The organism is Roseovarius sp. EL26, assembly GCF_900327775.1.
Lineage (GTDB): Bacteria > Pseudomonadota > Alphaproteobacteria > Rhodobacterales > Rhodobacteraceae > Roseovarius.
Window position 1 is genome coordinate 1 of sequence record NZ_OUMZ01000001.1, and the last position, 56,344, is coordinate 56,344.

Genomic DNA, 56,344 nt, shown 5'->3' on the forward strand with positions numbered 1-56,344 from the left:
TTTGATTGTGTTCTGCTCGACCTCCTGAAAGGTTTTATCAAGTCGCCACATTTTATGGCGGGTGAAATTTGGCAGGCCAATGTGCCAGTGTTACCAAGCCTTTGATCGTTACAGATTGGAATTCACGATGTCCGCACCAACCAACGCCCTGAAAGCCGCGCTGAAACGCGGGGAAACACAGATCGGTTGCTGGGCCAGTTTTGCTGATCCTTATGCAACAGAAGTGCTGTCGACAGCTGAGTTTGACTGGATTTTGATTGATGCAGAGCATTCACCCAATGATTTGCGTACGATCATGCACCAGCTTCAGATCCTTGAGGGCAAACGTTCAGATGCGGTGGTGCGCCTGCCAATGGGAGAGGATTGGTTGATCAAGCAAGTGTTAGATGCTGGTGCACAATCCTTACTGATCCCTATGGTCGAAACTGCGGAGCAGGCACGTGATCTTGTTAGGGCAACGCGCTATCCACCAGAAGGTATTCGCGGCTCTGGTGCGGCCCTTGCACGGTCGTCGATGTTTGCCTCACGAAAGGACTACATTGAAACGGCAAATGCAGAAATATGTCTGATCATTCAGGTGGAAACCCGCGCTGCACTGGCGGCCTTGGATGACATTTTGGCGGTTGATGGCGTGGACGCTGTTTTTATCGGCCCGTCAGACCTGTCTGTTGATATGGGGTATCAGGGCGACATGACCCATCCCGAAGTTCGTGCCGCTATCAAAGATGCACTGACCCGTATTGCCGCGTCTGATAAGGCGGCAGGCATTATATCGATCGACGATGACGAGGCGCAGGAATATGCCGATTGGGGGGCATGTTTGTTGGCCGTTGGGATCGATGTTTTGATGCTTGCCACCACGGCGCGGGCGGCAATGCAGCGCTGGCGGTCGCGTGGTGGTTCTGACCGTTGATTACAGTTGCTGAATGTCGATTGCGGCGATAATCGCCTCTAGCTGAGGGTCGGGTTGGTCAGGCTTGGGCCAGATGGCAAACAGACCCGCTCGGGCTTGCGGGGTGACAAGCGGGATGGTGATCAGGGGCTGGCCATCATAGCTGGTTGCGGTTGGCGGGTGCGAATAGCTGATCCCAATGCCCGCGCCATGCGCCGAAAGCGAACGCATCAATTCCAACGAGGCTGTGCGGTGGGCCACAACAGGGTCTATGCCAAGAGTGTCGAACAGTCGGCGCATATGTCCTTCTGATAGATCCTCGGAAAACAAAATCAGGGGATGAGGCACCAATTGTTCCATCTCCAGAACGGATTGCCCTGCTAAAGGGTGATCCGTCGCTAAAAAAGCCACGGGAACAACGTCTTTGAGTTTGCGGCGGCAAAAAGTACTTTCAAACCCAATGTCGTAGGTGATGGCGAGGTCGATCTGACCCTGTTTCATGCCGGTCGCTAAATCTGACAGCCGACCCTCTTTGCCGGTGAACTGGCGGTTGGGGAATTCTTGCTGCAATGTCCCGAGGGTTTTGGGTAGGTGCCAGGGGGCGATGTCCTCAAAACAGCCAAGAACAAATGGCCGCGTGGTTTCTGCTGAATACTCGAGAGTTGTCGCAGTGCTCACAAGCTCGCGTGCGTGGGTTATGAAGCGGTGCCCAAACGGCGTTGTCGTGATGGCACTACCCTTGCCACGCAGAAATATCTTGCGCCTCAGATGGTCCTCGACACGAGTGATGGCAACGGAAAGCGAGGGTTGCGACACATGCAAAACGCTGGCTGCATCCGTGAGGCTGCCCGTATCTGCGACGGCAAGGATGTATTCGTATTGGCGAAGAGTGATATATAGCATGAAGCTAATAATATAATTAAATAGTATTATTTGAAGCTAATAAAGCTGCAGGTTAATGTCCGGATGAAGAGAGGCATTATATGACACACCCACTGATCACCCAAAACCATGTTGAGGCGTTCCAAAAGGATGGCGTTGTTCTTGTGAAAGGTCTGTTCAAAGACCATGTCGAAACGATCCGTCGCGGGATTCAGCGCAACATGACAGAGTCTGGCCAATACGCAGCCGAGAACCTGAAAGAAGGGGAGGGTGGTCGCTTTTTTGATGATTACTGTAACTGGACCCGAATATCCGAGTTCGAAGACGTGATCCGCACCTCACCGGCGGCGGCGGTTGCGGCAGATTTGATGTGCTCAGACCGGGTTCAGGTGTTTCATGATCATGTGCTTGTGAAAGAACCAGGGACCTCCAAGCCCACACCGTGGCATCAGGATGGGCCGTATTATTTTGTCGACGGCATGCAAAACGTCAGCTTCTGGTCGCCAGTGGATCCGGTCAAAGGTGCCAGTCTGCGTTGTGTTGCTGGCAGTCATCGTTGGGAAAAACCAGTATTGCCGACCCGTTGGCTGTCGGAGGAAAATTTCTTTGCCGATAGCGATGCTTACATGCCAGTTCCTGATCCGGATGCCGAAGGGATGGAGATCCGCGAGTGGGAGATGGAGCCGGGCGATGCCGTGGCTTTTCACTATGGTACATTGCACGGCGCACGCGGCAACACGACCAAAAGCCGCCGCCGGGCCTTTTCCCTGCGTCTGGTTGGGGATGATGCGCGCTATGTTGAGCGCCCGGGTCCCACTTCGCCTCCGTTTCCCGGTCACGGGATGAAAACCGGGGATCACCTGCGCGAAGATTGGTTTCCGACAGTTTTTGAGCGATGATTTGAATAGCTCAATCGTTCAGTGACCACTTCTCTGATTGATTGGGCAGGAAAGCCTCTACCGCAGCGGTAGCGATGACGAGCGTTTCGCCGGTTTCCGGGTTGGTGACATTTTGCCCGCCGTGGGTGGCGGTAACGCTTGCACGGCCCCGGGGAAGAAGTTCAGCTAATTGCGTTGTGTTCAGCTTGTCCGGCTCCTGCACGCCAACGGTGACTTGCACCCGCATCTCGGTGTGATCTATGCCGATGGCCCCAAACAGTGGCAGGGTGGAATGGCGAAAGGCGTCTTCGATGGCGCGGCGGGCGGCCTTGTTGTAGTCCATACCGTGCAGGTCGTTGCCCATGCCCATCTCAATGATAAAACGTTGATCAGGCATCGGTGTGCTCCATATCAAAACTGACGGAAATAGCGGCGTTTGCAATCACAGTTGGGTTGCCATCGGGTCTGGGTACATCCAGCCCGCCGTGGATGGCAGTTACGCTTATCTGCCCGTAGGGGAAGATCGATTTCAGGGCGTCACAATTCACCTGCTCAGGGTGCTGCACTGCAATTTCCAGGTCAATCAGCATCGCCTCTTTTGGAAAGCCGAACAGCTCGGCCATATTGATAGAATTGTGCCACAGTGCGTCTTTGACCGCGCGCCGAGCGGCTTCGGTATAATCCTGTCGGCGCAGGGATGAACCCATGCCAAATTCGGTGAGCATACGGTGTTTGGGCATGGCGCTGTCCTTTGGTTCAGTTTTGCAAGTGATGGCCTGATCAGGCGGGCGCGTCAATGCAGGGTCAGCAGGGAAATCACACCCACAAGGATCAGACTAAGCGCCCAAACCACATCAAGATTGAACCAGCCCTTTGAAAGAAATTTCAGACCCAACCAATGATAGACACCGACCGCCATTAGGCCGCCAGCCGCGGTCATGGCAAGCGTATGTGCAAGCGCCACCAGCAGGGCATTGGTGGTGTTTTCTGACATCAGGGAATAGGCGGCGGCATGGCCCGTGTCTTCAACCGCTAATCCGCAGATGCCAAGGTAAATGGGGACGAGCATGAGCCCAGCCCCATGCGCCATCGCGGCCAAGAACGACCATAGTGCCAACCGAGTTGGTGGCACGCGTGCCAAAAAGCGGGGATGACGGCGGTTGATCAGAAGGTAAACCCCAAGGCTAATGACCAAAAGCCCGGCACCGATTTGAATTTCGCGCTGCCATTCCAGCAGTGCGATCATAGCAGAGAAAGGAAGCAAAATGGCCAGCATGGCCAGCAGGTGACCAAAAGCGAGTGCCATCAGGGCCTTGTAGAGGCTACCGTAGTTTCGTTCCATCAACGCGGCAGAGACCGCAAGCGGCCAGCCCATGCCGGGATTGATACCGTGATAAAGGCCAGAAGCGGCAACCGCCCCCCAGAGGGCCGTTGCCGATGTCAGATCAGCCACTTGTTAGACGGAAGGATAGCAGAAACTGTCGGTGGAACAGTCGCCCCCCTCAAGCCGGATCTGGTGACTGCGGTAGCCTTTTGGAAAGTCCACCCAGAAATCCTTATCTAAGGTCAGCCCCCCGTCCGCACCAGCATTGGCCATGACCATCGCGGCACCCCGTTCGCCAGGGTAAAACTGATCATCCCAAGTGGAATAGAGCGAGTTGGTCCAGTAGACCCGTTTGCCATCGCGGCTGATCTCAACCATCTGCGGACCGTAACCAAAGTCATTGCCGTTGGGATGTTTGTGCTTGGCGACAATACCACCCAGTTCGACCTTGCCGGCCAGTTTGGGGTTCATCGGATCACTGACATCATACTGATGCATCTCACCTGTTCCCCAGCAGGCGACATAGAGGAATTTATCATCAAGGCTGAGGTCAATATCCGTTACCAGGGGTGGCACGGCTGAGAACCCTTTGAGCAGCTCTGGCAGGTCATCCGGGTCTGCCGGTTGCGGCGGAATTGTAACCGTTTTCTTGGCTTCAAACGTCCCATCTTCATTGCGCCACCATGTCCAGATAGAGCCCTCTAAGTTGGTGGTGTCGACCACCACGCCGCAAAACCCGTATTCCTTGACCGGGTCATGTGCTGGCCGAATTTCCAGCGCCATCTGGTGGTTTTCGCCAAAGTCGATGGTCTGCACGTTTTTGCGCGCGCGCAAATCCCAAAAATGAATGCGATGGCCATATTTATTGGATAGAAGGTCCTCGGGCACGATGCCATTTTCATATTGTGGAGGCAGACCCCATTCAGAGCTGATCATGTAGTTGCGTGGCAAGTTCCACCAGAAATCATACTGTTTGTCCTGCACGCCGCGATCCATTTCATAGCGGCCGAGAATCTCAAAGGTCTCGCAGTCCATGATGAAAATGCCGGGTGGTCCATCAGTCCCGTCCGGGCCACCGCCGCCAAGGGTCGAAACATAGATACCTTCGGGGCCGCAATGGATGGTGTGGGGCCGTGAATAGCCGGTTTTTGCGAACACTTCTTCTGGCTCAATAATCTTGTGTATCTTTGCCTTGAGCGGCTCTTTCACATCAATCACATAAATGCGGGATGAGCGTATCCCCGGAATGATGAGATAGCGCCGCTCAAGGAAAGCATGCCCTGTGAGCGGGGATAACGCGGAGGAACAGGCGTTCCATCCGAAATGGTGAAATTCGTCGCCCGTGTTGGGCATGATCACCTGATGCACGATCTGGCTGTAGGTTTTGGATTTAGGATCGACGTCCACGACCGCAAGGCCATCGGGTTGCTTGCCATCGGGACTGAGCATCAAAGTAAAGGCCAGCTTTTCAACGGGGGCTTCCATCGCAAGCTTTGGCGTTGCGTGGAATGTCGGATCAGGGCGCAGGTTCATAATGCTGTTCCTCCCAAAACATCTATGTGCCGATCAAAAATCGCTTTTTAAGGTAAGGTTGCACAGAATCAATTGTCTGACAATTAAAATTTTTCCCAACCTATGCATATGATTTGGAATAATATTCTCATGATTTCGCGACTCTTCGCTGATTGTGCTGACTCAATTGAGAGCATCTCAGAGCATGGATTGGACAAAGGGATTATAACTTTAGGCTAGGTGTAAAGTGCCTTTATTGCCTAATCAATCGATGTCAAAATGCAACTGCGCCCTCCCATAGGGAAGGCGCAGTTCTATATTGAAAACTGTAAATGTCAGTCCGAACCGTGGCCTAAAACTCCACCCCAATCTGGGCTTTGACGCCTGAGCGGAAGGGGTGTTTGATCAGTTCCATCTCGGTCACCAGATCGGCGATCTCAATGAGGTCATCCTTGGCGTTACGGCCCGTCATCACCACATGGGTCATGTGGGGTTTTTCTTCGGCAAGGAACTGCACCACATCGTTGATGTCCAGATAGTCATAGCGCAGGGCGATGTTGATCTCGTCTAGCAGCACCATCTTGTTGCTTTCATCCCGGATCAGCTCTTTGGCTTTTTCCCAAGCAGCCTGTGCCATCTCGGTGTCGCGGGTGCGGTCCTGGGTTTCCCAGGTAAAGCCTTCGCCCATAGTGTGGAACGAACAGGTATCGGAGAATTTGTCCAAAATCATGTCCCGCTCGCCGGTGGACATGCCGCCTTTGATGAACTGAACCACGGCACATTTCATGTCATGTGCGATGCAGCGAAAGATCATGCCAAACGCAGCCGAGGATTTGCCCTTGCCCTTACCGGTGTGGACAATGATCAGGCCCTTTTCATCTGTTTTGGTGGCCATGATCTTATCGCGCGAGGCCTTTTTCTTAGCCATTTTCATCGCGTGGCGCTCTGGATCTACGCTCATAATTATCCTCCCGGGTATTGTTAGGTTGAGTGTGGTTGAGCGCGCCCAGATGTTCAAGCCGGATTGCGACGAATTGGGAGTATTGCAAGACTTTCCCAGAAAATTCTAGCGTTGGGACAGCTGCAACTGATTAAGCTGCAGGGTGCACAGTGAAATCACTTCAAATTCACAGGGGTCATAGTATGGTGCAGCGATAAAAGATGAAACGACCATTGCCGCAAAGGCTGTGACATATTTGGATTGTGGCTTAACATGCTGACAACGCTCTATTTTGGGATATGCAGTGCCGCGATTTCTCATGCGAAGGATCAAAGATGTTTCGAGAAAGATTAAGCCGTTTTCAAACGAAACTGACAGAGGGCGGCATTGACGTCGCTTTGGTAACGGATGACGATAATGTCTACTATCTGACAGGTTATTACGATTATCTGCATATGGAATTTGGCCGCCCGACCATTCTGGTTGTTCCCAAGGATGGAGAGGTGCTGCTGATTACACCGACGATTGACCTGAACTCAGCTCAGGCCGCGGCGCAGGTCGATCGCATTTCCGCCTGGAACGACGGTATGGGCAATGAGTGGCGAGAGGAATTGCCCGCGGCGGTGAAGAACGCCGGATCAGTTGCGATTGAGCCCGGCCATATGCCGCCGCTGGTGCGGACCTATGTGAATGAGCTGATCAATGCTGATAAGCTGAGCAGCGCAACGCCAATTCTGAACGAAATGCGGATGATCAAATCTGCCCAAGAGTTGCAACTGGCGCGTCACGCTGGCGAAGTTGCAACCGCGATGATGACTGCAGGCCGCGCTGCGATAGGTGATGGTGTGCCAGAATTTGAAGTTGCCATTGCGACATCACAAGCCGGTACCCGCAAAGCAGCGGCGCTTCTTGCTGCACATTACGATGATACGGATATGTCACCCAACACGCATTTTCTACAGATCATGGCGTCGGGTCAGGATATCATTAAAACACATCATCGGGCCTCGACACGGATCATGCGACATGGCGAACCGGTGTTCTTATGTTTTTGTGGCATGACAAACTTTCATCGCTTCAAGCTGGGGTTTGATCGCACGTTCTGGATTGGCGAAGCTGACCCGGCGCAGGTGGCCGTTTACGAAGTGGCGATTGCCAGCCAAAAGGCCGCACTGGATGCGCTTCGACCGGGTGTTACCGCGGAAAGTATTCACGCTGAATATGCTGAAGTCATCCAGGGTGCTGGGTATGAATACCCCTTCCGCTGTGGCCGTGCGACGGGTTTCAGTTTTCTTGAGGCACCTCAACTGGTGACAGGTGATAAAACTATCATCCAGCCGGGTATGGTGCTTGCGGTTGATGGATCGGTGTCGGTTGATACGTTCCGGGCGCAGGTCGGGGATAGCTTCATCATCACCGAGGACGGCTGGGAGGCGCTGACCTACCATCCCAAATCTGCAAATGATGTCATTTTGTGATTTTGCTCGGGAAGTGATGGTGCCCCACACGGACCCACATTGGCAAGTTAGGGTGTTTTATATAAAAGATTAAATACATGTTATATATTTAAATACCCCCAAACAACGAATCCAAGGTGCTATATTAGTGATTTTTGGCATCGCTCATTTTCACGTGCCTAAATGATCATCGGCTTTCTAAGCTTCTGTCGCATTCGTTGGTCGTTGAGCCGCCATACGCCAGCGGTCGGCTGAAAAATGCAAATTAGAATCAGACACCAGTTCTATTTCCGATGCCATAGGGCATATGCCGCGCTATCTTCGGAGTTGCTCCCAGATTGATTGCGCAACAATGCCAACATCTTTGTCGCGTTTGCGCACTTGAAACAGATTCGATTGGCGTTTTTGATAGCCTTCAACATTGAGAGCGACCAACTCGCCTCGCGCCAATTCACTATCGATCATATGTGTAGGAATGCCTCCCCAACCCAGATTCGCTAACAAAATCTCCTTTTTTGCTGCAAAGTCCGAAACGGTCCAGCGAAGACCGCCTGGAAGTAGATCCCTGCTTTGAGCAAACTCGCCACTACCGCTGTCAGCAACGACCACTTGTGTATAACTTTGCATCTCTCTGATAGTTTTCATGTGTGAACTTCGTGCGGGCTCGAAGTCTGGATGGGCCACCGGTATAATTGTTACCTGTGCAAAGGGTAACGCCTCTACCTGCTCCACGGGAACGCCATCCAAAGTAGCAATAATGATATCGGCGTTATCCCGTAACAATCGTTCAATCGGGCCCCCCATGCTTTCCCGTGACAAGCGAATATGAGTGGCTGGGTATTGATCTTTGATGGTGCCGATGATTTCGAGAACGGGCTTCAATGGAAAGGTGGCTGTAACGGCCAAGAAGACCTCTGGCTCCTGCTTTGCGCTCAGGTTTTTCGTAACAGTATTAAGCTCTTTCATCTGCTGCATTACGCGCGTTGCCTGACGATAAAACACTTCTCCCCCTGGCGTGAGGACTGGCCTGTACTCTTCACGTGACAGCAGAATGATGTCGATTTCGGTCTCAAGTTTCTTGAGCATGTGGCTGATGGCTGATTGGGATTTGTTCAATCGTTCAGCCGCACCTCTAAAAGTTCCTTCTGTGACAATTGCGTGCAGCACAACCAATTGCTCGTATGTCATTGCTCAATAAACCTCATCAAGATGATCTATATTTTAGATCATCATGGTGAAATAACAATATTATTATTGGTGTGTAACCGTTGATACCGTTCCCAAAGTCACATCTCTCGACCTTAGAAAGGGAACCTCCTATGAAACTTCATTACAAACCCGGTGCGTGCTCAATGGCCTCGCACATCATCCTGAACGAACTCGGCGCGGCCTTCGAACTCGACAAGACTGACACCGATACGGGTAAGACCGAAGCAGGTGAGAGTTTTCTCAAAATCAACCCGAACGGTTATGTTCCGGCTCTGATCACAGACGACGGTGAAATCATCACTGAAAATCCCGCGGTGCTACAGTATTTGGCCGATCAATCACCCGACGCTGGACTTGCGCCGCCAAACGGCACGCTGGCGCGCATTCGGCTTCAGGAAGCTCTGAATTTCGTATCGTCTGAGCTACATAAGTCCTTTGGTCCTTTTTTTGGGGGTAAGGAGCTTGATGGCGAAGCTAGAAAGAAGGCTGAAGCCGGAGTTGTCCGTCGCGCAGCACATATTGAACAACGTCTCGCTGACGGGCGCACTTTTCTTCTTGGTGACACTTTCACTGTTGCGGACGCCTATGCATTTGTAGTGCTCAATTGGGCAGCTTTTGTTGGAGTAAGCCTTGCCGCGCATCCAAAAACCCAAGCCTATGTAGCGCGTATCGCGAAACGTCCTGCTTCTATCAAAGCGATGGTCGCAGAGGGTCTCATGGAGCAGGCAGCATGACTGAATTCGCCGCAGTAACCAAGGTGTTGGAGACCTACTTCGATGGCCTCTACCACGCAGACATCAATAGGCTGGGAAAAGTGTTTCATTCAAAAGCGATCTATGCAACGGCGGACGAAACGCCGCTTCTATATCGTACGATGGATGAGTATTTTCCGGTGGTGTCAAAGCGCGTCTCACCTGCCTCACGCGATGAGCCCCGGCGTGATGTCATCGAGTCCATAGAGTTCGCGGGCGAGAACACCGCCTTTGCCCGTGTGCGGTGTTCCATCGGCACAAAGGATTTCATCGACTTCCTGACCTTTGTGCGAACCGATGGCGCATGGCGGATCATGGCCAAGATTTTCCAAATCACTGATCGCGGGATATGAAAGGAACGGATATGCCCTATGTAAACATCAAGGTGACCCGCGAGGACGTCACCACCGATCAGAAGGCTGAATTGATCAGCGGCGTTACCGACTTGCTGGTCCGGGTTCTTGACAAGTCTCCGGCGACGACTTTTGTCGTAATAGACGAAATTGCGCTTGAGGATTGGGGGGTTGGTGGCCTGCCGGTCGAACAGTACAGACGTGAAGTGGTGAGTTAAGCAAAATGCCCATTCGCACACCTCTCTGTGATCTGCTTGGCATCGAACTTCCTGTTCTTCTGGCGCCGATGGCGCGTGTCAGCGGCGGCACACTTGCCGCCGCTGTGAGCCGGGCTGGCGGTTTGGGCCTTATCGGTGGTGGCTACGGCGACGCTGATTGGCTTATCCGCGAGTTCGACGCTGCGGACGGCGCACGGATTGGAGTAGGCTTTATCACTTGGTCACTGGCGCGTCAGCCGCGCCTGCTGGATTTAGCCCTTGACCGTGCGCCTGCCGTGCTGATGCTCTCGTTTGGCGATTTTCAACCGTTTCTTCCCAATATCAGGAACATACAGACGAAGCTTATCGTACAGGTGCAGACGCTGGATCAAGCGCGCGAAGCTGTGGACGCCGGAGTCGATGCCATTGTGGCACAGGGCACCGAGGCGGGCGGACATGGCGGTACCAGAGCGACATTGCCTTTCGTTCCGGCGGTGGTCGATATCGCGAAGGAAATACCGGTAATAGCGGCAGGAGGCATTGCCGATGGGCGTGGTTTGGCGGCAGCTCTGGCGCTCGGGGCCTCGGGCGTGTTGTGCGGAACCGGATTCTTTGCCAGCGACGAATCCCTTGCCAGCAATAATGCCAAACAAACCGCCGTTAGCGGTTCTGGTGACGACACCGAGCGCAGTTCCGTATTCGATATGGCACGCGGTCTCGATTGGCCACCGGATTGGAACAACCGCGCTATGCGCAATTCCTTCACCCGGCGGTGGAGCGAAGACATCGATGGCCTCGCGCGGAACCTCGCCGAGGAGCAAGCTCGTTTCGACGCTGCTTGGGCGGCGGATGACACAGATATTGCCGCCGTGATCGTTGGTGAGGCAGCCGACCTCATCCGGCTCCGCGAACCCGCACAAACCACGCTTTACAGAATGATCTCTCAGGCTGAAGACCGTTTGCAGCGCATCGGCCGACTTGTGGAACCAATAACAGAGGATTGAGACGATGCAGAAACTAAAGGGGAACTGGTCGGTGGACGAGACCGTTAAGACAAGTGCAGGATCGGTTGCCGCTGGTAGGACGGGCCAAGGCCCGGACCTCGTTCTGGCACATGGCTGGCCTTGGTCGTCCTTCTCATGGCATCGGATCATTCCCGCGCTTTCAAAGCAGCACCGCGTCCACTGGTACGACATGCCCGGATATGGGCAGTCTGAGAAGGGAGCAGCACAACGCTCCTCGCTTGACGTTCAGGGTGAGATATTTGCTGAAATGCTTGAGCACTGGAACCTGTCGCGCCCATCCGTTGTTGCCCACGATTTCGGAGGGGCGACGACGCTGCGCGCGCATCTTCTGCAGGGTCGTGACTTCGCGAAATACGTCCTAATGAACGTCGTTGCGATGCGGCCCTGGGGGTCGGATTTTTTCGATCATGTCGGACGGCATGTCGACGCCTTCACCGGGCTTCCACCACATATCCACAGGGCGGTAGTTGAAGCTTACATCCAAGGCGCACTCGTCAACGAGATTGACCAAGGTGATTTCACGAAACTCGTCGCACCGTGGCTCAGTGAAGAAGGTCGCAGGAGTTTCTATCGACAGTTCGCCCTAGCCGATGAGCGTTATACCGCAGAGATCGAACCAATGTTCGGAGACATCCGATGCCCCGTAAAAGTTCTCTGGGGTGAGGATGACCCGTGGATTCCGCTGGAACGGGGAAAAGCGCTTCACGAGCGAATCCCGCAAGCGTCGTTTCAGGCGCTTCCCGGCGTTGGCCACATGCCACAACTCGAAGCAGCGGATCGGGTACTTGAGGTTCTGGTCGAGTTTCTGCGGGATGATGACACCGTGTAAGTTGGCAATACTTCCCGTCCCGCACAAGGCCCCGATTGATCGGACTAAAAAGCAAAGGATAGCGACAATGAATAAAATCAATGGGAGTTGTTTATGCGGCGCGGTCTCGTTCGAGGTAGTCAATACGTTCGAAAAGCTGTTCTTCTGTAGCTGTGATCAGTGCAGGCAGATCACCGGCTCGGCTTTTGCGTCTAACTTGTTCGTAAGTATCACAGAATTTGACTGGCTCGGCGACATTGGCAATATTGTCACTTACCATGTGCCGGGGCGGGATATCTCCAAATCGTTCTGCAGGGTCTGCGGGTCAGGCGTTCCGTGGGCTAGTGGTGACGGAACAATGATGATCGTTCCCGCTGGTTCTCTGAATGAGCCGGTTAACGTCTTCGAACGGGTTAGAATATTTGCCTCTGAACAACCTTCGTGGGCATCGGATCTGGCGCAAGTCACTACGCATATGGAATTCCCAAAATGACTGAGATCAAGTTCTAAAGCTCGAAAATCCCTGGCGACTGAAAACAGCAAAAAGTTAGATTGGAGAAAGCATGATAACCTGTCACGTGACTTACAAAATTGACCCTGCCAAAATCGAGAGCTTTGAAGCTTATGCAAAGGCATGGATACCACTTGTAGAGCGATTTGGTGGTATGCATCATGGGTACTTCCTTCCGCACGAAGGGCCGAATGACTTGGCCTTTGCGGCATTCTCATTCCCGTCTCTGGCTGATTACGAAATTTATCGAACACAAAGTGTTGACGATCCGGACTGCAATGCGGCATATGATTTTGCCGTAAGAACCAAGTGCATCCTGCGATACGATAGGCACTTCCTGCGACCTGTTCTGAAGGGTGATATCTCGGGCATCCACGATGAGAGGGCGTAGAGTAGCTTCTGCATACCCATACCTTCGGAAATGCGCCGGAACCGGCTGTTGGTTGCCATGCAGCGAAAGCCAACTTTGTCCGCTCAGCCGACATCTGAAAAAGGGGCGGCGAATGATCGAACCGAGCCCACAGCCGACCTGACGATTTGTCGCTGCGCACGCTCGCAGCGCAAAAAGTGCCACGAAAGCGAACAAGCCGGTGCCGCCGTGCTGCGGAAGAACTGGCCATTCGTGCATGGCGCAGTGAGGATTGGTTATCGTATTCACAGATCGCGGAACAAAACTGCCTCTTGCTGACGCCTGGATTACGATGAACTATCTTAGCGTTTGATCATTAACCGCCTTCGCTTGAGGCTTGACTAAATGGGAAATGTTTGAAGAACAGCAATCTCGATCATGTATCGAGGATGCTTTTGGCGCAGACTTCCGTGAACGGATTTTAGCACAGGAAACGGAAAATGAATATTCGTACGGCGATTAGGTGGCTTTCACGGCAATGCAAGCTCGCAAAACCCGCAGCTCTTGGTCTGGTTCTCTGCTGTCTGGCACCCCTTGCGGGCGCGCAAGACGCAGGGTTTTCCCTGTTGTCCGAAAAACCCGCGCTTCGCAGAAGCAGCGCCGGTAATTGGGATAGCGCCTATCTTGATCCTGGAGCCGTCATATTTCACGAGGACGCATTTCATTTGCTCTATGTCGCAATCCCCAGATGGCCGCATCCTTTGGCGATTGGCTACGCAAAGTCCACAGATGGTTACGAATGGCAGCGCCAGTCAGAAAGCCCTGTCTTGACACATGATCAAACGGGTGCATTGCCCGCAACATCCATCATAGCAAGCAGCGCGTTCGTTGCTGAGGATGGTACATGGGTGCTCTACTTCACCTCTGTCGCGTCGGGAGAGGCGTTTTACGGACAGGTGGCCCGTGCAACCGCGCTCGGACCGCTGGGGCCGTGGGCTGTTGATCCTGAACCAGTGCTCGTTCCCGGACCTGACGGCGCTTGGGATGGCCTTTCAGTTGGTGATGCCAGTGTTGTGCCACATGAGGATGGATATGCGATGTACTATACCGGTTTCGGAAACGTCCAGAATGGCGCGTTCAGCGAAAAGCGTGCAAATATTGGGATGGCGACTTCGGATGATGGCGTGACTTGGCAAAAATTTGATGATCCAAATACAACAAACATATTATTTGGCTCCAGTGATCCGGTCCTTGCCATTAGCGAGGGAGAAACCAGCTGGGATACTTACCGGGTCGTTGATCCAAATGTTCAGAAAACGCATGATGGATGGCTTATGGCTTATCGTGGTGCGACGTTTGAGACACAGATGTCTGTTGGTCTTGCAACCAGCCCGGATGGCGTGAATTGGCAGCGCGTATCGGACAAACCAGAACTGACGGGTAAAGATATCGGTAAAAAGATATTCTTCATGACTTTACTCAGCCGTCCCGATCATGATTATCTGTTCATGGAGTTGGGCAGTGACAACAACACAGACGCCTATCTGGCGACCCGTTCGGTACTTTCAGAATAATCTGCCTTGCAAGTGGTTCACCTACCGGTCTGGCGGAAAAATTCGCCAGATCATGCGTTGATATGACAAGAATAGTTTCAGCGGCACGCATCCGCTGTTATCATCGCCCGCATGCAACCGAGGCCAGTCTCAATTAGTCATCGTGGCGTGAATCGCGCGATCAATCTGATTCAGCAGGATCCCTGTGCATCGCTGGATTTGGACGAAATCGCAGATGCAGCCTGTCTTTCCAAATATCACTTCAGTCGCCTTTTCCGGAGCTACATGGGTGAAACACCGATCTCGTTTCTGTGGCGCACACGCCTGGAACAATCTGCATTTAATTTTGACTACAGACCTGGAAAATCCGTTATCGAAATCGCTTTGAACCATGGTTTTTCAAGCCCCGAAGCGTTCTCGCGGGCCTTTACCAGGACAATTGGCCTTTCTCCGAGGTCATTCTTGTCAGAGACCGATCCATTCACGCCCAAAGTCGCCCCAAAGATACGAGAATATGCCCAACTGCAGGGTGGCGTACGTGTGGGAAAAATTATTCCCCCTTTCGATACCCCGGTTCGAATTGAACATTTGCCTGCGTATCAGGTTGTCTTCCTGCGTAGAAAAGGGCCCTACAATTGTTATGGCAGTCGCCGCAGCGGCATAAGAGACGGGTTCAGGGCAGTGATCACACAGGCGCAGGCCCAAGGTGTTCTGACAGCGGACAGCATTGCAATCGGCGTTGGCCGCAACAGCCCCAGACTGACAAGGCCCGAACACTGCCTTTATGACATATGTATCTCTGTAACTGAGCATGTCGCCGACGTTCAAAATTTAGATGTGCAAACGATTGATGAAGGACGCTTTGCTATTCTGAGCGTTGATTGCCCAACCTATCAAATCGCCGAATACTGGAACTGGCTGTCATTTGATTGGTTGCCGCACAGTGGTGAAACACTAGGTTTAGGGTCTTCATTTGAACGCCACAACATTGCAGAGATACTTTCAAACCCCATAAAAGGTCGTGTGGACCTCTGCCTTCGGCTTAGCTCATGAGGCAATGTCACGACTTGTGAAATTGGTGAGAGGAACGCCCTTGCCCACCATTCGGTGTGGCGCATGGCTCTATTAGCATCGGCGGTTTTGTACCTGGCGCGGCTGCCCCGAATAACCACGGTTCGCGGCACGACTTCCGGCCCCAACAATTTCTCGACGTAAGCTGAGAGCCCAAAATGCACAATGCCGCACACAACATGAACTGTAGTGAAGCACACAAAACGGACCTTTTTCTCAGTAAACACGTTAATTTGGTACGGTCATGGGAATATGAGGTGTCAGGAAAACAGCAATTTCGATGAAGTTTTATCCGCCCCAAAGGTGGTAGATATTCGAACAGATATGCTTTGCTGTTATGGGGCGAGCATTACTGGTGTCCAAATGGAGGAATTTACAGTGGCCACACACAAATTCGGATATGTTCTCTGTGCGCTGATGATTGCACATTTATCAACGGCAAGAACCGCAACTGCCCAGGACATTTACACTTCAGATCAAGGGCATACAGAAGTGCTTTTTGGGTGGAGCCATGTAGGCGTCTCAAGGCAACATGGTGAATTTACCACCACAAACGGGACACTCACGTTGTTTCCGGAGGATTTGGAAAAGTCCAGTATCGAGGTCACAATTGACCCGTCCAGTGTGTCCAGCGGCGTTGACGTGTTTGACGGCCACCTGAAAAGTCAACGATTTTTGAACGTCGAAAAGTATCCGACCGCCACTTTTCAAAGCACCTCAATCGAGTTGACCGGAGAAACCACAGCAAAAGTGACAGGTGATCTTACGCTACATGGCATTACCAAATCCGTAGTTCTGGACACAACCCTGACCCATCGGGGCGCACATCCCACCGCCCAATATATTGACTCTTACAAAGGTGCATGGGTCGCCTTCCACGCGACCACTACAATCGATCATCAGGCTTTTGGTGTTGGCGCATATTCAACCGGGCCAATAACAATTGAGATAAATACTGAGATGCGGCGCAAATAGGGATACCGCATTCAAGAAGTTTGACTGAGCGCGCCAGATTGTTATCGTGATCTGGCGCGCGTGGTTCGCGTGAGCCGCTAGGACATTCGTGAATGCAAAGAGAAATCCTGCAACGCCACAAGATGAACCGCGTCATAAACTATGTAAGAAGTAGCGACGCTGAGGCCATAACGCTTTCAAACCTCGCGGATGTCGCTTGCCTGTCACGATACCATTTTACCCGCGTTTTTACCGAGTACTGTCACGAGACACCGGTCGAATTTGCGTCTCGTATTTGTCTTGAGAAGGCCGTCTCAAACCTCATTTTCCTTCCAGGTAAGCCGATTACCACTATTGCTCTGGAGGCTGGTTTTTCCAGCTCTCAATCGTTTTCAAATGCATTCAACCGACGGTTCGGCATTTCGCCACGGAAGTTTCGAAATAAGAACACCGGGTATGTCTACGATTTTCCCAATAACCAATATGTGCTTTCCCCTGTCATGTCCAAATTGCCCACGCTTTGCGATCAGTCTTCACCAGACTGGAACGTTGAGATAAAAACCTTGCCTGCAACCCGGCTGGCATATATCAGAACCCGCAGTGGCTATTACAATTCAAGCACAAAAATAGAGACGTCATTCAGCAGGCTGATTGACTGGGCAAAAACGCGCGGGTTGTTGCAAGAAGATAGGCCCATCATCGGTGTTTGTCCTGATGATCCTGCCGTTACACCACCGCAATTTTGTCAATACGATATCGGTATCCCGGTGGAACATGGCGTGACTGAAGATGAACATATCTGCATACAATACCTACCCGAAGTAACGCTTGCGACGCTTGAAGTTACCGGCTCGGAATTAATTCTCAGAAAAGCATGGCGATGGTTGATCTCACAATGGTTGCCCCAAAGCGGCCTGTTAAGAGGCCACGCCGATTACTATGAGGTATTCAGGTTGCAGGACATACCCCTGAAAGGGGCGGATGCGATGGGGACAATTTGTGTGCCGGTGTTGGCAGCAAACAAACCGAACACGCGGCTGTCCAGTGCCCAAGACATCGGGTTTCAGAGTTATTGAAGCGTTACAGCGGAAATACAATCTCTTCAGTGGCTTAGATCTGGCTTTCATCCTGATATGAACGTTCCGCCAATATGCCGTGCCTGGAAGGCTCCCAATGGCCCACTAAAATAATTGAGCCACCATCGGTATGAGTAACATGAAATTGCCACCAGCCTAAAATGATAAAGCGCGACCTCGGCCCATAAGACTGAAATATTGCGATGTGCCGAGAGCGGTAATTGGTGCGGATGCGGCGAAAGGTCGGTTTGATATCTGACGATCAGAGCACCTTTGAATGTCCGGTCTCATGAAAAATCACTGCAGCGCTGAAAAGACTCCGCAGCAGGTGTGAGGAAATGCCGCGTTAGCGAAGGCGAAAAGACCAAGGTCGGTTTTGTCCGCACTGTTGTCATTGGTTTAAGAAGGCGCGAAGATCGGGAACGCGGGACAAAGTGTGAATTCGCAGCGGTTGCGCCAATGACCGCTTTGCGAGAGAGAGGAAATAGATCTCTTCCTGATCTGCAGGATTTCTGAAATTCTAGTCACCCGTGATGATCTTGCACAATCCGATCAGCTCATTCGCCTGCGCAGGGGTTAGACCTGTCTGACGAAAAACAGCATCTGTGGCCGGGCAGCTTTTTCCCAATAGGTTGCGTCCCTTCTCGGTGATCTTTATCGACTTTCGCCGTTCATTGTCATCTTCCATGCGGCGCGTCACTAGCTCTTTGCCCTCAAGTCGCCGCAAAAGCGGGGTCATCGTCGCCTTCGCAACTCGAAGGCGGCTTGCAAGGTGGGTGATCGACACGCCGTCTTCTTCAGTCAACGCCATCAGTGCGGTGTACTGCGCATAAGTCAGATCATGTTGGGCCAGCAAGGGACGATAGAGATCGCTGATTAAGTTTGAGGCCGCATGAACTGCAAAGCAAAGCTGGCTACCCAAAGTCAGGTCGGCAGGAATCTCGAATTGAAAATCATCCGGCAAATCAATGGTCTCCTAGCTATTGGCGGTCAATTTGTCTCAACGCAAATATAGCAGTTGATTTTCAAATAGCAAATAGTTAGAGCTCTAATTATTAGTACCCTAATCAAATAGGAAAATGATCCAATGACCAAGGTAAGCACAGTCACGATCGGCGCACTTGCATTGACCGCAAGTGCTTTGGCGCAAACCAGCATCGCGCAAGCCCAAAGCACCGAGCACAATACAGCCGAGAAAGACTACCGAGTTTTTGAGAAAACTTTCGGCGCCACCAAAGGAAAGCGCCGCAACCACACTAAGGGTTTCTGCTTTGTGGGCGAATTCGCACCAGTCGATAATGCAATCCTGGCCTATTCTAACAGCCCGATTTTCTCATCGACTTCCGAAGTAAATGGTCGTGTTTCTCACAAGGGCGGAAAGAACTTGTCGCCCGACGACAAGTTTGGTGACCGCGGCCTAGCCTTTGAGATCACTACGCCGGACGGCGACTATCACATCATTAATGTAAATACGGAGGATTTCTTTCCGGCCTCCAAGCCTGCCGATTTTATCGACCTGGTGCGCGCGCTTGGCGAGGGCGGTGAGGCCGTCAAAGCGCTGGCCGCAGGCCGGCCCGAACTTCAGGCCTATCTCGCGCATCACAAAAAGAACCGCGACACAACCCTTCGTCCTTACGAAGGCACGCAATTCAACAGTGTCAACGCATTCTACCTTGTGAATGAATCTGGCGATCGGACAGCCATTCGCTGGTCGATGGTGCCTTCGGGTTCGCAGGGCATTGTGGTCGAGACCAATTCAGATTTCCTCATGGACAACATGAACGCCAATCTGACCAATGGGACTGTATCTTGGGACATGGTAGTGACTATCGCAAACGACAATGACGACCCCAACAATGCGGCCATCCGTTGGGAAGGTGAGCACACACGGATCACGGCAACGCGTCTGACTGTCACCTCGACCAGCACGGAAGCCGACGGCGAGTGCGACGCCGTCAACTTTGATCCCACTGTTTTGAGTGATGGCTTTGTGGTCACCGATGATCCGATCCTGGAAGCAAGATCGCAAATTTATGCCCACGGGATCGGCGTTCGCCTGAGTGAAAAGGAATAATCGCCCACCGCATCATTTCTGGATCTTAATTGACGGATTTGACGCTCGGATCGAATTAGCAACCATGACGAAATTGGAGACTAACATGACAAGACCAGCAGATCTCATCGACGCCCTTAACGGAACCTTTGGACGGCACAAGGGCTATCGCGCTTCGCATGCCAAGGGTTTTGCTGTGCAGGGACGCTTTATCCCGTTATCCGAGGCGCCGGAAGTCGCCATTCCCGCGCTTCGCACCGAACTACCGATTGCGGCACGGTTTTCCGTCGGTGGTGGCAAGCCCAATATGAGTGATAAAAGCCCTAGTGTGCGGGGCATCGGCCTGACGATTGGCGATGCGGACCTGAATTGGTCGATGGCGCTAATTTCCGCTCCGGTTTTCTTTGCCAATTCAGCCGAGCAGTTTCGGGCGTTTTTGGCAGCGCGTGTGCCGGACTCTGAACTCGGTGGTCCAAACCTCGAAAAGGTCAAAGCTTTCAACGCGGCTCATCCAAACACTGTTCCCCACCAGGAATTCCTGAAAACAACCCCGCCCTGCCTCTGCTACTCGACTGAAGCCTATCACTCTGGCCATGCGTATCAGTTTGAAACGCCGATTGGGACGATTTCGGCGCGCATCTTTCTTGATCCTGAGGCCGGACGCGTTGGTCTGACAGACGATGAGAAAGCGAACTTGTCGGACGACTTCCTATACGACACATTCCTTCAGAAACTCGGCGCCGAGGTTGCGCGCTGGACATTAAAACTGGTGGTTGCAAATCCTGGCGATGACCTGCAAGACCCGACTACTCCCTGGCAGGGAACACATTCCGAGATCTCGCTTGGGACAGTTCAGATCGAACAGGCCGATACCAGTGAGGCAGGACAAACCCGGGTTTTTGATCCTACGCATATGCCGAAAGGCGTCATGGCGCCGCAAGACAATATCTTTGCCCTGCGCAGCCCAGCCTATGCTGTCTCGGCCGCCCGCCGCGCGGACTAATCAAGCCTTTGCCGCGGTGGTTGGCTCTGCTGCTTTGGCTGGCGAAGCCCCAAGCACACCTGGCGTAGAAGTCTATTTCATCAATCTCGAAGATGGCGCGAAAGTTTCCGCTCCCCTTACCGTCCAATTCGGATTGAAAAGGCAGACTTCCACCAAGAGCTGTTCGACATGCGCCAACCGAATGTTTGAACTCCAAGTTGTTACCGTTTACCGACATTGGTGCGGACCGCAGCATTCGGCGCTTTGGGCTCGGTCCAGACATTCGCGGCGTGATGCACGAATTTCCTCTTTGGGCCGTAAGCGGCATTTGATTTGCCTTGGCCGAACGGCAAGTTCGCCCCCGCATTGCGGATCTTCACACTATCTTGGATGCATTGGTCCAGACCCTAGAGCTAGCTGATTGACTATAGGCGTTTTTTACGCCCCTGACGCCGCACTTGGCGAGAGCGCACCCTTCAAGGTAAAGTAATGAATCATCTCCTTATTTGTGCACGTTGCCGCTCCGTTGTGACCGGTAAATATGCGCTCATCGTTGTTATACCGCTGGTATGACCGATGTTTTGTGAGAATGCTTTAAAGGCTTCGCGTGTTGGATAATGACTGTCTGCACACTTCACTAGTGGTCTTTCGGAAGGCGTGTGGCGTAAACGGGGTAAGGTCGGCGTGGATGAAGTCATCCTTGAACGCTCGGCGGACTGGGTTGGCCTTTTTGTAAATTTCTCGCTTAAGGCCAGCCACTTTGAACTCTCCATCGATTGCTTGCATATCCGGTGGCGGGAACAATGCATCAAACGCTCCAAAGAGCCTGTTTTGCTTCAACTTTGCGCAAGGTACGTAAGATCATGGGGACGATGATTTCGGTAACCGGTTTGCGCCCAAAGTCTCGGTTCGCCAGCTTCATGTGGTATTTTGTCTTGGAAAGGGTCGCGGCTGATTTGCCTTCCTTTCGTTGTTTTGTAAGGAATGCTTCGCCAATTTTGCAAAAGTTTGGCCGTTGGTTTCGCGTTGTAACCGCTTCTGTTCTTGCTTGGCCTCAGACGGATCTTCACCTTGGGCAACCATCGCCCGTGCAGCATCGCGAGTAATTCGCGCCTGTTTCAAACTGACCGCAGGGTAAACGCCCAAAGAAAGCGTTTTTTCCTTCCTGTCGAGGCGATCAAAGCTTAGAGCCATTCGGCTTTACCAAAACATAAAGGCTGTCAAAGTCTGAGACTTTATAAGCCTTTTCTCGTGGCTGGAGGTTGCGAATTTGAATATCACTTAACGGCACGTTGGGGGTATCGTATTTTGGGCAGTTTTCGAATACCCCCAAATTTGGGGTATTACATTGGATTGCAATAAATCAAGTTGGACAACACTTTTCATAAATCCCCTTACATAGAGAATTACAGGATGTAATTGAACTATAACGGATTATTAAATGGTGCCCCCACACGGACTCGAACCGCGGACCTACTGATTACAAATCAGTTGCTCTACCAGCTGAGCTATAGGGGCGTGACGTTCCGGTATGCCAAGGGTTGGCGTTTCGGAAATCAGGCGCTTTTTACCGTATTTTTTGGCGGCGTCAATCCTGGATTTTGTGGTTTTTGCGTAACTCGGTGTGAGTTTCACTGGAGCCGTCAACCCGAGACATGTCATCATCGGTGCTGAACCAAGGTAGCCGTTCCTCAAAATGAACATGTTCAGTTGGCGCAATGGTGCTCGGGTTCTCTAACGTGGCAATATATAGGTGGACATCTCCGGGATAGTGGTCCGCGTCAAAGGCCATCGGTGTGCCACACGTGCTGCAAAACAGGCGACGGATGCCGGGGGTGCTCTCGTAGCTGGCGGGTTGCGCGCCGGTCCAGCGAAACTGCGTTGCGTACAGACCCAAAAAAGCCGTGACAGGTGCCGCGCAATTGCGTCGACAGCTTTCACAATGGCAATAGCAAGTCCAGGTTGGGGCGCCTTCGAACGCATAGCTGACAGCGCCGCACAGGCAGTGGCCTTTGGTGGTCATGGCATATCCTTCGAATGGGCATGTGATTGTTCAGGGGTGTCACGGTTGTGAACTGGATTAACCATCGTGATGCTGGTAGGCCGGTCAAATCCAGGGTGGGCGGTTTCGTCAGTTTTTTTGAATCCTGCGGCGGCAAAAATTGCGTGATTTTCGATCAGCTCAATCCGGGTTTCCAACGTCAGACTGGAAAGGTTCAGGTCACGGGCGCGTTGTTCGGCATGGCGTATCAGGCGTTTTGCCAAGCCCTGCCTTCGAGAACGGGCCGCAACCGCCAGCTTGCCGAGATATAGCGTTTCTTTTTGGGGTGTCAGCACCATACAGGCTTCGATCTTACCGCCAGTTTCCAGCACCCAGATCTCAAGCTTGTTTGCCATAGCGCGCAAGTCTGTGACACCGATCTGGTGAAGCGAAGAGGGGGGATTAATCCTCCCCTCCATATAGGCAAAAGTTTGGTGCAACAGCGCATGCAGGGCGTGAAAGTCATCGTGCCGTGTATATCTGCGCAAATTCATGTCGCCCACCAATGGTCAGATCACACGCATCTGCGCATGTGGTGGCTTTCCCTGTCAAGGCATGTCAGCACCAAATGTCGCGGCGGCAATTCGGGCACGTGCGGAATTCGAGCGCGGCGTCCACAGCCCACGGTCAATCGCTTCTTGCAGGCGTTCCGCGATTTCGCGCAGGGCCGGGGCGTTGTGTTCCTCGATGAAATCGCGGGTGTCATCATCTTCGAGGAAGGCAGATTCTACCATATCGAAGTGATGGCTTTTCACAGCCCCGGTCGTGGCGGCAAAGGCAAAGAGATAATCCACAGTGGCGGCGATTTCGAACGCGCCTTTATAACCATGGCGTTTTATGCCGTCGATCCACTTGGGGTTCACCACGCGTGACCGTACAACCCGGCCAATTTCATCATCCAACGTTCGTATGACAGGGCGTTCGGGGCGGGAATGGTCGTTATGATAGATTGGGCGATCTTTGCCTTGCAGGGTGCTGACGGCGGCGGCGGCGCCGCCCTCGAATTGGTAGTAGTCGTCACTATCTAAAATATCGTGTTCACGGTTGTCTTGATTTTGCACGATGGCTTCGGTCTGGCGCAGGCGGGTCTCAAATCCAGCACGGTCTGCCGTGCCTTCATCTTTGGCGCCATATGCATAGCTGCCCCATGTCAGGTAAGCTTCCGCCAGATCGGCCTTATCTGCCCAGAGCCGTTCATCAATCATGGTCTGTAAACCGGCCCCATACGCGCCGGGTTTGGAGCCATAGACGCGGGGTTGTGCCTCGCCTGCGCGAGTGCGAGCCGCGGCTGGGTTCAAGTCATCGGATTCATCAAGCGCCTGAACAGCACGCGCGGCGCTGTCGAAAAGCGCGATCAGCTGTGGAAAGGCATCACGGAAGAAGCCTGAGATGCGCAGTGTAACATCAACACGAGGGCGGCCCAGCACTCCTTGGGGCAGGACCTCAAAGCCGGTGACGCGGCGGTTGGCGCTGTCCCATTTGGGTTTGACGCCCATCAAGGCCATTGCCTGCGCTATATCATCGCCGCCAGTGCGCATATTGGCCGTGCCCCAGGCCGTCAGCAGCATGGTACGGGGCCAGTCGCCATGAGTCTGCAAGTGTTTTTCAATCAACAGATTGGCAGACTTCCAACCCAAAGCCCAAGCTGTGGGTGTGGGCACGGCACGGCTGTCCACTGAGTAGAAATTGCGCCCGGTGGGTAAGGTGTCCAGCCGCCCGCGGGTGGGTGCGCCGGATGGCGCCGGGGCGACGAAGTGCCCTTTGAGGGCGGTGAGGAGCCCCGTGCCTTCGTCTGGTCCGCAGGCGCGCAGGGTTGGTAAAATACGCTCATGGATTTCTTGCAGGACAACGGACGCGTGTGGCCCGGGGGCCACGACGCCCCGCCCGCCGTCCCGCAGGAGGCGTTGTGCTAAAAGCTCCAGCCGTTCAACCGTGTCACCGTTGCTGCGCCACGGGCCCGCATCCAAATCTTTCAGGTCGGTATGTTGGGGACCGGTGTAGGGGGTCGCCATATCACAATCGAGCGGATCAATGTCGATATCGCAATCCGCCGCAAGTGCGCGAATGATTGAGGCATCACGTGCCTGACCCTCGCCTCGGGGCACCCGTGCCAGTGCGATGGCAAGATCGCGCTCCTGCTCACCCTCAGGCGACTGTCCAAAGATGTGCAACCCATCGCGGATCTGCGCTTCTTTCAGCTCGCATAGGTAGGCATCAAGCTTGGCGAGATCGCCGTCTTCATCCTCTCCGGACATGCCGACATCTTTGTCCAATCCTGTGACAGATGACAGAGACAGAATCTCGCGCCGCAGATGTTCGATCCGACGAGGATCAACGCCCGCCGCCTCGTAATACTCATCCACTAAAGCCTCAAGATCGCGCAGCGGCCCGTAAGTTTCGGCGCGAGTCAGGGGCGGTGTCAGGTGGTCGATGATCACCGCCTGTGCCCGACGTTTGGCTTGAGTGCCTTCGCCGGGGTCGTTGACGATAAACGGATACATGTGTGGCGTGGGGCCAAAGATTGCCTCGGGCCAACAGGTCTGGCTCAGCGCTAGTGCCTTGCCCGGCAGCCACTCCAAGTTGCCGTGTTTGCCCATGTGCACTATGGCCTGCGCACCAAACTCATGACGCAGCCAGAAATAGAAGGCCAGATAATTGTGTGGCGGCACCAGATCCGGCGAGTGATAGGTGTCTGTCGGATCGATATTATAACCACGCGCAGGTTGAATACCGACAACCGCATTGCCGTAGTTCAGGATCGACAGATGAAATCCTTGATCATCATAGAACGGGTCTTTTTCAGGCGCGCCCCAACGGCTGGTCATCGCCTCTTTCATTTCCCACGGCAGGGCGTTGAAGTATTCCAGATAGATTTCGAGCGACAGCACCTCACCGCCCTGACGTTCTGCCCGGTCGGTCAGCCAGTTGGTCGGTCCAGCCATGATGGATTGCATCAGCGCATCACTATCGGCAGGCAGGTTTTCAACGGTATACCCGCCGTCTTGCAACAGGTTCAGCACATGCACAGTGCCCGCAGGTGTGTCCAAACCCACCCCATTTGCCAGACGGCCATCTTTATTAGGGTAGTTTGCCAGTACCAGAGCAACTTTGCGTTCCTCCTCGGCCGTGCCACGCAGTTTCGCCCAGTTCGCGGCCAATTGCGCGACAAATTCCACCCGGTCACCTTGGGCGCGGTAGGTGGCGATGGGGCATTCCGTGGCTTCGTCAAAGTAAGCTTCGCCCTTGAAGCTGATCGCACGCGAGAGCACCCGGCCATCGACCTCGGGCAGGGCGACGTTCATCGCAATGTCGCGGGCAGACAAGCCGGTCAAACCTTCGGCCCAGGCTTCCTCTGACGACCCGGCCAGCACCACCTGAAACACAGGTGCGCCTTGCGCGGCTGGCATGGTCAGCGGGTTGTGGGGGTTCACATCGCCCGCATGGGGGGACCCAACTGCAAATGAGGTGCAGTTCAGAATGACCGAGGGCGGGGCGGCGGTAAACAACTGCTCCAGCGTGGCAGTGGACACTGGATCTTTCAAAGATGCCACAAACACTGGCAGGGGGTTCAACCCGGCGCGCAGGAGTGACCGGACCAGACGGTTGATTGGATTGAGGCCCGCGCCTTGTACCAAGGCACGATAGAACACGACTGGCACCACGGGTTGGCCGTCTTGCCATGCGTCCTGTGCGGCACTCAGGTCAGCGACGCCTGCGCCGGGCCAATAGACACCAGCACGCAAAAGGGGGCTTGCGGCTATGGGCTTCTCACCGCCATCCAGCATCGCCTGTGCGTAGTTCAGGAAATTGGTGGCATTTTCTGGCCCGCCCTCAACCATATAGGCCCAAAGCGCATCGTAATGCTCTGAAGATACCGTCGAGAGTTCGCGCAGTTCCGGGTCGGGTTTGTCGTCGCCGGGAAGCAGTGCCAGCGGCACGCCGGCCTCATAGCAACGCGCGGCATATTGCTCTGCACCGTATTTCCAGTAACCGACGCCACCCAACACACGGGCGATGACCAGTTTCGACTTGGTGACACAATTGTCCAAGTGCAAATCGACCGACATTGGGTGGACCAAATGCATCATGTTGGCCAGACGCAGGGTGGGGGCCGCGTCCATCTCAGTGCGCGCCGCACTCAATGCGGCCAGTTCTGTATCGGCGGCCGAGACAAATATCACATCTGCCGGGGTTTGCCCCAGATCAACAGGTTCTTTGCCATCATCGATGGATCCGGGGGTGGCAGCAAGCAGATGCATCAGGGGCAGCCCTTTGAATAATTTGTCGTAGCAAGACGGTGAAGCACTAGGCGCTTGCGTCGTCCAGTTGTTTTTCCATGAAAACGCTGGATGTGTTGGGCTGGTAATCGCCAAATGCACCGCAACGGGTGAACCCGTGGCGTTCATACAGACGAATGGCCGCGGCCAGTTCTTCGCCGGTTTCCAACTTCAACGCATTCAGACCCAAGGCACGGGCCTGATCTTCCAGCTGGCGCAGCAATGCCGCAGCCACGCCTTTGCCGCGTGCGGCATGCGAGGTGAACATTGATTTCACCTCTGCATACCCCTCACGTGCGGCAATTGCTCCGGTACCCAAAATTTCACCTCCCTCACGGGCGGTGAAAAAATGGATATCCGGTGTACAGAGGTCTTCGATATCCAGCGCAAAATTTTCCTCGGGCGAAAACAGCTCTGCCATCAGCGCGTGGCTGGATTCCAACAGCTGTTTCGCACCCGCTTCGCGTGGATCTGAGACCTCGATTACCAACATCAGGCGGCCAGCGCTTTTTCGATCGCGGCGCGGTCCAGGCCGGACTGACCAATGACGACCAGACGGGTTTCACGCGCATCTGCGCCAAATGGGCGGTCAAAATAGGTGTCCACACGTGGGCCAACCGCCTGCAGCGTCAGACGCATGGGTTTGCCTTCGACAGCAGCAAAACCTTTGAGACGCAAAATGTTGTTCTGGCGGATCACATCAGCAACCTGTTCCGCGAAAGCTCCGGCATCGGTGATTTCACCACGGGTGACAACAAAGCTCTCAAACGCATCGTGATCGTGGTCATGATGGTGGTGGTGATCGTGATCATCGTCATGGTCGTCGTCGTCGTGATGGTCATCATCATGATCGTGGTGGTGATGGTGCACCTCGTGACGCGCATCCATGTCGTCCTCGGCCCCGATGCCTTGACCCAAGAGAACATCAACTGGCAGGGCGCCCATGGTGGCTTTGACGACTTGCACGCCGTCACGGCTTTCACCGCGCAGTTTGTCGGCAAGTGCAGAGGCTTCATCCTGACCCAGGAGGTCAGATTTATTGACAACGATCATGTCAGCGCAGGCGATCTGATCTTCGAACAGTTCTGAAAGTGGCGTTTCGTGATCAAGATTTTCGTCTTGCTGACGCTGTGCGTCAACTGCGGCGACGTCGTGGGCAAATCGGCCTTCGGATACGGCCTTGCCGTCGACTACGGTGACAACACCGTCAACGGTCACGCGGGTGGAAATCTCGGGCCAGTTGAAGGCACGCACCAGCGGTTGGGGCAGGGCCAGACCAGAGGTTTCGATCACGATGTGATCGGGCGCATCGTCCCGGTCCAACAACATCTGTATGGTGGGCACAAAATCTTCGGCCACGGTGCAGCAGATGCAGCCATTTGACAACTCGACCACGTCCTCTTCGGCGCAGCCTTCGATGCCGCAGCCTTTTAGGATGCCGCCGTCAACACCGAGATCACCAAATTCATTGATGATCAAGGCGATGCGTTTGCCATTTGCATTTTCCAGCATATGGCGGATCAGGGTGGTTTTCCCGGCTCCAAGGAAACCGGTAACAACAGTGGCAGGAATTTTGGCAGGCATCAGGTTCTCTCCTTCAAACGCTTGCAAGAGGTGCGCCACTGGCCTAGGCCCTTCGCAAGCGAAGGAGAGGCAGTGATGCACCGGATTGTGGTCTGTTCAACATGTGAGGGGCTGGGTGGCAAGAGGTTTGCCGTAAATTTACGCGCAGCATTTGCTGAAAAAGCCATGCTATTCGAGGTCCAGGACCATGATTGCATGTCCAATTGCGGGCGCGCGTTAAGCGTGGCGTTCTCGGCGCCTGGCAAGGCGACGTATCTCTTCGGCGACATCGATCCAGCAAAGGATCTGGCTGACACACTGGCTTTTGCAGGCATGTATGCCGCAAGCACCGATGGCTGGATCGAGGATGCGCGCGGGGCAGGACGGTTGCGCCACTGTCTGGTTGGGCGTGTTCCAGCATAGCGCAACGTAATGGACGACGGGAGCGCCCCCGTCCTGCAAGCGGCAGTCAACAGAATATCAGCCGCCGGCATGCTCACTCGATAACCACGGTGGCTTTGGCTTCAACGGGTTCGCCATCAATGGCAAACTGGCTGTGGTCATTGGCATTCAGGGTCACGCGGATTTCGTGCTCGCCTGCGCTCAGGCCGCTGATGTGAAACCAAGGGCCATAGCTGCGCGCCAATTTGACACCATCCACATAGATATGGGCATGACCTGCGCCGGGGGTGTTTTCACCGTTCACGTTCTCTGGCGAGAAGGCGAAATTTTCAAGGCTGATCTCCAGATTACGACTGCTGGCCCCATCTGGATGCAGGGTCAAATCGAGACCGGGGAGGGGTGCCTTGGCCTCCGTCAATTTGCTGTGCATTGCGGCATGATCCATCGCTGAATGATCCATACCGTCGTGGGCTTGACCTTCGGCGTGTTGCGCCGGGTCACCATGATCGTGACCTTCGAATTCAGCACCGCTGCTCGCAGCCAGAATGAAGCCAAAGCCCGTGCCAAAGAACAGCCCGATGATCAAAAGGAAGAAAGGTTTTTGCATATCGTTTCCAAGCAAGTGCCCCGGCGATGCCGCCGGGGCGTTGTTGTGTTTAGGCGCTTAAGCGTCAGCCGCTTCCTTTTGCCAGAAATATCCGGCGAATGTCCCCAGCAAGGCCCAGGCAGCAAATCCAACACCCAATGCACGGCTGGCAAAGAGTGCTGCGATTTCCGGTGGAACCGGCCCGGCAAACTCATCCGGATGCGGCGCGCCCACAAGATGCGGTGCAGCGATCAACAAGCCAGCGATCACGTACATGATCACCCCTTTGCCAAAGGCAAACAGGCCAAGACCAAGTGCGGTGACTGCAACGGTAGCCCACCACCAGACCTGACGCTCGGCCACATCAGCGGCGGCAACACCAGGCACCTCAGGCGGCAGAGAAAATGCAGGCGCGAAATGCATCGCAATGAAACCCGCAATGCCCCAGATCAAGCCAGTGCGTGCGTTGACTGTGAATCCACGCTCAGACGCCATGCTCATCATCGCGACCAGCACAAAGGCATAGCCGGTATAGATCAGCGCGGTGAACAACACGCTCAGTCCGTCGCGCATCAGATCGATGCCGCCAAGATCCTGATGGGCGCTAACCGCTGCGGCACCAAAGTGCACAAGATCACCACCTTCGTACAGCTCCGCATGCAAAAGCACGGGTTGCACAAAAACCAACTGTAACAGGGCCGCAAGCAGCCCTGTACAGAATCCAGCGAACAACGCGCTGGTCAGAATTTTTTGGAACATGGCTTAGTGGCAGGGAAAGCCGGTTGCGTGACGCACGTCATGTGCGGCGTCGTGCAGCGCGCTAGCCTGAACGTGGCCAGCCATTGTCACAATGCCAAAGCCCAGAATGATCGCAGCTACGGCAGGGAATACGGTGGATTTTGCGGCTGAATGTACCAGTGCAGTCATTTTATTTCTCCTTCTTCACCTCTCACCCGAGGTGTGGATTACAGTCACGCAAAGGCTGGTCTCCTGGCTCGCGGGTCGATGCCTTACTGTCGCCTTCCCAGGTTATTCACCCAGTGGTCTTCGACAGGGGCTCACCGCTTACAGTCGCGGGGGCGGCTGACGATTGAGTGCCCTACATGGGTCCACCATCACGTCATTCCCAATTCATCCCCTGAATGCTTTGCATCCATATGGGGACCCTTGCTTTATTCGGTATGAAGATTGCCAAGGCATTCGTCAAGAATGATTTGCAAAGCACACCCCTCATTCAAGGCAAGAAAATGAGCCAACGAATGGAAACCGACATCGCTTTATTGCTGGGCGACATAGGGGTGGAAGATGATGGATTTCTTCCGGCATTCGAATCGCGGCGACAATGCTGCCACGCTCTGATTGAAACTGAAATTTTCGACTCGAATGGGCGAAAAGTCGCAATATTTTGTGGATAACTCCGCGACTTACCCCATATGGTGGGGTTATGCGTTGACAGCGTGTGATTCCCACCGTCACAATATTCGGGAATTGGAATCATTTCGTGCCGTAGAAACCGCAAGGGGACGCATTGCATTTTTCAAAGCTCAGACTGACCGGCTTCAAAAGCTTCGTTGACCCGACGGATCTGATCATCACGGATGGTTTGACCGGGGTTGTCGGGCCAAACGGTTGCGGCAAGTCGAACCTGCTTGAAGCATTGCGTTGGGTGATGGGCGAGAACCGCCCCAGCATCATGCGTGGCGGCGGTATGGAAGATGTGATTTTTGCCGGTGCGGCCAGTCGACCAGCGCGCAACTTTGCCGAAGTGGTTTGTCATATGGACAACTCTGATCGGCTGGCACCGGCAGGATTCAATGATGCGGATCACTTGGAAGTGGTGCGTCGGATCACCCGTGATGTTGGATCGGCCTACAAGGTTAACGGTAAGGATGCCCGCGCCCGCGATGTGCAGATGCTGTTTGCCGATGCCTCAACCGGATCACACTCGCAGGCGCTGGTCAGTCAGGGCAAGATTACAGACCTGATCAATGCCAAACCCAAAGCACGCCGCAAGATTTTGGAAGAGGCGGCCGGGATTTCCGGCCTTTATCAGCGCCGTCACGAGGCAGAACTTAAGCTCAAAGGCGCGGAAACCAATTTGGCTCGTGTTGATGATGTGATTGAGCAGCTGGCCACCCAGCTGGCACAATTGGCCCGTCAGGCGCGCCAAGCACAGCGATATCGCGCCATTGGTGAGGACCTGCGCCGCTCTGAAGGCCTGTTGCTTTACCGTCGCTGGAAAGAGGCTGATCTGGCCCGTGCACTGGCAGACGACGAACTGCGCGAACGTGTCACCGCCGCCGCACGTGCGGAAACGGCTGCACGCGAAGCAGGCAAGTTGCGGATACACACCGAAGATGCCTTGCCAGCCCTACGCGAGGAAGAAGCGATTGCGGCGGCTGTTTTGCAGCGTTTGCAAGTCCAGCGCGACACGCTCAATGAGCAAGAACAAAATGCCCGCACCCGGATTGGAACCCTGTCCTCGCGGATTGAACAGCTGACCCGTGATATTGAGCGCGAGGCCAGCCTGAACCGCGATGCAGGCGAAACCATTGAACGTCTGGAATGGGAAGCGCGCGAACTGATCAAGGCGAGCGAGGGGCAAGAGGAACGTCTGGAGATCGCCTCGGAAGAGGCTCATGAAGCCGCCGCCGTTTTGCAACAACGCGAAACTGATCTGGGACAGCTAACCGAAGATGTCGCCCGTCTGGCCGCGCGCCACCATTCAGCGCAACGCCTGTTGGATGACAGCCGTAAGATGCTAACCAAAAGCGAATCTGAGGCGACCCGTGCCCGCGAGGCAGCACAAGGCGCTAAAGACGCAGAGTTGCGTGCCGCACAAGAGTTTGAGACCGCCCATGAGGCCGAGGCCGAGGCGCAGCATATTGCCGAAGAGGCCGAACTGGCTTTGAATGCCGCCGAAGAGGCGCGTTCTGAGACGCAAGACCGCGAAGTCACAGCACGGGCGGAGCGTTCCGAGGCTGAAGGGGAGCTGAACGCGCTCAGCGCGGAAGTCACCGCATTGGCCAAACTGCTGGAACGCGACACGGCCGAGGGCGGGCAGATCCTTGATCTTCTTCAGGTGACGTCTGGTTATGAAAAAGCGTTAGGGGCGGCATTGGCCGATGACTTACGTGCGCCAGAGGTGACAGATGATGGTCCTTCTGGCTGGGCCCGCCTGCCGGGATATTCCAGCGCGCAAACCTTACCCGAAGGTGTCAATGCGCTTTCCAATTATGTGAATGTGCCCGAAGTTCTGGTGCGCCGTATTGGCCAAATCGGGTTGGTGCGGTCGGATGATGGCCCACGACTGCAGGCCGAACTGAAGCCCGGGCAGCGATTGGTCAGTCGGGAAGGCGACCTGTGGCGTTGGGATGGATACCGCGCATGGGCAGAAGATGCACCAAGTGCAGCAGCCCTGCGTCTGGAGCAACTCAACCGTCTGGAAGAACTCAAGCAGGAACTGTCTCATGCGACGGCCCGTGCCGAGGGGGCACAACAGGCGCACGAAGCCCTGTCCTTGATGTTGGCACGTCAAGCCGAGGAAGACCGTGCTGCGCGCGAGGCCCGCCGGGCGGCGGACGCACAAGTGACGCAAGCCAGCCGAGCCTTGTCGCGGGCCGAGGCAGACCGGAACCTTGCAGCCTCCAAACATGAATCACTGGGCCTTGCCGTCACCCGCCACGAAGAAGAGGCGATGGAGACGCGAAAGCAGCTGGCCGAGGCTGAGAAAGGTCAGACCGATCTGGGCGATCTGGACGAGGCGCGCACGCAGGTTGATGACGTGAAAATGACGGTCGAGGCTGCGCGGATTACCATGATGTCACGCCGCTCTGCCCATGATGAATTGCGCCGCGAGGGCGAAAGTCGCACCAAACGCAGCCAAGAAGTGGCCAAGGAAATCAGCGGTTGGCGGCACCGCTTGGAAACAGCTGAAAAGCGCAGCGCTGAGCTGGCTGAACGCAAGTATACCACAGAAGAAGAACTGGCTGAGGCCTCTGCTGCGCCAGAAGAGATTGCTGCCAAACGCGAAGAGCTGGGCGAGCAGATCGACAAATCCAGCGCCCGTCGTGCCGAGGCGGCAGATGCGCTCTCGGTTGCCGAAGGGGCCGCACGTGAAGCCGTTGCCGGTGAACGCGAGGCAGAGCGCAATGCATCCGAAGCGCGCGAGGCGCGTGCCAGATCCGAGGCACGGATGGAAGCCGCACGTGAAACCGTTGCTGTGACGGCGGAGCGGATCACCGAAGAGGTGGAACTTGCACCCGAAGCATTGTTGGAGCAACTGGGCGTTGACCCGCATGAAATGCCAGCCTCAGACGTGATTGAGGCCGATGTAAACCGCCTGAAACGTCAACGTGACGCTTTGGGGGCGGTGAACCTGCGCGCCGAAGAAGACGCGCGCGAGGTTGAGGAAGAGCATACCGCGCTGGTCAACGAGAAAAATGATCTGGAAGAGGCGATCAGAACACTGCGCAGTGGTATCGCCAGTCTGAATCGGGAAGGACGCGAACGCCTGTTAACAGCATTTGAACAGGTCAATTCCAACTTCAAGATGCTCTACAAGCACCTGTTTGGTGGTGGCGAGGCCAATCTGGTTATGGTCGAAAGCGAAGACCCGCTGGATGCCGGACTTGAGATCATGTGCCAGCCACCGGGTAAGAAACTGTCAGTGCTCAGCCTGCTATCTGGCGGTGAACAAACCCTGACCGTTCTGGCGCTGATCTTTGGTGTGTTTCTGTCCAATCCTTCACCGATTTGTGTGTTGGATGAGGTCGACGCGCCGCTGGATGATGCGAACGTTGGGCGGTTCTGTGATCTGCTGGACGAAATGTGCCGTCGCACAGAAACCCGTTTCCTGATCATCACTCACCACGCCGTAACAATGAGCCGGATGGACCGCTTGTTCGGCGTGACGATGGCAGAGAAGGGCGTGAGTCAGCTGGTCTCGGTTGATCTGAAGAAAGCCGAACAGATGGTAGCGTGATGTTTCGCCCAATTGATTTAGAAATATAAATTTCTATTCTTGGTATTCTGCGTCACGATTTCGCCTTATTTGAGTCCAGAATTAACCCCTCAATGGCCTTAAATCCATTGCGATGAAGGGGGGTGAGAGACATCGAGGAAAGTCAATACAGAAAATGGATGGTTGTGATTGCTATGGCAACATTGTTTGTCGCAATCATTCGGCTTTACATCTTGAGTTAAGTTCAGAGTAAAGAAAGACCCTGCAAAGTTACAGCTTCGCAGGGTCACGTTTTTGATGAGAACATCGAAAAACAATACAGATATGCTTCATATAATGGATATTTATTACCCAAAAGTAAAGCGCGGTGGGAATTGATGGTGAATGCTCTAGGGCAACGGCGCAGTCTGCCATAGCCGGATTTTCAACCCACCGTGGGCTACATAGGGGCCAGGGTTATCGAAGGGCAGGCCGGTGGTTTTGGCAAGATCCGCATCCGATGTCACAAGACCCACACGCCAGCCGGAAAATCTTTCTTTCAAAACCTGCCCAAGGGAGTTGTGCAGTGCATATAGCGGTTTTTTGTTGCTGATGCGTGCGCCGTAAGGTGGGTTCACCATGATCAGGCCTGCTGGGCCATCGGGGCGCTGCAACTCACTGATTGGGCAGTGCTGAAAGTTGATTGATGCACTTACGCCCGCGCGCTCTGCATTGGCGCTGGCGGCTTTGATTGCACCGGTATCGCGGTCGCTGCCAAAGAAGGAATGCGCAGGTGTTTGCGCGGCGCTGCTTTCGCGCATGTCTGACCAGATTTGTGGATCAAACGTTGCAAGGTTTTCAAATGCAAAGGCACGTTCTCGTCCGGGATGCAAACCTGCGGCCATCTCGGCGGCTTCGATAGCAAAGGTGCCCGAGCCGCACATCGGGTCCAATACAGGTTCTTGACCCGTATATCCGCATTCACGCAGGAACATTGCTGCCATGTTTTCACGCATAGGCGCCTTGACCACGGCCTCTTTGAAGCCGCGCTTGTGCAGCGGCTCGCCTGAGGTATCGATGCTGAAGGTGCACAGATCATCCTCGATCCGCGCCATCAGGCGCAGGGGGGCATCAGCGGCCAGCGTCACACCCAGTGTTTCAGTCAACGCGCGTTCAATGCGCTGGGTTGCGGCCTTGGCGTGATAGATGCGGGATTTGCGGCAGGTGACATCGACCTTGATAGGAATATCTGGGCGCAACACCTCAGACCATGGGAACTTACGCGCGCGTTTATCGAGTTGCGCCAAATGCATCGCCCGAAACGATCCGATCCGTGCCAGCACCCGGCTGGTGCCTCGCAAGACCAGATTGGCGCGCCAAACATCGTGCCAACCGCCCTGAATGGTAACGCCGCCGGGCATTTTATGTGGTCTGGAAAATCCGGCCTCGCGCACCTCGTTGAACAAGGGCAGTTCATGCCCTGGGGTAGCGGCCAGAAAAATCTCGAATGGAGTATCAGTGGTCATGAGCCGCCTCGATTAAATGCACAGAAGTGCCAGTATAAGAACAAATCCGAGCGATAGCGACCAAGCACGCCACAGTGCGGAGCAGGCGGCGCTGATTTCAGGTGCGCCAATCAGTTTGCGGCCGGTTTCATTAACATAAGGAAAGTCGCGCCGCTGCCCCTCATAAGAGCGGGGACCCGAAAGTGCCACATCCAGCCCGCGGGCCAACGCGGCCTCTGGCCATCCGGCATTAGGAGAGCGGTGCAAGCGTGCCTCGGTGGCAATTGCGCGCCATTGGTTGACTTGGCCGTGGCTGAGGGTAAACAAGACGGCCGTCAGACGGGCAGGGATGAGATTGAGAAGGTCATCGAACCGGGCTGCGGCCCAGCCAAACTCTTCGTAACGTTCAGTACGGTAACCGATCATGCTGTCGGCGGTATTGGTGAACTTATATAGCAACAGACCGGGCAGCCCCCCGATCAAAAACCAGACGGCAGGTGCAATGACGCCATCGCTGAAATTTTCGGCTGCAGATTCAATGGCAGCGCGGGCAATCTGAGATCCGCTCATGTCCTTGGTGTCACGCCCGACAATACGCGCGACCATCAGCCGGGCATCGTTGCGCGACAAGCGCAAGGCACGGCCCACGGCGCGAACATGATCCACCAGTGATTTGTGTGCGAGCAAAACAGCGGCAACGCAGACCTCTGCAACACCGCCAAAAGTGGCGATGACATTGCCTAAGATCAGGGCCAGCATGGCTAATATGGCCATGGCCACAACACCTTTGAGACGACGTTGATCACCGACGTTCAGGGTTTTGTCCAAAAAACCAACCACGCGGCCCATCAGGACAGCGGGATGAGGCACCCTGTCCCACAGCCACTTCGGTTCACCGAACGTGGCATCCAGGACCATGGCCAAGCCAAGGCATAGGGCGAGGGTCATAGCGCGGCCTCCAATTGTGCCCAGTCTTGCGGGGCGGGAAGGCCCAGACGCAGATAGGTCTCGGAATAGGGAAAGATTCGGCTCCAGATATGGTGCTTGGCCAATTTTGTCTGCCAAGCGGCTGCATTGTCCACGCGGTAGAGGCGGAACAGGGAAATTCCACCCTCAACCTGCGCACCAGCACGTGTCATCAGAGCATCTAGCCGCGCCGCGTCTTCGTCCAGCCGCGTGCGGGTCGCGCTGGCCCAGTTATGATCATTGAGCGCTGCGGCAGCTATCTGGAGCGCCGGGCCGGACACAGCCCAAGGCCCCAAGCGTTCAGATAGGCGGGTGATCAGGTCTGGCGCGCCGATGGCAAACCCAAGCCGCAACCCAGCCAATCCCCAGAACTTGCCAAAGCTCTTGAGGACCACTGTATTGTTGTTGGCATCCCTGATCATAGAGCGTTGGGGCGCGACATCTGCAAAGCTTTCATCGATCACGGTAAATGGCGCATCCAGATCACCCCGCCCATACCAATGTCCGGTGGGATTGTTGGGGTGCACAATGACACGGGCATCCGGTGTATTGGCATCGTTCACCCAGCCATGCGCGGCAAAGGCGGCAGCATGTTCGTTATAGGTGGGGCTTGGGATGTGGACAAGTTTTGCACCTTGCTGGATCAATCCCGGCAATTGCGCAATCAGGCTTGAGGCCCCCGGTGCCGCAAGAATGGCCAGATCATCCGGCACATCCCAAAACCGCCGGGCGGCTTCGATCAACTGATTTTCCGCCGCACGATCGGGCAGTGCTGCCCAGCTTGCAGGGGCCAGCTCTGGCAGTGGATATGGCACGGGATTGATGCCCGTAGACAGATCAACCCAATCGCTTCGCGTGCCACCAAAGCATGCGATGGCAGCATCAAGGCCGCCCCCATGGTCGCGTCCTGAGCGCATTAGTCTTGATCGTCAGACGGCAGTGGCGGATGGCGGGTGACAAAATGCCCCTTTACACCTTGCGGCCATTGTTTGAACGGCACTTGCCCACTGGTCGATTGCGCATGCAGTTCGGCATAATCGACAATCGCCTCAGCTGCGTCCTGCTCCGGGGCGAAACGACCCAAGGTATAGGCCAGCTTACCGGAGGCCTGAATGGCAACGTTGCAGCCGTGTTTGCAGCCCATCAGACAAGACACACGGCGGGTGCGGACATCGCGGCCCTCGGCTTGCGCCTCAACCAGATCCGCCAGATCCTGCCCATGCGGTCGGCTGTGCGTCGCCTCGTCCCAGTCATCCTGCTTGCAGGTGTCGCAGATCGTAATCCAGGTGGTCATAGTCCTAATCCCGTGCGCGTGGCGTTCTGTGGTGTTGAACCGGAATTTATGCTTCGAAGCAAGCATACAATGTGGTGAGGGATTATTTCTTCTCAGAAGGCGGGTTGACTGGAGTTTCTGAGATTATCGTCGGTTCCTATGGGTGGCCCATGGAGACAATACCCAAAGCATCAAAGCCAATACCACGATTGTCCAAACCATGGCCTGCCAGAACATTTGTACGCTCAATGGAAAATTTAGAACTTTGTCGCTGTGAGTGTCGGTGAACCAAAGTGGAAAATATGGAGATAAGCAGCAAAAGTAGAAAAATGCCACGCCAAGAGTGTATTTGATGTTTTCAATACGTTCTGAATCGACAAGTCCAAGCCAACTTGCGACGCGCCGCAGAAGTAAGAACATAAACAATAAAGTTGCAACAATCATGAAGGCATATATCACCAGCACAAACTCGACAAATGCTGCGTTTTTGTCAGTATATTTGGGATTTAAATTCAATGCCTCTGCGAAAGCGTAAACGGGTAACTTTTGATAAAACGGCCATGACGTGACATCGAATACCGCAAAACCAAAAGCGTGAAATAGAAAGTTACCAAAGGCAATCATCAGGATGATCTTGCAGATATTTCTATTCCGCACTGCGTATTTTGGAATTTCTCTTGTTTCTGCAACATTGCTCATGTGTGAAAAATGTCCTGCTCGAAGATGTGAATTTAGCTTTTTGTTACGCAAGCAAATGTGTTGATGAATTGCATCTTATGATTGTGTCTATCTTGTGACTATCTACGAGCTGAACGACAACATAGAACAAACATTAGAAAAGGGCGCCCCATGGGGACGCCCTCCAAATCTTTCACGCAAGAACGTGGATGATTTACATCATGCCGCCCATGCCGCCCATGCCGCCCATGTCAGGCATGCCGCCACCGGCTGCGCCGTCTTTGGCAGGCTTGTCGGCAACCATGGCTTCGGTTGTGACCAGCAGGCCAGCAATCGATGCCGCGTCTTCCAGAGCTGTACGAACAACTTTGGCAGGGTCGATCACGCCGAAGGAGAACATGTCGCCATATTCTTCGGTTTGCGCGTTGAAGCCGAACGATGTGTCGGAAGATTCGCGAACTTTGCCCGCAACAACCGCACCGTCAACACCAGCGTTTTCTGCGATCTGACGCAGAGGTGCCTCGATTGCGCGACGAACGATGGCAATGCCTGCGTCCTGATCAGGGTTTGCACCTGTCAGACCGTCCAGAGCTTTTGCACCCTGAACCAGAGCAACACCACCACCCACAACAACGCCTTCTTGTACGGCAGCGCGGGTTGCGTTCAGCGCGTCATCAACACGGTCTTTACGCTCTTTCACTTCAACTTCGGTCATGCCGCCAACTCGGATAACAGCAACACCGCCAGCCAGTTTGGCAACGCGCTCTTGCAGTTTTTCACGATCGTAATCGGAAGTGGTTTCTTCGATTTGGTTACGGATCTGAGCAACACGTGCTTCGATCTCAGCTTTCTCACCAGCGCCGTCCACAACAGTGGTTTCGTCTTTGGTGATCTGAACTTTCTTGGCAGTGCCAAGCATGTCCATTGTAACGCCTTCGAGCTTCATGCCCAGATCTTCGCTGATGACCTGACCACCGGTCAGAATTGCGATGTCCTGCAGCATGGCTTTGCGGCGATCGCCGAAACCAGGTGCTTTGACAGCAGCAATTTTCAGGCCGCCGCGCAGTTTGTTAACAACCAAAGTTGCCAGCGCTTCGCCTTCAACATCTTCTGCGATGATCAGCAGTGGTTTTTGCGACTGGATAACTTGCTCCAGCAGTGGAACCATTGGCTGCAGGCTTGAGAGTTTCTTCTCGTGCAGCAAGATCATGCAATCTTCCAGCTCAGCTGTCATTTTGTCAGCATTGGTGACAAAGTAAGGTGACAGGTAGCCGCGGTCGAACTGCATGCCTTCAACAACATCGGTTTCTGTTTCCAGACCTTTGTTCTCTTCAACAGTGATCACGCCCTCGTTGCCAACTTTTTGCATCGCGCCTGCGATTTGCTGACCGATTTCGGCTTCGCCGTTGGCTGAGATTGTACCAACCTGCGCAACTTCGTCGCTGTCTTTAACTTCGCGTGCCGCAGATTTGATCGACTCAACCACTTTGGTTGTGGCCAGATCGATGCCGCGCTTCAGATCCATTGGGTTCAGGCCCGCTGCAACCTGCTTCAGACCTTCGCGAACGATCGCTTGTGCCAGAACAGTTGCAGTTGTCGTGCCGTCGCCGGCTTCGTCGTTGGTGCGGCTGGCGACTTCTTTCACCATTTGCGCGCCCATGTTCTCGAACTTGTCTTCCAGTTCGATTTCCTTGGCAACCGAAACACCGTCTTTGGTGATGCGTGGTGCGCCGAAGGATTTGTCGAGAACGACGTTACGGCCTTTTGGGCCCAGTGTTACTTTTACCGCGTTTGCCAGAATGTTGACGCCGTTAAGCATCTTGTTACGGGCATCGGTATCGAATTTGACGTCCTTAGCAGCCATGTGCTTGCTCCTGAATGTCTAAAGTTGTTGTAAATGATGCGCACGATTTGGCGCATCGCACGAAGATCAGGCCATTACGCCCAGAATGTCGTTTTCTTTCATGATCAGCAGCTCTTCGCCGTCGATCGTGATTTCTGTGCCGGACCATTTGCCGAACAGGATGCGGTCGCCCGCGCTGACGGCCATGCCGATCAGATCGCCGTTGTCTTTGCGGGCGCCTTCGCCGCAGGAAACAACTTCGCCTTCGCTAGGCTTTTCTTTGGCGCTGTCTGGAATGATCAGACCACCGGATGTTTTCTCTTCGCTTTCAACGCGACGTACAAGAACACGGTCATGTAGCGGTTTAAATGCCATTGTGTAGGTTTCCCTATTAAGTTTCTCCCTAACTCCGAGCGGAGTCGTTAGCACTCCCTGTCGGCGAGTGATAACGACGCATAGCTAAGAACCGAAAAGCACGGAGTCAACAGCAAGGGCGGAATTAATTTGAAGAAATGAGAGAGGGGCCGCTATGGATAGCCTCTGGCGGTAAATATTGCGCGTTATGCGGTTTCCCATCCTGCATAACCGCAGTTCTTGGCCTAAACCTTCTTTGGCTTCGAGAACTTCCATAGGGCACTAATTGGTACACTTCCGCTTTGCGGACAAAATGTGAATTCGCTGCGTTTGCACCGATGGCCGCTTTCTGGAACTTCGCTTCACATTGCTACAAATGCGTATTGATCGGGCGCAAACCTACATTCAAAAATCTATTGGTGTGATCGTGAAATTGAGAAGGGCAGGCGAAAAGCTAAGATTTTCTATGTTTCTGGGCCGTTTATCGATGCGCTTTACTCGATGTCGCGCTTTATAAGGATCTGAGGGCCTAATCAGATGATATCTCACCCCATGCGGAAACGGCTCAAACGGGACCTCGAACCACTATTGACGCTGCCCACAACCAATGGGTGGCGATCCATGGTAACCACTTTAGTGAGCATAAACGACAGCGGTGCGGCGTCGATAAGTCAAAGCCGGTCATGCAATCCAAAGAGATATTCTGACGCAGGCCCTTTTGACACGGTGCGCCCGTTCACCAGAAATGCTATCTTTAGTTCAAATTCCAGAACCGAGCTTAGCAAATTATGTTTGACCACTTGACAGCAGAAATCTTGGCACGAATGCAGTTTGCTTTCACTGTTTCGTTCCACATTATATTTCCGGCCTTCTCAATCGGGCTTGCAAGCTATCTTGCGGTGCTGAACGCCCTGTGGTTGCGAAGCCAGGACGTGACTTATTTAGCGCTTTTCAATTACTGGAAAAAGATCTTTGCGATTGGCTTCGGCATGGGCGTAGTGTCGGGAATCGTGATGTCTTATCAGTTCGGCACCAATTGGTCGGTGTTCAGTGATAAGACCGGCCCGGTTTTGGGACCACTGATGGCTTACGAGGTGCTGTCAGCCTTCTTCCTTGAGGCCGGGTTTCTCGGGATCATGCTTTTTGGCCGGGAACGTGTCGGAGACGGGCTTCACATGGTTGCGACGGCGATGGTTGCCTTAGGAACTCTTATGTCGGCCACCTGGATTCTGTCAGTGAACAGCTGGATGCAAACACCCGTTGGCTATGGAATAAACGATGTCGGGCAGTTCATACCCGAGGATTGGTGGGCCATCGTCTTCAATCCGTCCTTCCCTTACAGGCTGGTCCATATGGTTCTTGCAGCCTACCTTTCGACAGCACTCGTGGTAGGCGCAACCGGCGCCTGGCAGCTTTTGCGTGACGCGCAGAATGGACCCGCCCGGCGCATGTTTTCTATGGCAATGTGGATGTTGGCTGTCGTCGCGCCGATCCAGATTTATGCGGGCGACCTGCATGGTCTGAACACGTTGGAGCATCAGCCCGTAAAAATCATGGCGATGGAGGGGCATTACGACAGCCACCCACACGGTGCACCACTGATCCTGTTTGGCATTCCCAACCCGGCTGAGAAGCGTATCGATTATGCGATTGAAATTCCAAAACTGTCGAGCCTGATCCTCAAGCACCACTGGGATGCGCCGCTTGACGGGCTTGATACCATCCCGGACGAGGATGAACCGCCCGTCGCCATCGTGTTCTGGTCCTTTCGCATCATGGTCAGCCTGGGCTTTGCCATGCTGGGGCTTGGTGCCTGGGCGCTATGGCGACGAATACGCGGACGACTTTATGAAGGGCGCTGGCTTTATTATGCAGCTATTGCGATGGGTCCGATGGGATTTGTCGCGGTACTGGCAGGTTGGGTCACGACCGAGGTCGGACGGCAACCTTTCACGGTCTACGGCTTGTTGCGCACCTCTGACAGCCTGGCGCCGGTCGCTGCGCCAGCTGTCGCAACCTCGTTGCTAGCGTTCATAATTGTCTACTTCTTCGTTTTCGGAGCGGGAATAGTCTACATCCTGATGATTATGAATCGCACTGTGGATGCCCCCGCACCTCTGTCCGAAGGTCCTTTGCGCACAGCACGACCGCAATCAGCGGAGGGAGAAGCATGATGGGGGTCGAGCTTTCCTTCATCTGGGCAGGAATTATCGCCTTCTCTGTGTTGACCTATGTGATCCTTGACGGCTTTGATCTTGGCATAGGAATTCTCTTTCCGACGCTGAGATCCGAAAGGGACAAAGCCGCAGCGATGAACTCCATTGCACCTGTTTGGGATGGGAACGAAACTTGGCTGGTCATGGGTGGCGGCGGGCTCTTTGCTGTTTTTCCATTGGCTTACGCCATAGTGATGCCAGCGCTGTACATGCCGATCATGATTATGCTTCTGGCACTGGTCTTTCGCGGTGTGGCGTTCGAATATCGCTGGCGAACAGAGCGCTGGAAGCCCGTATGGGATGTTGGTTTCTTCGTTGGATCGACCCTGGCGGCGCTTATGCAGGGGATCGCCCTTGGCGCGCTTGTTCAAGGTGTTGAAATCGCCGACCGCGCCTATGCTGGTGGCTGGTGGGACTGGTTGACGCCTTTTTCGGTACTGACAGGTGTTTCTGTTGTCGTCGGCTATGCACTTCTCGGTGCAACCTGGCTTAATCTCAAGACCAGCGGCGCCATGCAATTAAAAATGCGGAACTACACACCAAAGCTGGCAACAGTCACACTGGCGGCAATCGGCGGAGTCAGCCTTTGGACTCCTTTTCTCGATCCGGCCTACTTTGAACGCTGGTTCAGTTTTCCAGGCAATCTTTACACGTTGATTGTGCCTCTGTTGGTTCTGATTTGCGTCTGGAAACTGTTTTCCGGGCTACGCAAGGGCCACGAACTTGGTCCATTTATTGCCGCACTTAGCCTATTCGTCCTTAGCTTTATCGGCCTGGGTATCAGCTTTTATCCTCACATCATACCACCCAGCCTGACCATCGCCGAAGCCGCCGCACCAGATGAAAGTCTTGCCTTCGCATTGGTTGGAACGGTGATACTAGTGCCGGTCATCCTAGGCTATACCGCCTACGCCTATTGGGTATTCCGCGGGAAAATTGACCCTGATGAGGGCTACCATTGAGCCACCGCGTCCGACAGTTGACCTGGTTTCTCGTCCTGTGGTGTGTCGGGGTGACGGTGTTGGGGCTAGTCGCACTGCTAATACGTTCAGCATTAACTTGAGGAACTCAAACAGCTGAGAGCATACGCGATTGCGAATACCAATTAAGGCCACGTTTTGATATTTATCGGTAACCAGACAAATACAGGCAAATCTCACGGCCTTCGAGACCTCAAGTTATAGCATCGCTAACCCACAAGTGGACGTTTGTTACCCATGCGGCATTCGGTAGAATGGGCTCTTGGCTGACATTAGATGCGGCGCAGAAACTGCATAATTCTTAACTGAAAGATTGTCGAGAACGGCCCAAACCGGACCTTCGACCAGACCTCAAGATGCTGCAGTGCAGCCCGTCATAGTTGCCATTCGCTGCAAGTGCGAATTTTGATGCTAAGCTAATTCACACATCGCGGACAAAACAGACCAATAGCATTTGGAGCCAAACGGCAGCTATTGGATCGTTACGGTTATCGTTTCAAATCGAATGGACGGAAGCGCTTGATTGTAGAAACCACATTCTCTGTGGATACTCTAACACTGAGAGAGCCCTTTTTATATGTTCGCCCGCACTGACGGGCTAGAAATCGGACATACCGGTTTGCGCCATTGCTATACTCAACTCTTTGCTAAGGACATGCCAGAGCTGATCCAATCCAGCGGCTCCACCAGCCCCAATTGCGAACTGCAAGGTGCGGCCGAAAAAGGTAAAATCGGCCCCAGACAAAAGGCATTTCAATACATCTTCGCCAGAGTGTAACCCACTATCGTAGAAGATAGGAAAGCCCTCGCCGACAGCGGCGCGGATTTGTGGCAAAAGAGTAAAGGGCGCCGGAGCACTTTCCAATTGGCGTGCACCGTGGCTTGAGACCTGAATGGCATCAACGCCATGTTCCTTGAGAGTCACGGCGTCTTCGACATCTAGAACCCCTTTGACCACCAGATTGCCGGGCCAAGCGTCGCGCAGGCGCGCCAATGTTTGCCAGTCCGCTTTGGCGCGACTTTCAGAACGGTCAAACGTATAGCCATCCATCAAGAAGTTGGCCATTTGAGGTTTGCCTTTGAAAAGCGTTTCTAGAGACCATCTTGGGTGAAGGGCGAAGTCGATGAATTGTCGCGGACCGATGCGGAAGGGCATTTTGAAGCCATGGCGCAATTCGCGGGGGCGGCGGCCGACCTCGGGCACGTCAACGGTGAGCACGAGGGTTTGATAACCGGCGGCCTTGGCGCGCTCGACCAACTTGAAAGTGCCGGTGCCATCCCCACTAAAATACAGCTGAAACCAAGCGTTTCCCTCCGCTGCATCGATGAGGGTTTCCATCGGTGTTGAAGCCACGGTTGAAACACCCAACGGCACCGAATAGCGCGCAGCTAGGCGGGCCAGCATCAGATCAGCGCCGGGCGCGGATAGGTTGCACATCCCCATTGGCGCGATCCCAAAAGGACGTTGCGTGGGTACACCGAAAACCGATGTGGCAAGTGATCGATCACTGACATCCTTGAGGATGCGTGGGCGCAGTGTCATCGCATCGAGTGCTGCGCGGTTGCGGTTGGCCCCGGTTTCAGCGCCCGCCGCACCGTCGATATAGTCGAACACCATCCATGGCAGCCGCCGCCGCGCCAGTCTTCGGGCGTCGGCGACGCTATGGATGGCTGCTGCGGCCATCAGGCGCTGACGGCTTTCATAAAGCGGTCGCGGATGATCACCGGATCCATCGTGATGACGGGGTGTTTGGCATTGCCGCTGTCACATTTCACCACGATGATGGTCATCTGTTTGCTGTCGAGCGCGGCTTGCAGGGTGGCACCCGTATCTTTGCCTTCGCAGGTGATAACGTGTTCGCATCCGCAGGCTTTGGCGACCTCTTCAAGCCGGGTTTTCTTGCCCGCGTAAGTTGGTTGATCGCCGGTAGACCCATATGAGCCATTGTCGATCAGCAACAGGATGAAGTTATCAGCGACGTTATTAGCGATGGTTGGCAAGGTGCCGAGGTTGGTCAGGACCGAGCCGTCGCCGTCAATCGCGATCACGGGTTTGGGTTGTGCCAGTGCCAGCCCCAGCCCGATGGAGGACGAAAGGCCCATGGTGCCGAGCATGTAGAAATTGGTTGGCTGGTCATCGATGGCGTGCAGTTCCTGCGATGGGATGCCGATGTTGCAGATTACCAGCTGGTCACGCAGGATCGGAGCGATGTCTTTGAGAATTTCTGAACGGATCATTGGTCTCCGTAGCCTCCCCAGAAGTTGGCGTCGGTCAGGATTGCGACGGGTTTGTTGCACATGAAGGTGTATTTGAGGATCGCATCGAGTTCTTTCACATCGGATTCGTTATGGAAATGATATGTCGGGATGTTCATCTGGGCCAATAGCGCCTTGGTGTGCACAGCCATTTCCACCTGACAGGCGACCGGCTCGCGCAGCTCACCACGGTACGAGATCAGCATTGGCAGTGGCATGCGGTAATATTGAATCAGGGTTGCCAAAGTGTTGATTGTCACGCCAATGGCCGTGTTTTGCATGATGATGGCCGGGCGTTTGCCACCCATGAACGCTCCAGCGCAGAGCCCCATGCCTTCGTCTTCTTTATTGGATGGCACGTGGTGGATCTCAGGGCGCGCATCGATTTCATCAATCACTCCTGCCAATTGTTTACACGGCACAGTGGTGATGAACGAAACATCGTTGGCGACAAGATCATCAGTGATCTTCTTGTCGATATTCATTTCGGATTTCCTTTAGTTGTTTGGCGCAGAATACGCAGCAATTAAGAGTCGTCACGTTGAACATGTACGGCGCAGGGCGCGTGGCGTACAACCCGGCTGGCAGAGGAGCCGAGAAAGTAATCGCTCAGCCCCGGTTTATGAGAGCCAATGACGATGCAATCAACGCCGTTTGCCGTGGCATAATCAATGATCGTGCGTGCGGCATGTCCCTTGGTGATCTTGGGCGTGATATTGTCGATGCCCTTGAGTTTCTCTTTCAGCAACGCTTCGGATTTTGCATAGGCCGCCTTGATCACGTCCTCATCCATATAAACGCTTGCGGTTCCCTGAGGCGCTTCGTGAACGTGAAATGCGATGATCTCGCCCCCGTCGTTGCGCAACGCTTCTGCAATCTGCAGTGTTTTTGGGGAAAGATCATGGTCCAGTGCCATGGCGACAAGTATCTTGTTGTACATTTTGCTTCTCCTGCGGGGCGTTAGCGGTTTACGCCCATGGGTCCAGTATGATTTTGGGGGCAGATACGAGGCCAGATTTCAAATTCTGAAAGGCCATAGCGCCATCTGCTAAAGAACGTGTTTCAAACCAATCAAGCGCTCCAAGGCGGCCATCAAAAATCGCCTGCGCCGTGTCGCGAAAATCCTGATCAGTGTAGGTGTAGGTGCCGATGAAGGTGATCTCTTGCAGGGTCAGGCGGCGCACGTCGATCCCGCCCGCATCTTCGCCCAACCCGACATGGGCAATGGCCCCACCGGGTTCCGCCAGTTCTGAGGCCTTGGCGCGAGTCGCCGCAAAACCAACAGCATCAATCACGATATTGAACGTCTCTGTAGTGTCAGCAACCGCTACCTGCTGACAGGTGTCGGTCAAGAAGGCCCGGCGTGCTGAATTGGGTTCGATGATGGTGACGTCTTCAATCTCCATGGCCTTGAGCGCCAGCGCGGCGGCCAGTCCGATAGCACCTCCACCGATCACCAAGGCGCGACGCTCTGATTGGGGATGCAGGGTGTCCAACACCAAGCGAGCGGCATGCCAGCTTACCGCCAATGGTTCAGCCAAAGCCGCTTTTGAAAGTGGTACATCTTCTGGCACGGTGACCAGATTGCGATCCGGCATGGCGAGGTATTGCGCAAATGCCCCCTCGCGCGGGGGCATCGAGATGATCTGGCGGGTTTTGCACAGATTTTGCCGCCCGTTTTTGCAGGCTGGACACGTCTGGCATGTCACCAGCGGATTGACGGTCACACGACGACCATCCTGTGCACCACCCTCAATGGTGCCAGCAGCCTCATGTCCCAGAATGAGCGGGGCTGGGCGGCGATTGTCGTGCCCAAGGTAGGCATGCATGTCCGAGCCGCAGATGCCGACCGCCTCGACCCGGATCAGAACCTCGTCATCATGTGGCTCCGCCTTGGCAACTTCGCGATAGCCGAGCTGTTGTTCACCGTCATAGATCAGGGCCTTCATTTCGCTGTGAAACCCCCATCGACCATCAAGACCTGCCCTGTGACATAGGCGGATGCATCCGAGCATAGAAACAGCAAAGGCCCGTCGATGTCTTCCATCCGGCCATTGCGGCCAATGCAGGTTTGTGCTGCGTTTCGTTCTGCCCTGTCAGGATCGGCAAATACCGCCTCGGTCAGTTCGGTTGGGAAAAAGCCCGGGCCGATGGCATTTGCGGTGATACCTTGTGATGACCAAGCCTCGGCCATGGCGCGCGTGAGTTGTCCGATCCCGGCCTTTGACGCCCCATAGGCGATGCCACCAGGAAAGGCGCGTGTGGTCTGGAGCGAGGCGAAGTTTACGACCCTACCCCAGCCCTTTGCCTGCATCGCAGGCACAAGCGCTTGCGTAAGGAAAAACGGTATCGTCAAGTTCAGGGCGAGGGTCTTGTCCCAGCCCTCAGCCGTCACGTCGTCTGCTGCCTCGCGCGTGTTCACGCCCGCCGCATGGATGATGATATCTGGGGCACCGAAGGGTTTTGACACGGCATCAGCAAGAGCCGCGACTTTGGAGCGATCCGACAGATCTGCGACGGTATAAGCCATGGCATCCACGCCGACCTCATCGTGCAGTTTTTTTAATTCCTCGTCCCGGCGGGCGATGCCAACAACCTTTGCACCGCTGGCAGCAAGGGCCAAAACAGCCCGCCGCCCCAACCCAGAGCTGGCACCGGTCACACAGGCCACCCGTCCGGTCAGATCAAAGAGTGCGCGAGGGTCATCCATCTGCAGTCAAATCGAAGGTTTCATCAGGGAAATACTTAGCCAGCCGAACATCCGCTGCACGCGCATGCCCCTCCATACCTTCAAGGCGCGCAATACGAGCTGTAGCTTCGGCAACAGGCTTGGCTCCTTCGCGCGTAGCACGCTGCCAGGTTACGATTTTCATGTATTTATGCACGCTCAGGCCTCCGGTGTAGCTCGCAGCGCCCGAGGTTGGCAAAACGTGATTGGTTCCGGTTGCCTTGTCGCCAAAGGAGACGGTTGTTTCTTCCCCCAAAAACAACGAACCATAGCAGGTCAATCGGTCCAACCACCATTCCAAGTCATCGGCCTGCACCGTCAGGTGCTCTGGGGCATAGTCGTCCGAGGTGGCGGCCATCTCCTCGCGGTCAGCACATAAGATCACTTCGGCATAGTCACGCCAAGCGGCACCTGCGTTTTCGCGGTTTACATCAGGAAGATCGTTAATCAGTTCCGGGACAAGTTCCATCACTTTTTCCGCAAGCTCCCGGTTGTCGGTGACAAGCCAGACAGGTGAATTGTACCCATGCTCGGCCTGGCTCACCAGATCGGTAGCTACAATATGCGCATCGGCAGCCTTATCAGCAAGGATCAGGCTGTCGGTTGGCCCCGCAATCATATCAATCCCGACACGGCCAAATAGAATCCGTTTCGCCTCAGCCACAAACTGATTACCGGGGCCAACAAGGATGTTGGCCTTGGGCAGGCCAAACAGACCGAAGGTCATCGCCGCGACACCCTGAACACCGCCCATAGCTAAAATCTTGTCCGCGCCACAGATATGCGCGGCGTAGACGATCGCTGGCGCAACACCGACATCGGGGCGTGGCGGCGAACAGGCCGTGATATGGCGACAACCCGCAACCTTGGCAGTCGTAACCGTCATGATCGCGCTGGCGATGTGGCTGTATCGCCCGCCCGGCACATAGCAACCTGCGGCATCCACTGGGATTGCCTTTTGCCCTGCGATCATCCCCGGCACGATCTCCAGCTCCACGTCTGAGACGGTTGCCTTTTGCGTCTGGGCAAAACGTTTGACGTTGTCATGGGCAAACTGAATGTCACGCTTAAGCTTGTCCGGCACCAAAGCGCTGGCGGCCTCGATCTCTTCGGGTGAGAGAAGAATAGCACCTTCGTACTGGTCAAACTTCTTGGCATACTCCAATGCCTTGGCATCGCCACCCGCTTCGATATCAGTAAGGATCGTCTTTACGGTGGCGTGCACTTCTGAGGCGTCAGAAGCAGAGGTCAGGCTGGCCTTTTTCAGGTATTCACGGGTCATTCGGTTGAGATCCTATTATTTATAGATATCAGGAAGGAAGGTTGTCGACAGTGCGGGCACGTAGGCGATCATTAGGACCACAACGAACATACACAAGACGAATGGAACAGCGCGTGCGGCGATCTTGAGGATAGATTCACCCGTTATCCCCGACACCACGAACAAATTCAGCCCAAGGGGTGGCGTGATGAACCCGACACCCAGGGCAGTGATCATCATGATGCAGAACTGAATTTCGTTCATGCCAATGTTGTCTGCCAGCGGTTTGAGGATGGGCGCCAAGATAACGATGTTCGGCGTTGTTTCCATCACACAGCCCGCGGCGATCAGAATACCGATCATCAGCAAGATGAGCAGCCAAGGCTCGTTGGTCAGAGACGTGACCGAGGTGACAAAACCCTGAGGCACTCCCATGATGGCCAGCGCTTCCGCCAAGGGGGCCGAGAAGGCAATAATGGGAAGGATCACACCGTTGACTTTGGCCGAGCTGACCAGCATCGCCGGGAAATCAGCCAGTTTGAGCGTGCCGAGAACAAACCCCATGATGATAGTAACCACAACGGCTGTTGCACCGGCTTCGGTGGGGGTCAGACGCCCCGAGAAGATACCGTAGAAGATGATGCCTGGCACGATGAAGGCATACCAACCAGATTTCAGTGCGCGGCCCAGATTGGAGAACCATTCGCTGGCAGTGAGCATGCCACCACCCTCGTACAGGTAGATGCGATTGACGATCAGGTTTGTGATCAGGATCGCGAGCAAAATGGCAAGGCCGGGGATTAGGGCCGCCAAGAAAAGCGTAGACGCCGATATCCCCAACACAAGACCAATAATGATGTAGGCAATCGAAGGTGGAATAAGGATGCCCGTACAGGCGCCCGCCGCCACCAACGCGCAAGCATAGGGACGTGGATAACCGCTCTCAACAAGGCGGTCGATAGTCATCCGTCCCACAGCAGCGGCCCCCGCCGCGTCAGAGCCCGAGATCGCCGCGAACATGCCGCAGACCAAAACAGTCGCAGAACCAAATCCCCCCTTGGCAAAGCAGGTTAGCGCCTCGGCCACGTCAAGAAACTTGCGCGATAACCCCGTTCGAACGAGAACATCACCGGTCAAGATAAACAAGGGAACCGCAGTCAGGGCAAAGGCGTCGATGCCAGAAAAAAGGCTTTCGCCGACAAGGCTGAGAGGCAGATCGCCGGACATGACCAGCATGGTGATAGCTGCAGTGCCAATGGCAGCCCAGACCGGCACAGCTAGCGCTATTAGCGCCACAAACATGATGACTGGCAGATAAAAATCCCAGCCCAATTCAACGGTTTGATTGAGTGTATTCCAAAGCATGATTTATTCCTCAATCAAACAATTTGTCGCCTTCGAAGACGGGGGTGCCGTCCCGGAGGGATTTGAAGTCACGAGCGAATGATTGGAGCAGACGCCAGATCATCAGGCCAAAGCCTGTAGGGACAGCCATCAGGAACCAAACCTTGGAGATCCGCAGACCATCGGTCACAGAGCCAAACTTGGCCGAGACATGCACGGCCTCATAGGACCAATAGAGCGCAATAACCGCGACAACGAACATCACCAGGTCGCCGAAGATATAGAGTAACGCTTTGGCACGGGGTGGGATGTAGTGCATGATCACATCAATGCGGATGTGAGCGCGTTCTTTGACCGCGGCGGCAGCCCCGATCCAAGCTAGGTAAATGAATGAATACCGTACAACCTCTTCGCCCCAGATCGAAGAATACGAGAAGATTTCTCGCCTTAAAACTTCGATGGCCATAGTGATCACAAGCATCACGTAAAAGATGAGAAGCAACCAACGTTCTGCATCGCGGTCTATTCGGCGAAGTAAATTCATGTCTTTTCCATTCGTTGGGATATGGTCAGATCGGCGATTTTATCGGGCACTCATGGTTTGAGTGCCCGATAAAATTTTAGGCGTCGTGAACGTAGTATTTGCCTTGGGTACCTGCAGCTTCTTCCAGCTTGGCAAAGGCCTCCATCGAACCGGCCAGGTCGACCTTGAACTCGTCCCATTCGGATCGTTGATACCCACCGGCCTCTTGCCATTCAGCAAGTTGATCTTCCGATAGCGAGTGGAATTCGACGCCCGCCTTGTTCAGTTCTGCCATCGCATATGCGCGCGCTGATGGTACTTTGGATAGGTTCTGGTGCGCGGTCATTTCGGATCCCCACATGACCCCTTCTTGCACATCGGCTGGCAAGGAGTTGAACCATTCGAGGTTACACGAATAAACTTGGCTGTCAGGCACGGCCTGTGTGAAGGTCACGTGGCTGAGGATATCTTTGAAGCCAAAGACGTAAAGCGCTCCGACGGATGGATCGAGAGCATCAGCAACACCCTGTTTGATCGCTGATGGCGTTTCGCCCCAAGCAACCGGTGTCGGATTAGCACCAACCATTCGGTAGTATTGTTGCAGCATTTTCGAGCCGGGAACCCGGAACTTTATGCCATCAAGATCGCCAGGGCTAAGGACTGCTCCGGCACCGCCTTTGCGCACCGCGACGACGCGCGGGTCAATGTTGACGTAGAACAGAGCCTTGAAACCCGCCGCTTCGATTTTGGGGTGCACTTCGGCGTTCCAATGGTCCGAGTTTACCAGATTGGTGAAGCGTTGGTTAGAACCACAAAGATATGGCATGTTGATAAGATCAACGGTCGAGGCAAACGGTGCAAAGTTTGATAGAGAATGCTGTGCTGCCTGGATGGTTCCACCCTGAACCTTTTGTACCAAAGAGCCACCCGCCCCAAGTTGTCCGCCCGGTGCCAGCTTGACGTAGACTTTGCCGTTGGTGGCGTTTTGAATATTTTCTTTCAGGTCCAATTGCATAATCGGATAGCTGCGCGAGGCTCCCAGCACATAGGCTGTGGCCAGCGTCATGATATGTGCGGCCGCCTTTTCGCGGTCGCGTTCTTCATTCGCGGTTTGCGCCGTAGCCTCGGACGACCAGAGCACACCGCCCGCCCCGGCCACCATCGCGGCAGTGAATGCCCCGCTTGATGTCAACTTTAGGAAATTACGGCGCGTCGCCGATGCGAGTTCCTTTTGATCTTTATCCATTTAACGTCCTCCCGATGGACCCTTAGCCGCCGTTCTTGTTTTTGCGGTCAGCTTCTTTTTTCAAAATTGCGACGACAAACAGGATCGACGCAGCGAACAGAACCAGCATTTCACCGACGTCACCCAAGAAAGCGCTTCCGGCAAAGGCCCCTAGCGCAACGTTTGTGAAATACACGATGAACACTGCAAGTGAGGCGGCAAGAAACATGGGTGAGGCTCCGTATTGAATCGGTTGCTCGTAATGTAAGCGCTTACATTGCTAAAATGCAAGCCCTTACATGCATTTGGTTTCAAACCCATATAATTATGATAGAATTATAGAGTTATTTAGCGAAAGACAGTTCATGACAGCAATCAAAGGTGCGCCAACACTTGATGATGTGGCGAAGGCAGCAGGCGTCTCGACGGCGACTGTGTCGCGTTGCTTGAATGGCTCAGGTCGGGTGGTCGAGAAAACACGTGACCGGGTCATGCGTGCCGTTTCGGACCTAGGGTACACCCCCAACTTTGGGGCGCGGGTCATGGCCGCCAAACGCACCTATACGATAGGGGCGATCATCCCGACGATGGAAAACGCCATCTTTGCCCGTGGCCTGCAAGCCTTTCAAGAAGAACTTCATGCAAGGGGGTATACATTGCTCGTGGCCAGTTCCGCCTATAGGCCCGAGATCGAAGAAGAGCAAATTCGCGCCTTGGTATCTCGTGGGGCAGACGGGTTGCTGTTGATTGGGCATGATCGTTCGGCGTCAATTTATAACTACCTTGAACAGCAAAACGTTCCTGCATTGGTTGCTTGGTCATATCAAAATGATACTCGTGTGCCTTCGATTGGCTTTAGCAACCGCATTGCTATGCAGGAATTGGCTGAAGAAGTCATCCGCCTAGGTCATACCAAAGTCGCAATGATTTCAGGGATATGCGAGGGGAATGATCGCGCACGGATGCGGGTGCAGGGGTTAATAGATGCACTTGCATTACATGGGTTGGGCATAGACGCGGGCCAAATTATCGAAACTTCGTACGAGATAGATCGCGGCGCGGAAGCATTTGAATCCTTGATGGCACAAAATATCAAACCGACCGCAGTTTTGTGCGGCAACGATGTTCTCGCAGTCGGCGCACTACAACGAGCGGGTGAGCTTGGCCTGAAGGTCCCCCAAGATGTTTCTATCACTGGTTTCGATGATATCGAGTTGGCGCAAATTGTCAGTCCTCCATTGACCACCGTACATGTCCCTCATCGAGAAATGGGTCGCAAAGCCGCAAGCGAACTAGTGGATATGGTGGAACTGAGAAACACTGGAAAATCCGTTATTCTTGAGACCAGAATTACCAAGCGAGGGTCACTGGCAAAGCAAATGGATTGACTTGATATTAGCGTAGTAGAATACCGCATACGCTCCCGAACGGTACCTTTGTCAGCCACCCGTAGATTCTACGCCTGATCCGTGCTGCGAGCTGCACGAAGGGCGCTTTATTCCGCTGCTATCTTGCTGGCCAAATTTTCATGACCTGCAACACTAGTGTAAAGAGCTTGCCGCTGTGGCACCTTAATTTAGGCGGTTAACGCGGCCACACCAGGCAATTCCTTGCCTTCCATCCATTCAAGAAAGGCCCCGCCTGCAGTGGAGATATAGGTGAAATCCTCTGCCGCGCCGGCCTTGTTAAGGGCGGCAACTGTGTCCCCACCGCCTGCGACCGAGGTTAGATTGCCTGCCTTGCTCAGCGCGGCGGCGTGTTTCGCGGCGGCATTGGTGGCAGTATCAAAGGGCTCGATCTCAAACGCCCCCAGCGGGCCGTTCCAGATCAGGGTTTTGGCGCTTTCCAGCGCCGCACCAACGCGCGCCACGCTTTGCGGACCGGCGTCCAAGATCATCGCATCCTCGGGACAGGCATGGGCCGGGACGGTTTCATTTGCCGCGTTGGCGGCAAACTCCCGCGCCACAACCACATCGGCAGGCAGCAGGATTTCACAGCCAGCAGCACCGGCCTTGGTCATGATCGCGCGCGCGGTGGGGGCCATGTCGTGTTCGCACAGCGATTTGCCAACGTTCAGTCCTTGCGCGGCAAGGAAGGTGTTGGCCATGCCACCACCGATGACCAGTTGATCGACTTTCTCCACCAGATTGCCCAGAAGATCGAGCTTGGTGGACACTTTCGCGCCACCAACGACGGCGACAACAGGGCGCTGCGGCGCACCAAGTGCGGCCTCAAGCGCTTCCAGTTCCGCCTGCATCAGGCGACCGGCGCAAGATGGCATATGTGCAGCGATACTGGTGGTCGACGCATGCGCACGGTGCGCAGCCGAGAAGGCATCATTGCAATAAATATCACCCAGACCAGCCAGACGTTTGGCAAACTCTGCGTCATTGGCTTCTTCCCCCGGATGGAACCGGATGTTTTCCAACAACAATACGTCAGCAGCGCGGGCTTCATCTGTTAGGGCCTCGGCGCCTTCCAGTGTTTCCAATAATGTCACGGAGCGACCAAGCGCCGCTTCCAGTGCGGGAACCGCAACACGCAGGGACATATCCAGTACCACTTTGCCCTTTGGGCGACCAAAGTGCGCAATCAGCAATGGC

The 56,344-nt window shown here is 54.4% G+C and carries 58 protein-coding genes, 1 tRNA gene, 1 pseudogene and 1 riboswitch (1 of these 61 cut by a window edge); of the genes and pseudogenes, 23 read left to right on the forward strand and 37 right to left on the reverse strand.

The window, feature by feature from the left end:
* Window positions 1-127: 127 nt before the first annotated feature.
* Window positions 128-913: an HpcH/HpaI aldolase/citrate lyase family protein gene (locus tag D9A02_RS00005; RefSeq protein WP_120498942.1), complete on the forward strand. Its 786-nt coding sequence runs from the start codon at window positions 128-130 to the stop codon at window positions 911-913.
* Here the strand turns inward: D9A02_RS00005 and D9A02_RS00010 are convergent, their stop codons facing one another.
* Entirely contained in the window at window positions 914-1,795 is an 882-nt protein-coding gene (locus tag D9A02_RS00010) for a LysR family transcriptional regulator (RefSeq protein ID WP_120498943.1), read from the reverse strand.
* A gap of 80 nt (window positions 1,796-1,875) precedes the next feature.
* Here D9A02_RS00010 and D9A02_RS00015 point away from each other — a divergent pair, with 80 nt between their 5' ends.
* Window positions 1,876-2,673, forward strand: coding sequence for a phytanoyl-CoA dioxygenase family protein (locus D9A02_RS00015; protein WP_120498944.1), 798 nt, complete (start codon window positions 1,876-1,878; stop codon window positions 2,671-2,673).
* 10 nt (window positions 2,674-2,683) lie between these two features.
* Here D9A02_RS00015 and D9A02_RS00020 read toward each other — a convergent pair whose 3' ends face one another.
* The 5 genes from D9A02_RS00020 to cobO form a co-directional block, all read right to left on the reverse strand.
* Complete coding sequence (locus D9A02_RS00020; RefSeq protein ID WP_120498945.1) at window positions 2,684-3,049, reverse strand: Lin0512 family protein; 366 nt, start codon at window positions 3,047-3,049, stop codon at window positions 2,684-2,686.
* Window positions 3,042-3,392: a Lin0512 family protein gene (locus tag D9A02_RS00025; protein WP_120499022.1), complete on the reverse strand. Its 351-nt coding sequence runs from the start codon at window positions 3,390-3,392 to the stop codon at window positions 3,042-3,044. The genes D9A02_RS00020 and D9A02_RS00025 overlap by 8 nt, the downstream gene beginning before the upstream one ends.
* 53 nt (window positions 3,393-3,445) lie before the next feature.
* Window positions 3,446-4,105 carry a hypothetical protein gene (locus D9A02_RS00030; protein WP_120498946.1) on the reverse strand — a complete coding sequence of 220 codons (660 nt, stop codon included), beginning with the start codon at window positions 4,103-4,105 and terminating at the stop codon, window positions 3,446-3,448.
* Window positions 4,106-4,108: 3 nt separating this feature from the next.
* Complete coding sequence (locus tag D9A02_RS00035) at window positions 4,109-5,509, reverse strand: selenium-binding protein SBP56-related protein (protein ID WP_120498947.1); 1,401 nt, start codon at window positions 5,507-5,509, stop codon at window positions 4,109-4,111.
* A gap of 331 nt (window positions 5,510-5,840) precedes the next feature.
* The gene (gene cobO, locus D9A02_RS00040) at window positions 5,841-6,449 is read right to left on the reverse strand and encodes a cob(I)yrinic acid a,c-diamide adenosyltransferase (RefSeq protein WP_120498948.1); all 609 of its coding nucleotides are present in this window, start codon (window positions 6,447-6,449) and stop codon (window positions 5,841-5,843) included.
* Between the two features lie 314 nt (window positions 6,450-6,763).
* Between cobO and D9A02_RS00050 the strand changes: the two genes are divergently transcribed.
* On the forward strand, window positions 6,764-7,906 hold the full coding sequence (locus tag D9A02_RS00050; RefSeq protein ID WP_120498950.1) for a Xaa-Pro peptidase family protein: 1,143 nt from the start codon (window positions 6,764-6,766) through the stop codon (window positions 7,904-7,906).
* A 294-nt stretch (window positions 7,907-8,200) separates the two neighbouring features.
* Here the strand turns inward: D9A02_RS00050 and D9A02_RS00055 are convergent, their stop codons facing one another.
* Window positions 8,201-9,073 carry a LysR family transcriptional regulator gene (locus D9A02_RS00055; protein ID WP_120498951.1) on the reverse strand — a complete coding sequence of 291 codons (873 nt, stop codon included), beginning with the start codon at window positions 9,071-9,073 and terminating at the stop codon, window positions 8,201-8,203.
* Between the two features lie 131 nt (window positions 9,074-9,204).
* Between D9A02_RS00055 and gstA the strand changes: the two genes are divergently transcribed.
* The 12 genes and pseudogenes from gstA (at window position 9,205) to D9A02_RS00115 (ending at window position 17,743) form a co-directional block, all read left to right on the forward strand.
* A complete protein-coding gene (gene gstA, locus D9A02_RS00060; RefSeq protein ID WP_120498952.1) occupies window positions 9,205-9,828 on the forward strand; it encodes a glutathione transferase GstA in 624 nt (207 codons plus the stop codon).
* Window positions 9,825-10,199, forward strand: coding sequence for a nuclear transport factor 2 family protein (locus D9A02_RS00065; protein ID WP_120498953.1), 375 nt, complete (start codon window positions 9,825-9,827; stop codon window positions 10,197-10,199). Before gstA ends, D9A02_RS00065 begins: the two co-directional genes overlap by 4 nt.
* 11 nt (window positions 10,200-10,210) lie before the next feature.
* A complete protein-coding gene (locus tag D9A02_RS00070; RefSeq protein ID WP_120498954.1) occupies window positions 10,211-10,417 on the forward strand; it encodes a 4-oxalocrotonate tautomerase family protein in 207 nt (68 codons plus the stop codon).
* A 5-nt stretch (window positions 10,418-10,422) separates the two neighbouring features.
* Window positions 10,423-11,400, forward strand: coding sequence for a nitronate monooxygenase (locus tag D9A02_RS00075; RefSeq protein ID WP_120498955.1), 978 nt, complete (start codon window positions 10,423-10,425; stop codon window positions 11,398-11,400).
* A 4-nt stretch (window positions 11,401-11,404) separates the two neighbouring features.
* Window positions 11,405-12,250 (forward strand): alpha/beta fold hydrolase, encoded by an 846-nt coding sequence (locus tag D9A02_RS00080; protein WP_120498956.1) that lies wholly within the window; start codon window positions 11,405-11,407, stop codon window positions 12,248-12,250.
* A 67-nt stretch (window positions 12,251-12,317) separates the two neighbouring features.
* Entirely contained in the window at window positions 12,318-12,722 is a 405-nt protein-coding gene (locus tag D9A02_RS00085) for a GFA family protein (RefSeq protein ID WP_162932900.1), read from the forward strand.
* 70 nt (window positions 12,723-12,792) lie between these two features.
* Complete coding sequence (locus tag D9A02_RS00090; RefSeq protein ID WP_120498958.1) at window positions 12,793-13,131, forward strand: NIPSNAP family protein; 339 nt, start codon at window positions 12,793-12,795, stop codon at window positions 13,129-13,131.
* 458 nt (window positions 13,132-13,589) lie between these two features.
* Window positions 13,590-14,663, forward strand: coding sequence for a hypothetical protein (locus D9A02_RS00100; RefSeq protein ID WP_120498960.1), 1,074 nt, complete (start codon window positions 13,590-13,592; stop codon window positions 14,661-14,663).
* Window positions 14,664-14,774: 111 nt separating this feature from the next.
* Window positions 14,775-15,095 (forward strand): annotated as a pseudogene (locus D9A02_RS19535) (AraC family transcriptional regulator); the annotation flags it as partial.
* A 9-nt stretch (window positions 15,096-15,104) separates the two neighbouring features.
* On the forward strand, window positions 15,105-15,695 hold the full coding sequence (locus D9A02_RS00105; protein ID WP_254054489.1) for a GyrI-like domain-containing protein: 591 nt from the start codon (window positions 15,105-15,107) through the stop codon (window positions 15,693-15,695).
* Window positions 15,696-16,130: 435 nt separating this feature from the next.
* On the forward strand, window positions 16,131-16,688 hold the full coding sequence (locus D9A02_RS00110) for a YceI family protein (protein WP_120499023.1): 558 nt from the start codon (window positions 16,131-16,133) through the stop codon (window positions 16,686-16,688).
* 92 nt (window positions 16,689-16,780) lie between these two features.
* Window positions 16,781-17,743: a GyrI-like domain-containing protein gene (locus D9A02_RS00115; RefSeq protein WP_120498962.1), complete on the forward strand. Its 963-nt coding sequence runs from the start codon at window positions 16,781-16,783 to the stop codon at window positions 17,741-17,743.
* Window positions 17,744-18,263: 520 nt separating this feature from the next.
* Here the strand turns inward: D9A02_RS00115 and D9A02_RS00120 are convergent.
* Window positions 18,264-18,707, reverse strand: coding sequence for a MarR family winged helix-turn-helix transcriptional regulator (locus D9A02_RS00120; protein WP_216824922.1), 444 nt, complete (start codon window positions 18,705-18,707; stop codon window positions 18,264-18,266).
* 123 nt (window positions 18,708-18,830) lie between these two features.
* On the opposite strand from D9A02_RS00120, the gene D9A02_RS00125 reads away from it, so the two are divergent.
* Both D9A02_RS00125 and D9A02_RS00130 read left to right on the forward strand, forming a co-directional pair.
* The gene (locus tag D9A02_RS00125; RefSeq protein WP_120498963.1) at window positions 18,831-19,817 is read left to right on the forward strand and encodes a catalase; all 987 of its coding nucleotides are present in this window, start codon (window positions 18,831-18,833) and stop codon (window positions 19,815-19,817) included.
* A gap of 85 nt (window positions 19,818-19,902) precedes the next feature.
* Window positions 19,903-20,799 carry a catalase gene (locus D9A02_RS00130; protein ID WP_162932902.1) on the forward strand — a complete coding sequence of 299 codons (897 nt, stop codon included), beginning with the start codon at window positions 19,903-19,905 and terminating at the stop codon, window positions 20,797-20,799.
* An 897-nt stretch (window positions 20,800-21,696) separates the two neighbouring features.
* On the opposite strand, the gene D9A02_RS19350 is transcribed toward D9A02_RS00130, so the two are convergent.
* The 7 genes from D9A02_RS19350 to cobW all read right to left on the reverse strand — a co-directional run bounded on the left by D9A02_RS19350 (window position 21,697) and on the right by cobW (window position 28,680).
* Entirely contained in the window at window positions 21,697-21,972 is a 276-nt protein-coding gene (locus D9A02_RS19350) for an Arm DNA-binding domain-containing protein (protein WP_254054491.1), read from the reverse strand.
* 248 nt (window positions 21,973-22,220) lie between these two features.
* A tRNA-Thr gene (locus D9A02_RS00145) sits at window positions 22,221-22,296 on the reverse strand.
* Between the two features lie 70 nt (window positions 22,297-22,366).
* Entirely contained in the window at window positions 22,367-22,801 is a 435-nt protein-coding gene (locus tag D9A02_RS00150) for a GFA family protein (protein WP_120498966.1), read from the reverse strand.
* On the reverse strand, window positions 22,798-23,313 hold the full coding sequence (locus D9A02_RS00155; protein ID WP_120498967.1) for a GNAT family N-acetyltransferase: 516 nt from the start codon (window positions 23,311-23,313) through the stop codon (window positions 22,798-22,800). Before D9A02_RS00155 ends, D9A02_RS00150 begins: the two co-directional genes overlap by 4 nt.
* 54 nt (window positions 23,314-23,367) lie before the next feature.
* Entirely contained in the window at window positions 23,368-27,078 is a 3,711-nt protein-coding gene (gene cobN / locus D9A02_RS00160) for a cobaltochelatase subunit CobN (RefSeq protein WP_120498968.1), read from the reverse strand.
* A gap of 46 nt (window positions 27,079-27,124) precedes the next feature.
* Window positions 27,125-27,589, reverse strand: coding sequence for a GNAT family N-acetyltransferase (locus D9A02_RS00165; protein ID WP_120498969.1), 465 nt, complete (start codon window positions 27,587-27,589; stop codon window positions 27,125-27,127).
* Window positions 27,589-28,680, reverse strand: coding sequence for a cobalamin biosynthesis protein CobW (cobW, locus tag D9A02_RS00170; RefSeq protein WP_120498970.1), 1,092 nt, complete (start codon window positions 28,678-28,680; stop codon window positions 27,589-27,591). The genes D9A02_RS00165 and cobW overlap by 1 nt, the downstream gene beginning before the upstream one ends.
* Before the next feature lie 75 nt (window positions 28,681-28,755).
* Here cobW and D9A02_RS00175 point away from each other — a divergent pair, with 75 nt between their 5' ends.
* Window positions 28,756-29,082 (forward strand): DUF1636 domain-containing protein, encoded by a 327-nt coding sequence (locus D9A02_RS00175; RefSeq protein WP_254054492.1) that lies wholly within the window; start codon window positions 28,756-28,758, stop codon window positions 29,080-29,082.
* Between the two features lie 73 nt (window positions 29,083-29,155).
* On the opposite strand, the gene D9A02_RS00180 is transcribed toward D9A02_RS00175, so the two are convergent.
* From D9A02_RS00180 to D9A02_RS00190, 3 genes are read right to left on the reverse strand one after another with little or no spacing between them, the layout of a single operon-like run.
* On the reverse strand, window positions 29,156-29,668 hold the full coding sequence (locus D9A02_RS00180; protein ID WP_120498972.1) for a hypothetical protein: 513 nt from the start codon (window positions 29,666-29,668) through the stop codon (window positions 29,156-29,158).
* A 57-nt stretch (window positions 29,669-29,725) separates the two neighbouring features.
* Window positions 29,726-30,406, reverse strand: a complete 681-nt coding sequence (locus D9A02_RS00185) for a CbtA family protein (RefSeq protein ID WP_120498973.1) — start codon at window positions 30,404-30,406, stop codon at window positions 29,726-29,728.
* A 3-nt stretch (window positions 30,407-30,409) separates the two neighbouring features.
* Window positions 30,410-30,574 (reverse strand): CbtB domain-containing protein, encoded by a 165-nt coding sequence (locus D9A02_RS00190; protein ID WP_120498974.1) that lies wholly within the window; start codon window positions 30,572-30,574, stop codon window positions 30,410-30,412.
* A gap of 35 nt (window positions 30,575-30,609) precedes the next feature.
* Window positions 30,610-30,831: riboswitch (cobalamin riboswitch) on the reverse strand.
* Here D9A02_RS00190 and D9A02_RS19095 point away from each other — a divergent pair.
* Window positions 30,829-31,062, forward strand: coding sequence for a hypothetical protein (locus D9A02_RS19095; RefSeq protein WP_162932903.1), 234 nt, complete (start codon window positions 30,829-30,831; stop codon window positions 31,060-31,062). Its footprint overlaps the riboswitch before it by 3 nt.
* A 113-nt stretch (window positions 31,063-31,175) precedes the next feature.
* Entirely contained in the window at window positions 31,176-34,631 is a 3,456-nt protein-coding gene (gene smc, locus D9A02_RS00195; RefSeq protein WP_120498975.1) for a chromosome segregation protein SMC, read from the forward strand.
* Window positions 34,632-34,999: 368 nt separating this feature from the next.
* Here smc and D9A02_RS00200 read toward each other — a convergent pair whose 3' ends face one another.
* From D9A02_RS00200 to D9A02_RS00230, 7 genes are all read right to left on the reverse strand, one after another.
* Window positions 35,000-36,115 (reverse strand): class I SAM-dependent RNA methyltransferase, encoded by a 1,116-nt coding sequence (locus D9A02_RS00200; protein ID WP_120498976.1) that lies wholly within the window; start codon window positions 36,113-36,115, stop codon window positions 35,000-35,002.
* A gap of 12 nt (window positions 36,116-36,127) precedes the next feature.
* The gene (gene cbiB, locus D9A02_RS00205; protein ID WP_120498977.1) at window positions 36,128-37,042 is read right to left on the reverse strand and encodes an adenosylcobinamide-phosphate synthase CbiB; all 915 of its coding nucleotides are present in this window, start codon (window positions 37,040-37,042) and stop codon (window positions 36,128-36,130) included.
* Window positions 37,039-37,977 carry a threonine-phosphate decarboxylase gene (locus D9A02_RS00210; protein WP_120498978.1) on the reverse strand — a complete coding sequence of 313 codons (939 nt, stop codon included), beginning with the start codon at window positions 37,975-37,977 and terminating at the stop codon, window positions 37,039-37,041. Before D9A02_RS00210 ends, cbiB begins: the two co-directional genes overlap by 4 nt.
* Window positions 37,977-38,354, reverse strand: coding sequence for a DUF1636 domain-containing protein (locus D9A02_RS00215; RefSeq protein WP_120499025.1), 378 nt, complete (start codon window positions 38,352-38,354; stop codon window positions 37,977-37,979). The genes D9A02_RS00210 and D9A02_RS00215 overlap by 1 nt, the downstream gene beginning before the upstream one ends.
* A 123-nt stretch (window positions 38,355-38,477) precedes the next feature.
* The gene (locus D9A02_RS00220; protein WP_120498979.1) at window positions 38,478-39,032 is read right to left on the reverse strand and encodes a hypothetical protein; all 555 of its coding nucleotides are present in this window, start codon (window positions 39,030-39,032) and stop codon (window positions 38,478-38,480) included.
* A 193-nt stretch (window positions 39,033-39,225) separates the two neighbouring features.
* Window positions 39,226-40,875, reverse strand: coding sequence for a chaperonin GroEL (gene groL / locus D9A02_RS00225; RefSeq protein ID WP_120498980.1), 1,650 nt, complete (start codon window positions 40,873-40,875; stop codon window positions 39,226-39,228).
* Between the two features lie 66 nt (window positions 40,876-40,941).
* Window positions 40,942-41,229, reverse strand: coding sequence for a co-chaperone GroES (locus D9A02_RS00230; protein WP_120498981.1), 288 nt, complete (start codon window positions 41,227-41,229; stop codon window positions 40,942-40,944).
* A gap of 767 nt (window positions 41,230-41,996) precedes the next feature.
* On the opposite strand from D9A02_RS00230, the gene D9A02_RS00235 reads away from it, so the two are divergent.
* Window positions 41,997-43,382 carry a cytochrome ubiquinol oxidase subunit I gene (locus D9A02_RS00235; RefSeq protein WP_120498982.1) on the forward strand — a complete coding sequence of 462 codons (1,386 nt, stop codon included), beginning with the start codon at window positions 41,997-41,999 and terminating at the stop codon, window positions 43,380-43,382.
* Entirely contained in the window at window positions 43,379-44,386 is a 1,008-nt protein-coding gene (cydB, locus tag D9A02_RS00240; protein ID WP_216824923.1) for a cytochrome d ubiquinol oxidase subunit II, read from the forward strand. The genes D9A02_RS00235 and cydB overlap by 4 nt, the downstream gene beginning before the upstream one ends.
* Window positions 44,387-45,002: 616 nt before the next feature.
* On the opposite strand, the gene D9A02_RS00250 is transcribed toward cydB, so the two are convergent.
* The 11 genes from D9A02_RS00250 to D9A02_RS00300 form a co-directional block, all read right to left on the reverse strand.
* Complete coding sequence (locus tag D9A02_RS00250; RefSeq protein ID WP_120498985.1) at window positions 45,003-46,088, reverse strand: alpha-hydroxy acid oxidase; 1,086 nt, start codon at window positions 46,086-46,088, stop codon at window positions 45,003-45,005.
* Entirely contained in the window at window positions 46,088-46,642 is a 555-nt protein-coding gene (comE, locus tag D9A02_RS00255; RefSeq protein ID WP_120498986.1) for a sulfopyruvate decarboxylase subunit beta, read from the reverse strand. Before comE ends, D9A02_RS00250 begins: the two co-directional genes overlap by 1 nt.
* The gene (gene comD, locus D9A02_RS00260) at window positions 46,639-47,145 is read right to left on the reverse strand and encodes a sulfopyruvate decarboxylase subunit alpha (RefSeq protein ID WP_120498987.1); all 507 of its coding nucleotides are present in this window, start codon (window positions 47,143-47,145) and stop codon (window positions 46,639-46,641) included. Before comD ends, comE begins: the two co-directional genes overlap by 4 nt.
* Before the next feature lie 41 nt (window positions 47,146-47,186).
* A complete protein-coding gene (locus D9A02_RS00265) occupies window positions 47,187-47,600 on the reverse strand; it encodes a universal stress protein (protein WP_120498988.1) in 414 nt (137 codons plus the stop codon).
* A gap of 28 nt (window positions 47,601-47,628) precedes the next feature.
* Window positions 47,629-48,609, reverse strand: coding sequence for an alcohol dehydrogenase catalytic domain-containing protein (locus tag D9A02_RS00270; protein WP_120498989.1), 981 nt, complete (start codon window positions 48,607-48,609; stop codon window positions 47,629-47,631).
* A complete protein-coding gene (locus D9A02_RS00275) occupies window positions 48,606-49,370 on the reverse strand; it encodes an SDR family NAD(P)-dependent oxidoreductase (protein ID WP_120498990.1) in 765 nt (254 codons plus the stop codon). Before D9A02_RS00275 ends, D9A02_RS00270 begins: the two co-directional genes overlap by 4 nt.
* Window positions 49,363-50,670 (reverse strand): histidinol dehydrogenase, encoded by a 1,308-nt coding sequence (gene hisD, locus D9A02_RS00280; protein WP_120498991.1) that lies wholly within the window; start codon window positions 50,668-50,670, stop codon window positions 49,363-49,365. The genes D9A02_RS00275 and hisD overlap by 8 nt, the downstream gene beginning before the upstream one ends.
* 15 nt (window positions 50,671-50,685) lie before the next feature.
* Window positions 50,686-52,014, reverse strand: a complete 1,329-nt coding sequence (locus D9A02_RS00285; protein WP_120498992.1) for a TRAP transporter large permease — start codon at window positions 52,012-52,014, stop codon at window positions 50,686-50,688.
* Between the two features lie 10 nt (window positions 52,015-52,024).
* Complete coding sequence (locus D9A02_RS00290; RefSeq protein WP_120498993.1) at window positions 52,025-52,537, reverse strand: TRAP transporter small permease; 513 nt, start codon at window positions 52,535-52,537, stop codon at window positions 52,025-52,027.
* A gap of 76 nt (window positions 52,538-52,613) precedes the next feature.
* Window positions 52,614-53,762, reverse strand: a complete 1,149-nt coding sequence (locus tag D9A02_RS00295; protein WP_120498994.1) for a TRAP transporter substrate-binding protein — start codon at window positions 53,760-53,762, stop codon at window positions 52,614-52,616.
* A gap of 22 nt (window positions 53,763-53,784) precedes the next feature.
* A complete protein-coding gene (locus tag D9A02_RS00300) occupies window positions 53,785-53,970 on the reverse strand; it encodes a hypothetical protein (protein ID WP_120498995.1) in 186 nt (61 codons plus the stop codon).
* Between the two features lie 136 nt (window positions 53,971-54,106).
* Between D9A02_RS00300 and D9A02_RS00305 the strand changes: the two genes are divergently transcribed.
* Window positions 54,107-55,129, forward strand: coding sequence for a LacI family DNA-binding transcriptional regulator (locus D9A02_RS00305; protein WP_120498996.1), 1,023 nt, complete (start codon window positions 54,107-54,109; stop codon window positions 55,127-55,129).
* Between the two features lie 188 nt (window positions 55,130-55,317).
* Here the strand turns inward: D9A02_RS00305 and pgk are convergent, their stop codons facing one another.
* Window positions 55,318-56,344, reverse strand: the 3' portion of a protein-coding gene (pgk, locus tag D9A02_RS00310; protein WP_120498997.1) for a phosphoglycerate kinase. Its footprint extends 158 nt past the window's final position; only the last 1,027 of its 1,185 coding nucleotides appear in the window; its start codon lies off the right edge, out of view; its stop codon occupies window positions 55,318-55,320.

Bases quoted from the DNA above. Each gene is read 5' to 3' on its own strand.
- D9A02_RS00005 (WP_120498942.1), top strand. From the start codon at position 128: ATGTCCGCACCAACCAACGCCCTGAAAGCCGCGCTGAAACGCGGGGAA.
- D9A02_RS00010 (WP_120498943.1), bottom strand. From the start codon at position 1,795: ATGCTATATATCACTCTTCGCCAATACGAATACATCCTTGCCGTCGCA.
- D9A02_RS00015 (WP_120498944.1), top strand. From the start codon at position 1,876: ATGACACACCCACTGATCACCCAAAACCATGTTGAGGCGTTCCAAAAG.
- D9A02_RS00020 (WP_120498945.1), bottom strand. From the start codon at position 3,049: ATGCCTGATCAACGTTTTATCATTGAGATGGGCATGGGCAACGACCTG.
- D9A02_RS00025 (WP_120499022.1), bottom strand. From the start codon at position 3,392: ATGCCCAAACACCGTATGCTCACCGAATTTGGCATGGGTTCATCCCTG.
- D9A02_RS00035 (WP_120498947.1), bottom strand. From the start codon at position 5,509: ATGAACCTGCGCCCTGATCCGACATTCCACGCAACGCCAAAGCTTGCG.
- cobO (WP_120498948.1), bottom strand. From the start codon at position 6,449: ATGAGCGTAGATCCAGAGCGCCACGCGATGAAAATGGCTAAGAAAAAG.
- D9A02_RS00050 (WP_120498950.1), top strand. From the start codon at position 6,764: ATGTTTCGAGAAAGATTAAGCCGTTTTCAAACGAAACTGACAGAGGGC.
- D9A02_RS00055 (WP_120498951.1), bottom strand. From the start codon at position 9,073: ATGACATACGAGCAATTGGTTGTGCTGCACGCAATTGTCACAGAAGGA.
- gstA (WP_120498952.1), top strand. From the start codon at position 9,205: ATGAAACTTCATTACAAACCCGGTGCGTGCTCAATGGCCTCGCACATC.
- D9A02_RS00065 (WP_120498953.1), top strand. From the start codon at position 9,825: ATGACTGAATTCGCCGCAGTAACCAAGGTGTTGGAGACCTACTTCGAT.
- D9A02_RS00070 (WP_120498954.1), top strand. From the start codon at position 10,211: ATGCCCTATGTAAACATCAAGGTGACCCGCGAGGACGTCACCACCGAT.
- D9A02_RS00075 (WP_120498955.1), top strand. From the start codon at position 10,423: ATGCCCATTCGCACACCTCTCTGTGATCTGCTTGGCATCGAACTTCCT.
- D9A02_RS00080 (WP_120498956.1), top strand. From the start codon at position 11,405: ATGCAGAAACTAAAGGGGAACTGGTCGGTGGACGAGACCGTTAAGACA.
- D9A02_RS00085 (WP_162932900.1), top strand. From the start codon at position 12,318: ATGAATAAAATCAATGGGAGTTGTTTATGCGGCGCGGTCTCGTTCGAG.
- D9A02_RS00090 (WP_120498958.1), top strand. From the start codon at position 12,793: ATGATAACCTGTCACGTGACTTACAAAATTGACCCTGCCAAAATCGAG.
- D9A02_RS00100 (WP_120498960.1), top strand. From the start codon at position 13,590: ATGAATATTCGTACGGCGATTAGGTGGCTTTCACGGCAATGCAAGCTC.
- D9A02_RS00110 (WP_120499023.1), top strand. From the start codon at position 16,131: ATGATTGCACATTTATCAACGGCAAGAACCGCAACTGCCCAGGACATT.
- D9A02_RS00115 (WP_120498962.1), top strand. From the start codon at position 16,781: ATGCAAAGAGAAATCCTGCAACGCCACAAGATGAACCGCGTCATAAAC.
- D9A02_RS00125 (WP_120498963.1), top strand. From the start codon at position 18,831: ATGACCAAGGTAAGCACAGTCACGATCGGCGCACTTGCATTGACCGCA.
- D9A02_RS00130 (WP_162932902.1), top strand. From the start codon at position 19,903: ATGACAAGACCAGCAGATCTCATCGACGCCCTTAACGGAACCTTTGGA.
- D9A02_RS19350 (WP_254054491.1), bottom strand. From the start codon at position 21,972: ATGGCTCTAAGCTTTGATCGCCTCGACAGGAAGGAAAAAACGCTTTCT.
- D9A02_RS00150 (WP_120498966.1), bottom strand. From the start codon at position 22,801: ATGACCACCAAAGGCCACTGCCTGTGCGGCGCTGTCAGCTATGCGTTC.
- D9A02_RS00155 (WP_120498967.1), bottom strand. From the start codon at position 23,313: ATGAATTTGCGCAGATATACACGGCACGATGACTTTCACGCCCTGCAT.
- cobN (WP_120498968.1), bottom strand. From the start codon at position 27,078: ATGCATCTGCTTGCTGCCACCCCCGGATCCATCGATGATGGCAAAGAA.
- D9A02_RS00165 (WP_120498969.1), bottom strand. From the start codon at position 27,589: ATGTTGGTAATCGAGGTCTCAGATCCACGCGAAGCGGGTGCGAAACAG.
- cobW (WP_120498970.1), bottom strand. From the start codon at position 28,680: ATGCCTGCCAAAATTCCTGCCACTGTTGTTACCGGTTTCCTTGGAGCC.
- D9A02_RS00175 (WP_254054492.1), top strand. From the start codon at position 28,756: ATGCACCGGATTGTGGTCTGTTCAACATGTGAGGGGCTGGGTGGCAAG.
- D9A02_RS00180 (WP_120498972.1), bottom strand. From the start codon at position 29,668: ATGCAAAAACCTTTCTTCCTTTTGATCATCGGGCTGTTCTTTGGCACG.
- D9A02_RS00185 (WP_120498973.1), bottom strand. From the start codon at position 30,406: ATGTTCCAAAAAATTCTGACCAGCGCGTTGTTCGCTGGATTCTGTACA.
- D9A02_RS00190 (WP_120498974.1), bottom strand. From the start codon at position 30,574: ATGACTGCACTGGTACATTCAGCCGCAAAATCCACCGTATTCCCTGCC.
- D9A02_RS19095 (WP_162932903.1), top strand. From the start codon at position 30,829: ATGAAGATTGCCAAGGCATTCGTCAAGAATGATTTGCAAAGCACACCC.
- D9A02_RS00200 (WP_120498976.1), bottom strand. From the start codon at position 36,115: ATGACCACTGATACTCCATTCGAGATTTTTCTGGCCGCTACCCCAGGG.
- cbiB (WP_120498977.1), bottom strand. From the start codon at position 37,042: ATGACCCTCGCCCTATGCCTTGGCTTGGCCATGGTCCTGGATGCCACG.
- D9A02_RS00210 (WP_120498978.1), bottom strand. From the start codon at position 37,977: ATGCGCTCAGGACGCGACCATGGGGGCGGCCTTGATGCTGCCATCGCA.
- D9A02_RS00215 (WP_120499025.1), bottom strand. From the start codon at position 38,354: ATGACCACCTGGATTACGATCTGCGACACCTGCAAGCAGGATGACTGG.
- D9A02_RS00220 (WP_120498979.1), bottom strand. From the start codon at position 39,032: ATGAGCAATGTTGCAGAAACAAGAGAAATTCCAAAATACGCAGTGCGG.
- groL (WP_120498980.1), bottom strand. From the start codon at position 40,875: ATGGCTGCTAAGGACGTCAAATTCGATACCGATGCCCGTAACAAGATG.
- D9A02_RS00230 (WP_120498981.1), bottom strand. From the start codon at position 41,229: ATGGCATTTAAACCGCTACATGACCGTGTTCTTGTACGTCGCGTTGAA.
- D9A02_RS00235 (WP_120498982.1), top strand. From the start codon at position 41,997: ATGTTTGACCACTTGACAGCAGAAATCTTGGCACGAATGCAGTTTGCT.
- cydB (WP_216824923.1), top strand. From the start codon at position 43,379: ATGATGGGGGTCGAGCTTTCCTTCATCTGGGCAGGAATTATCGCCTTC.
- D9A02_RS00250 (WP_120498985.1), bottom strand. From the start codon at position 46,088: ATGGCCGCAGCAGCCATCCATAGCGTCGCCGACGCCCGAAGACTGGCG.
- comE (WP_120498986.1), bottom strand. From the start codon at position 46,642: ATGATCCGTTCAGAAATTCTCAAAGACATCGCTCCGATCCTGCGTGAC.
- comD (WP_120498987.1), bottom strand. From the start codon at position 47,145: ATGAATATCGACAAGAAGATCACTGATGATCTTGTCGCCAACGATGTT.
- D9A02_RS00265 (WP_120498988.1), bottom strand. From the start codon at position 47,600: ATGTACAACAAGATACTTGTCGCCATGGCACTGGACCATGATCTTTCC.
- D9A02_RS00270 (WP_120498989.1), bottom strand. From the start codon at position 48,609: ATGAAGGCCCTGATCTATGACGGTGAACAACAGCTCGGCTATCGCGAA.
- D9A02_RS00275 (WP_120498990.1), bottom strand. From the start codon at position 49,370: ATGGATGACCCTCGCGCACTCTTTGATCTGACCGGACGGGTGGCCTGT.
- hisD (WP_120498991.1), bottom strand. From the start codon at position 50,670: ATGACCCGTGAATACCTGAAAAAGGCCAGCCTGACCTCTGCTTCTGAC.
- D9A02_RS00285 (WP_120498992.1), bottom strand. From the start codon at position 52,014: ATGCTTTGGAATACACTCAATCAAACCGTTGAATTGGGCTGGGATTTT.
- D9A02_RS00290 (WP_120498993.1), bottom strand. From the start codon at position 52,537: ATGAATTTACTTCGCCGAATAGACCGCGATGCAGAACGTTGGTTGCTT.
- D9A02_RS00295 (WP_120498994.1), bottom strand. From the start codon at position 53,762: ATGGATAAAGATCAAAAGGAACTCGCATCGGCGACGCGCCGTAATTTC.
- D9A02_RS00300 (WP_120498995.1), bottom strand. From the start codon at position 53,970: ATGTTTCTTGCCGCCTCACTTGCAGTGTTCATCGTGTATTTCACAAAC.
- D9A02_RS00305 (WP_120498996.1), top strand. From the start codon at position 54,107: ATGACAGCAATCAAAGGTGCGCCAACACTTGATGATGTGGCGAAGGCA.